The sequence below is a fragment of the Vibrio coralliirubri genome, from assembly GCF_024347375.1.
GTDB lineage: Bacteria > Pseudomonadota > Gammaproteobacteria > Enterobacterales > Vibrionaceae > Vibrio > Vibrio coralliirubri.
Genome location: NZ_AP025470.1, coordinates 2,994,051 through 3,051,721, shown reverse-complemented (window position 1 = coordinate 3,051,721; position 57,671 = coordinate 2,994,051). Strand labels below are relative to the sequence as shown.

Below are 57,671 nucleotides of genomic sequence, written 5' to 3'. Positions count from 1 at the left end.
TCTCAAGCTATTGAACAAGTTCGCGGTGGCCAGAAGGTCGATGACCCGAATGCGGAAGACAGACGCCAAGCACTCGAGAAGTTCACCATTGATCTGACCGAAAGAGCAGAGCAAGGCAAGCTGGATCCGGTAATTGGCCGAGACGACGAAATCCGTCGCACGATCCAAGTACTTCAACGCCGCACCAAGAACAACCCTGTCATTATCGGTGAACCAGGTGTTGGTAAAACAGCAATTGTCGAAGGTTTAGCGCAGCGTATTATCAATAATGAAGTACCTGAAGGTTTGAGAGGTCGACGTGTACTTTCGTTAGATATGGGCTCTTTGATTGCCGGCGCTAAATATCGTGGTGAATTTGAAGAACGTTTAAAATCAGTTCTTAACGAATTATCGAAAGAAGAGGGCAACATCATTCTCTTCATCGATGAAATTCACACCATGGTAGGTGCGGGCAAAGGTGAAGGCTCTATGGATGCGGGTAATATGCTGAAACCAGCATTGGCTCGTGGTGAACTTCACTGTGTAGGTGCAACCACACTCGATGAATATCGCCAGTATATAGAGAAAGATCCTGCGTTAGAGCGTCGATTCCAAAAAGTGATCGTCGATGAGCCAACCGTGGAAGACACGGTCGCAATTCTCCGCGGTTTGAAAGAGCGCTATGAACTTCACCATCATGTAGAAATTACCGACCCCGCGATTGTCGCGGCTGCAACATTATCTCATCGATACGTTTCTGATCGCCAATTGCCGGATAAGGCGATTGACCTGATTGATGAAGCGGCTTCGAGTATCCGTATGCAGATCGACTCAAAACCTGAGTCGTTAGATAAGCTCGAGCGTAAAATCATTCAATTGAAGATCGAGCAGCAAGCTCTTACTAATGAGAATGACGAAGCCAGTGAAAAACGTCTTCGAACATTACAAGAAGAGCTTTCTGACAAAGAACGCGATTTCGCAGAGCTTGAAGAAGTGTGGAATGCAGAGAAAGCCGCGCTTTCTGGCACGCAACACATCAAGTCAGAGCTAGAACAAGCTCGTATGGATATGGACTTTGCGCGACGTGCAGGTGATCTTAACCGAATGTCTGAATTGCAATACGGTCGAATCCCAGAATTAGAGAAGCAGTTAGATCTTGCGACTCAAGCTGAAATGCAAGAAATGACGCTACTGCGTAATAAAGTCACCGATGCAGAAATTGCAGACGTGCTATCGAAGCAAACAGGCATCCCTGTTTCTAAAATGCTAGAAGCAGAGAAAGAGAAGCTTCTTAAAATGGAAGGTGTTCTGCATAACCGCGTGATTGGCCAAGCGGAAGCCGTCGAAGTGGTATCGAATGCGATTCGTCGTAGCCGTGCAGGTTTATCTGATCCGAACAAGCCGATTGGCTCTTTCTTATTCCTTGGTCCAACTGGCGTTGGTAAAACCGAATTGTGTAAAACACTCGCGAACTTCATGTTTGATAGTGACGATGCAATGGTGCGTATCGACATGTCTGAGTTTATGGAGAAACACTCTGTTGCTCGTTTGGTTGGTGCTCCTCCGGGTTACGTTGGATATGAAGAAGGTGGCTATTTAACAGAAGCGGTACGTCGCAAGCCTTACTCAGTGATTTTGCTCGATGAAGTAGAGAAAGCGCATCCGGATGTTTTCAATATCTTATTGCAGGTGCTTGATGATGGACGCTTAACTGATGGACAAGGTCGTACAGTCGATTTTAGAAACACAGTAGTGATCATGACATCCAACCTTGGCTCTTCGAGAATTCAAGAGAACTTCAATACGCTCGACTACCAAGGAATAAAGAATGAAGTGATGGAAGTGGTAGGTAAACATTTCCGTCCTGAGTTTTTGAACCGAGTTGATGAAAGCGTGGTGTTCCATCCATTGGGTCAAGAGCACATTCAGTCGATAGCCGCTATTCAGCTTGAGCACCTTAAGAAGCGCATGGAAGACAATGGTTATGAGCTTGAAGTCTCGGATAAAGCACTCAAGTTGATTTCTCAAGTTGGTTTTGATCCAGTATATGGTGCGAGACCTTTGAAAAGAGCGATCCAACAAAGTGTAGAGAACCCGTTAGCGAAAGCGATATTGGCAGGAAAAATTAATCCAGATAAGAAAGTACAGCTATTAGTAAACAACGACCGCATTATTGCTCACCAATAGTTGAAGTAAGAACGGTAGGTACGATTGGCCGAAATTAAGGCTTAATCGTACCTATTTTGAACGCTTTGTGTGAATAGTGTTCGAACGGTCGCCGGTGGCGGCTTTTTTTCGTTTTTGGCCTTGTGCAAAGGATTATTCTCTCTATAATGCGCCTCCGTTGCCAAGGATAACCAAGCGGTTTGAACTGAGTAACAAGACGGTGATAAGCATTTAAGATGCTTTGAAAAAATTAGCTGGAAAAAGTGTTTGACACTGGAATCCAATCCGCTAGAATGGCCGTCCACTTCGAGAGGCTCCTTACTAAAAGGAACGCTCAACAAGTAAAGCTCTTTAACAATTTAAACCTATCAATCTGTGTGGGCACTCGTTGATGAATATCAAAACGTTATTTGTTCTTTTTCGAAAGAGCGTAATAGCAGTTACTTCGGTAACAAATGATTTCAATGAACTGAGTGACCAATACGAATAATTACTTTCTTTATAGAGAGGGGTTATTTGGCACAGTCAATTCATTATCATTCTGTTGGAATGGTAATAGCTTTAGAATTACATGTTTCTGTTCTTTTTCGAAAGAGCGGTAAATATTAGTTTTGAAGTCAGTATTCGTTGAGTCACAAAATCTTAAATTGAAGAGTTTGATCATGGCTCAGATTGAACGCTGGCGGCAGGCCTAACACATGCAAGTCGAGCGGAAACGACACTAACAATCCTTCGGGTGCGTTAATGGGCGTCGAGCGGCGGACGGGTGAGTAATGCCTAGGAAATTGCCTTGATGTGGGGGATAACCATTGGAAACGATGGCTAATACCGCATAATGCCTACGGGCCAAAGAGGGGGACCTTCGGGCCTCTCGCGTCAAGATATGCCTAGGTGGGATTAGCTAGTTGGTGAGGTAATGGCTCACCAAGGCGACGATCCCTAGCTGGTCTGAGAGGATGATCAGCCACACTGGAACTGAGACACGGTCCAGACTCCTACGGGAGGCAGCAGTGGGGAATATTGCACAATGGGCGAAAGCCTGATGCAGCCATGCCGCGTGTATGAAGAAGGCCTTCGGGTTGTAAAGTACTTTCAGTTGTGAGGAAGGGGGTAGTGTTAATAGCGCTGTCTCTTGACGTTAGCAACAGAAGAAGCACCGGCTAACTCCGTGCCAGCAGCCGCGGTAATACGGAGGGTGCGAGCGTTAATCGGAATTACTGGGCGTAAAGCGCATGCAGGTGGTTCATTAAGTCAGATGTGAAAGCCCGGGGCTCAACCTCGGAACTGCATTTGAAACTGGTGAACTAGAGTACTGTAGAGGGGGGTAGAATTTCAGGTGTAGCGGTGAAATGCGTAGAGATCTGAAGGAATACCAGTGGCGAAGGCGGCCCCCTGGACAGATACTGACACTCAGATGCGAAAGCGTGGGGAGCAAACAGGATTAGATACCCTGGTAGTCCACGCCGTAAACGATGTCTACTTGGAGGTTGTGGCCTTGAGCCGTGGCTTTCGGAGCTAACGCGTTAAGTAGACCGCCTGGGGAGTACGGTCGCAAGATTAAAACTCAAATGAATTGACGGGGGCCCGCACAAGCGGTGGAGCATGTGGTTTAATTCGATGCAACGCGAAGAACCTTACCTACTCTTGACATCCAGAGAAGCCAGCGGAGACGCAGGTGTGCCTTCGGGAGCTCTGAGACAGGTGCTGCATGGCTGTCGTCAGCTCGTGTTGTGAAATGTTGGGTTAAGTCCCGCAACGAGCGCAACCCTTATCCTTGTTTGCCAGCGAGTAATGTCGGGAACTCCAGGGAGACTGCCGGTGATAAACCGGAGGAAGGTGGGGACGACGTCAAGTCATCATGGCCCTTACGAGTAGGGCTACACACGTGCTACAATGGCGCATACAGAGGGCAGCAAGCTAGCGATAGTGAGCGAATCCCAAAAAGTGCGTCGTAGTCCGGATTGGAGTCTGCAACTCGACTCCATGAAGTCGGAATCGCTAGTAATCGTGAATCAGAATGTCACGGTGAATACGTTCCCGGGCCTTGTACACACCGCCCGTCACACCATGGGAGTGGGCTGCAAAAGAAGTGGGTAGTTTAACCTTTCGGGGAGGACGCTCACCACTTTGTGGTTCATGACTGGGGTGAAGTCGTAACAAGGTAGCCCTAGGGGAACCTGGGGCTGGATCACCTCCTTATACGAAGATACTCACGACAAGTGTCCACACAGATTGATGGTTTAATAAGTTAAGAGTAGAAATACTTTTCCAGATGGGGCTATAGCTCAGCTGGGAGAGCGCCTCGCTGGCAGCGAGGAGGTCTGCGGTTCGATCCCGCATAGCTCCACCATCTTTAAGTGTTCTTCCTTAAGAATCTTTAAAAATGGTTATTTCTTTTGAAATATCTAGCTCTTTAACAATTTGGAAAGCTGACTGATTGATTTACTTACGAGTAATTCAATCAAATTTAAAAGTTCTCAATGTTTACCTTTATGGTAAACACAACAAACACATTCAAGTGTCTTGTATTCGATTCAAACTTGTTTGAATCACAATTGAGTCCGGCAAACAGTCATTGAGAATTAACCCTTCTTGATGACAACCAAAAACCTTGGTTAGTTGCCATACTAGTTTGTTTTCACTTTTCAAAAGTGAAAGTAAAACAGAGACCCTTTCGGGTTGTATGGTTAAGTGACTAAGCGTACACGGTGGATGCCTTGGCAGTCAGAGGCGATGAAAGGCGTAATAACTTGCGATAAGCCCAGATTAGGTAGTAATAACCTTTTGAGTCTGGGATTCCTGAATGGGGAAACCCACTTGCATAAGCAAGTATCCTGTTGTGAATACATAGCAGCAGGAGGCAAACCGGGGGAACTGAAACATCTAAGTACCCCGAGGAAGAGAAATCAACCGAGATTCCGAAAGTAGCGGCGAGCGAAATTGGATTAGCCCTTAAGCTTTTAATGATGCAGGTGAAGAGTCTGGAAAGTCTCGCAGTAAAGGGTGATAGCCCCGTAACCGACACATCATAATCAGTGAAAACGAGTAGGGCGGGACACGTGATATCCTGTCTGAATATGGGGGGACCATCCTCCAAGGCTAAATACTACTGACTGACCGATAGTGAACCAGTACCGTGAGGGAAAGGCGAAAAGAACCCCTGTGAGGGGAGTGAAATAGAACCTGAAACCGTGTACGTACAAGCAGTAGGAGCACCTTCGTGGTGTGACTGCGTACCTTTTGTATAATGGGTCAGCGACTTAATTTTAGTAGCAAGGTTAACCGTTTAGGGGAGCCGTAGGGAAACCGAGTCTTAACTGGGCGTACAGTTGCTAGGATTAGACCCGAAACCAGGTGATCTAGCCATGGGCAGGTTGAAGGTTGAGTAACATCAACTGGAGGACCGAACCGACTAATGTTGAAAAATTAGCGGATGACTTGTGGCTAGGGGTGAAAGGCCAATCAAACCTGGAGATAGCTGGTTCTCCCCGAAAGCTATTTAGGTAGCGCCTCGGACGAATACTACTGGGGGTAGAGCACTGTTAAGGCTAGGGGGTCATCCCGACTTACCAACCCTTTGCAAACTCCGAATACCAGTAAGTACTATCCGGGAGACACACGGCGGGTGCTAACGTCCGTCGTGGAGAGGGAAACAACCCAGACCGCCAGCTAAGGTCCCAAAGTATAGCTAAGTGGGAAACGATGTGGGAAGGCTCAGACAGCCAGGATGTTGGCTTAGAAGCAGCCATCATTTAAAGAAAGCGTAATAGCTCACTGGTCGAGTCGGCCTGCGCGGAAGATGTAACGGGGCTAAGCTATACACCGAAGCTGCGGCTACGTACCTTAGGGTATGTGGGGTAGGGGAGCGTTCTGTAAGCCGTTGAAGGTGGTCTGTAAGGGCTGCTGGAGGTATCAGAAGTGCGAATGCTGACATGAGTAACGATAAAGGGAGTGAAAAACTCCCTCGCCGGAAGACCAAGGGTTCCTGTCCAACGTTAATCGGGGCAGGGTAAGTCGACTCCTAAGGCGAGGCCGAAAGGCGTAGTCGATGGGAAACGGGTTAATATTCCCGTACTTCTTACAATTGCGATGGGGGGACGGAGAAGGCTAGGTGGGCCTGGCGACGGTTGTCCAGGTTCAAGTACGTAGGCGGGTGGTTTAGGTAAATCCGGACCGCTACTAACGCTGAGATACGATGTCGAGCTACTACGGTAGTGAAGTCATTGATGCCATGCTTCCAGGAAAAGCCTCTAAGCTTCAGATTGTAAGGAATCGTACCCCAAACCGACACAGGTGGTCGGGTAGAGAATACCAAGGCGCTTGAGAGAACTCGGGTGAAGGAACTAGGCAAAATGGTACCGTAACTTCGGGAGAAGGTACGCTCTTATCAGTGAAGTCCCTTGCGGATGGAGCAGACGAGAGTCGCAGATACCAGGTGGCTGCAACTGTTTATTAAAAACACAGCACTGTGCAAAATCGTAAGATGACGTATACGGTGTGACGCCTGCCCGGTGCCGGAAGGTTAATTGATGGGGTTAGACTTCGGTCGAAGCTCTTGATCGAAGCCCCGGTAAACGGCGGCCGTAACTATAACGGTCCTAAGGTAGCGAAATTCCTTGTCGGGTAAGTTCCGACCTGCACGAATGGCGTAATGATGGCCACGCTGTCTCCACCCGAGACTCAGTGAAATTGAAATCGCTGTGAAGATGCAGTGTACCCGCGGCTAGACGGAAAGACCCCGTGAACCTTTACTACAGCTTGGCACTGAACATTGAACCTACATGTGTAGGATAGGTGGGAGACTATGAAACCGCGTCGCTAGATGTGGTGGAGTCGTCCTTGAAATACCACCCTTGTAGTTTTGATGTTCTAACGTTGGTCCCTGAATCGGGATTACGGACAGTGCCTGGTGGGTAGTTTGACTGGGGCGGTCTCCTCCCAAAGAGTAACGGAGGAGCACGAAGGTGGGCTAAACACGGTTGGACATCGTGTGGTTAGTGCAATGGCATAAGCCCGCTTGACTGCGAGAATGACAATTCGAGCAGGTGCGAAAGCAGGTCATAGTGATCCGGTGGTTCTGAATGGAAGGGCCATCGCTCAACGGATAAAAGGTACTCCGGGGATAACAGGCTGATACCGCCCAAGAGTTCATATCGACGGCGGTGTTTGGCACCTCGATGTCGGCTCATCACATCCTGGGGCTGAAGTCGGTCCCAAGGGTATGGCTGTTCGCCATTTAAAGTGGTACGCGAGCTGGGTTTAGAACGTCGTGAGACAGTTCGGTCCCTATCTGCCGTGGGCGTTGGAAAATTGAAAGGGGCTGCTCCTAGTACGAGAGGACCGGAGTGGACGAACCTCTGGTGTTCGGGTTGTCATGCCAATGGCATTGCCCGGTAGCTAAGTTCGGAATCGATAACCGCTGAAAGCATCTAAGCGGGAAGCGAGCCTTGAGATGAGTTTTCCCTGGCGCTATAAGCGTCCTAAAGGGTTGTCGTAGACTACGACGTTGATAGGCAGGGTGTGTAAGTGCTGCGAGGCATTGAGCTAACCTGTACTAATTGCCCGTGAGGCTTAACCATACAACACCCAAGGGGTTTTGTGGACTCAAAGAAATACCAAACGCTTGAATGAGTTTGAAGAGATAGACTTTTAAATACAGTTTTCCGAATTTTAAAATTTGCTTGGCGACCATAGCGTTGTGGACCCACCTGATTCCATGCCGAACTCAGAAGTGAAACACAATAGCGCCGATGGTAGTGTGGGGCTTCCCCATGTGAGAGTAGGACATCGCCAGGCTTTAAATTTGAACACTTGTCAGCGACGACAAGTATTCCACTGCGGAGTGGTAGTTCAGTTGGTTAGAATACCGGCCTGTCACGCCGGGGGTCGCGGGTTCGAGTCCCGTCCACTCCGCCACTTATTCAGAGTTTCAGCTCTTTAAAACTGAAAATAGGGGTGTAGCTCCAATTGGCAGAGCAGCGGATTCCAAATCCGCGTGTTGGGAGTTCGAATCTCTCCACCCCTGCCATATTTAAGGCTCTAGCAGAAATGCTAGAGCCTTTTTGCTTTCTGAATCTAATAATACGCTATTGGCACAGCAGCGGATTCCCCTACTTACCAAAACAGTGCGTATTGGGAGTCTATTCCTCAACTCTTGCCATATACTAAGCCTCAGCAGAAATGCTGGGGCTTTTTTAGATCTGTTGCTTCTACGAAGCAATGTTGGGATAACTAGGCGTTCCCCTAGCTCGCCAGCCCGGTCTAATCTCTCCTTCCGGCCATATTTAAGGCTCTAGACTGCGCGTCCCGGCAGAAATGCTAGGGCCTTTTTGCTTTCTGGAGTTTGATAAATTGTGAAGATAGCTAGGTATAAACAGCCCATTACGCTTCATCATTTATTTATAGCGAAATTTCTCTGTTTTCCCGTTTTGTTGCTTTAACCCGTCTAATTCACTGGCTACCACCAAAAACTTAAATACGATATGCACCTAATCCTAAATGGCGACTAATATAATGAGTAAGCGTCAGTAATTTGGGATTATTATGAGGTTCTTTTTTGCACTGGTAGTATTCTTTTGTTCATTTTCTCTATCAGCAACTTCGTGGGAGAAAGAGAGTCACCCTACTAAAAATTCACCCTCATCAATTGGAAGCTATGCCAATGGCTGTCTAGACGGCGCGCAGGCTTTGCCTATTAATGGTTTGGGGTATCAGATCATTCGCCCTCAAAGAGAGCGCTACTATGGCCATACAGAAGCTATAAAGTTTATTGAGAGGTTAGGAGTCACGACCAGCGAGAAACTCAATACTAATTTATTGGTCGGTGATATTTCTCTTCCCAGAGGAGGGCGCTTTTCTTCAGGTCATTCAAGTCATCAAACAGGGTTAGATATTGATATATGGCTAAGGTTAACCAGTAAGAGGTTGTCAGAGAACGAGTTAGCTGTGCCTAAACCTGTGAGCGTTGTGGATCTTACCAACTACAAATTGCGTCAATCGAATTGGACCAATGATCACTTTCAAGTTATTCGTTATGCGGCGAAAGATGAAAAAGTGGTGCGTATTTTTGTTCATCCAGTGATCAAGCAAACCCTTTGTGAACAAGAAAACTCTGACGCTAATGATAGAGCTTGGTTAGGCAAAATAAGACCTTGGTGGGGACACCACTCCCACTTCCACGTTCGTTTAAAGTGTCCTGAAGGCAGTTCAAACTGCATAGCTCAAGCGAGCCCTCCTAAAGGTGATGGTTGTGGAGATGAACTTGCTAGTTGGGCTCCAAAGACTGTTCCAGTTCCACCTCCTAAAAAAGTAGCGAAAACTAAGAAAAAGAAAAAAGTTAAAGTGATGCCAAGTCAGTGTTTGGCCTTGATATCGAATAAGTAATCCTGTTCATCGAGGCTTTTTACAGTGGTACTGCCACTGGTTTTCTCGACTCTAAAACTGGAGAAACATCACACTTTTGTCTAGAGTTTATAAACACTAGATTAAGAACATCGTTTGATATTGATAAAACCAATAACGATATCAGCAAAGGCGATGACGAATTTGACAAGGTTTGGTCAGGGATAGAGTGTTTTTGGGGTGAAAGATGCGGCTTATATGCAGTATACGAAATCAGAGTCTGATACCCGTCGATAGATAATTCAAGGATAAGACTATGACTATGATTTGTGCAAAGGAATTTTCAGAATGGCTAAGACATAGATTCAACGCTGAAAGCTCGGGTATTTCTATTTCGAGAGATGACATTACCCAACTGACAGGCAGACAGCGTTTAGACCCTAGCTTCGTAAATGATGTTCATTACGAATTGATGCAGTATGGAATGGCATTTGTGACCGATACCGGCAGGGAAAACTTTTATCTTGTTCCGATAGCTCAATCAATAAACTGGCGAGAACGACTCGAATATCAATTTGAAAAAGAGCTCTTCTGCAATATTTATCCAATCGAGAAATCAGGATAAAAAAAAGGTTCAACTTATGGTTAAGTTGAACCTTTCTTTTTTAGGTCAAGCCTTGAATGATAACAAACTTCTCGAGTAGCTCGTCATCAGTTTCAATATGGTTTGGGTCAGTGATTATGCATTTTGTAATCGGGCACACTGACTGACATGTTGGCTTTTCATAGTGACCTTTACACTCTGTACATAAATCTGGATCGATCTCGAAGATACTGTCACCCATAGTGATTGCACCATTTGGGCATTCAGGATCACACATATCGCAGTTTATGCACTTGTCAGTAATTAACAGAGCCATTGTTTTCTTCTCAAGTAAGTCGCTTAAGTGAAAATTATTTGCCTGATGCGTTACGTGTATCTTGGCCTTCGCTCAAGTTACGCATCAGCAAGCCGTACTCTAGATCTAGATCTGCTGGTACAGGAATAAATACAAAGTGACCGTTACCTTTCGCATCGTCGACCGCTTCAGATTTACGGTTTTCCATAACTTCCAGTTTGAAAACAACGTTACCTTTCGGTGTCATCATTTCTAAGCTGTCGCCTACTAGAAACTTGTTCTTCACTTCGACTTCCGCTAGGTCGCCACGGCGTTTGCCTGTGAACTCACCAACAAACTGTTGAGTATCAGAGATAGAGTAACCGTACTCGTAGTTTTGGTATGTATCGTGTGTATGGCGACGTAAGAAGCCTTCAGTGTAACCACGGTGAGCTAGGCTCTCTAAGGTACCCATTAGGCTTTCATCGAATGGCTTGCCTGCCACTGCATCGTCAATAGCTTTACGGTAAACCTGAGCAGTACGTGCACAGTAGTAGAAAGACTTAGTACGACCTTCAATTTTGAGAGAGTGAACCCCCATCTTAGTTAGGCGCTCAACGTGTTGGATTGCACGAAGGTCTTTTGAGTTCATGATGTAAGTACCATGCTCATCTTCAAACGCTGCCATTTTCTCTTCTGGCTTGTGTGATTCAGAAAGCAGAACCACTTCGTCTGTTGGTTTACCAAGACCTAGTGTGTTGTCTGGACGTTCATCTTGAACTTCAACTTCTTGAATAGCGACACCAGTTGGATTAGCTTCAACGATCTGACCGTTTTCGTCTTCTTTCGCTGCTTCTGTTTTGTATTCCCAGCGGCAAGCGTTGGTGCAAGTACCTTGGTTTGGATCGCGTTTGTTCATGTAACCAGAAAGCAAGCAACGGCCTGAGTAAGCCATGCAAAGTGCACCGTGAACAAAGATCTCTAGCTCTGTTTCTGGGCAGTGTTCGCGAATTTCTTCGATCTCTTCAAGCGATAGCTCACGAGATAGGATTACACGCTCAACGCCTTGGGTTGACCAGAACTTAACGGTCGCCCAGTTTACTGCGTTTGCTTGAACCGAAAGGTGGATTGGCATTTCAGGGAATGCTTCACGAACCATCATGATAAGACCAGGATCTGACATGATAAGCGCGTCAGGGCCCATATCTACAACTGGTTTAAGGTCGCGAATGAATGTTTTTAATTTAGAGTTGTGCGGCTGAATGTTACATACAACATATAACTTTTTGCCTTGAGCATGAGCTTCATCGATACCGATTTGTAGGTTTTCGTGATTGAACTCGTTGTTACGAACGCGAAGGCTGTAACGTGGCTGGCCTGCGTAAACTGCATCTGCGCCGTAGGCGAATGCGTAACGCATGTTTTTAAGGCTTCCTGCCGGTGATAATAGTTCAGGTACAAATGGTTTTTGTGTAGTCATTGCTTCGTTCTCTAATCTGATCTCAAGTCAGGTTGATACCACCAAGTGATATCAAAGGGGCGCAAATTTTACGCTAAAATGAGTTTGGTTGATAGCCCTAAAGATAGCAATGACATTAACAAGAGGGCAGAGAGGCAGATATAAGCGAAAACTTAGTGAGAAATAAGCTCAGATGCCGTTAGTACCTGAGCTTATAGTTTGACTGATTAAGCGTTAGGTTGAGTTAACCCACCTAATGATTCAAATAGGTTTGGAAGGAAAACACTGAACTCACCACAAAGTAGAGAGAAGTCTGCATCAAAACGCGCAGCTTGATCTTCACGAGGAATATCGTCGTTTTCGTCTTTGAGCTCATCACTGAATTTTAGGCGTTTGATGCTGCCATCTTCTGCAAGAATGAACTCAATACGGTCTTGCCAGTTGATAAGAAGTTTCGTCACCATCTTATTGGCTTCGATGTGGTTTTTAATCTCATCAGCTTCTAGTTCTTGTTTCTTAACTCGAACAATACCGCCGTCTTCTTGAATAGATTTTAGTTCTGCTTCATCAAGCATAGTGATGCCTTGTGGCGTATCACCTGATTTCACCCATTCTGTAAGAGTCGTTTCGATCGCTTGCTCTGGAATAGCTGGCACTACTGGCAGGCTACCCATTGTCTTACGTAGCAATGCCAATACATCTTCTGCTTTTTTGTAGCTGCTCGCATCAACCACAATGAAACCTTCTTTTGGCATGATCAGCGCGTAAGTGAAGTTGCTGCGGCTGAATGCGCGAGGAAGTAGATCAATGATGATGTCTTCTTTTAGGTTGTCTTTCTCTTTCTTTTTCAGAGGTGTACCAGACTCTGCCTCAAGCGTTTCTACTTTTGCGTTCAATGATTCTTTGATCACAGAAGCGGGTAGCATTTTCTCTTCTTTCTTTGCACAGATAAGAATGCGGTTTTCTGATACGTGCGTCATCATATCGCCATGTCTACCCATTGCGTGTACCCAACCAAACTTTTGTTTGTCTTGGCTACCACAAGGAGTAAAGCGGAATTCTTCAAGTTGTTTCTCTAGCTGATCTGCGTTGAAATCAATATCACGGTTGAAGCGATAGACTAGGCAATTTTTAAACCACATAAATTTTTCTCATACCTTTTTAGAAGTGCTTCATGATATGAGATCTAATTCGATTTGTCCCTAGCTCTGTATCAAAAGTTATAAAGTGAAATGTTTGAGACAGTTATATGAAAATTTGTTTTCAAAGGTCACAAAAGTGTCATAATTAACTCAGATAATGCAATGCGTTGATTAAATACAAAGGCTATTCAATTATGTCGAGAAGGATTCTGGTCGTTGAAGATGAAGCACCTATTCGTGAGATGCTGTGTTTCGTGCTTGAACAAAAAGGCTACCAAGCAGTAGAGGCTGAAGATTACGATACAGCGGTAAACAAGCTATGTGAACCTTTCCCAGATCTAGTATTACTAGATTGGATGCTACCTGGTGGTAGCGGGATAAACTTTATCAAGCACATGAAGCGTGAAGAGTTAACTCGCAACATCCCAGTGGTGATGCTAACGGCTCGTGGCGAAGAAGAAGATAAGGTTCGTGGTTTAGAAGTGGGCGCTGATGACTACATCACCAAGCCATTTTCACCAAAAGAGCTTGTTGCTCGCCTGAAAGCGGTTATTCGCCGTGTAACGCCTACCGCACTGGAAGACGTGATTGATGTGCAAGGTCTTAAGTTAGATCCTGTATCTCACCGCGTTACCGCAAGCGAAGGTCCGGTTGATATGGGACCAACAGAGTTCAAAATGTTGCACTTCTTTATGACACACCAAGAGCGTGTGTACAGCCGAGAGCAACTGCTGAATAACGTTTGGGGCACCAACGTTTACGTTGAAGACCGTACCGTTGACGTACATATTCGACGCCTGCGTAAAGCACTTGAATCTGCAGGTCACGACAAGCTAATCCAAACGGTTCGCGGCGCGGGCTACCGTTTTTCTACAAAGGCTTAGTGTGGCTTCGCTACCCAGTTTACGGAGTCCTGAATGGTTGAAAAGTTAACCTGGAAAAAGCTGGCTTGGGAGCTGGCTTTTTTTTACGCACCTTGGGTTTTAGTTGGATGGATATTCGGCTACCTACCTTGGTTACTGCTGGCTGCTACGGTATTGCAGCTCGGCTGGCATCTACATAATCAAATGCGTTTGTCCGCATGGTTGTGGGATGAGAAGCGTCTAACGCCACCATCAGGTTCTGGGAATTGGGAGTCTCTGTTTAACGGTATTTATCGTATGCAGCAGAGACAGCGTCGCAAACGTAAAGAGCTGACCAACCTTATCCGCCGTTTCAGAAATGGTGCAGAATCCCTTCCCGATGCTGTTGTGGTATTTCGCGGTGAAGGCAATATCGTTTGGTGTAACAAGCTAGCTCAGTACTTACTTGGGTTTCGCTGGCCAGACGATTCAGGACAACCGATCTCTAACTTGATCCGCACGCCGGACTTCATCAAGTATCTTAATAAACAAGATTTTTCAGAACCGTTAGAGATGCCTTCGCCACTTAACGTGGAACGTATGCTTGAGCTTCGTATCGTGCCGTATACCGAGGGTGAACACCTGATGGTGGTACGTGATGTTACTCAGCTAAAACAGCTAGAAGGCATGCGTCGTAACTTTTTTGCTAACGTTTCTCACGAGCTACGTACTCCAATGACCGTACTTCAGGGCTACCTTGAAATGACGGAAGATCCAGACATGGTCGTTGGCCCTATGTGGCCTAAGGCTCATGGTGTGATGACCGAGCAATTGAATCGCATGAACAGTCTGGTCAATCAATTATTAACACTTTCTAAGATCGAAGCTGCGCCAATGCATGAGCTCGATGAAGTGGTGAACGTTCCGGCGATGCTTGAGGTTCTTGAAAAAGAAGCGGCAAGCCTAAGTGGTGATAGAGAGCATAAGCTTGAGTTTGATATCGATAAGAGCCTACGCGTTCTTGCTGATGAAGATCAGCTGAGAAGTGCGATATCGAATCTGGTTTACAACGCAGTGAAATACACACCACCAGGCGCGACGGTGAAAGTGCGTTGGTACCAGACCAGTCAAGGTGCCTGTTTGGATGTGTCAGACACCGGAGACGGTATCGAACCACAACACTTACATCGACTCACAGAGCGTTTCTATCGTGTAGATAAAGCACGCTCACGTGATACAGGTGGTAGTGGTCTTGGATTGGCGATTGTGAAACATGCGCTTAGTCATCATGACTCACATTTAGAAATTCAAAGTGAAGTAGGTGTCGGTAGTCGATTCCATTTTACATTGCCAAATCGACTGACAGTGTCATGAGTTGTTTGACACGCAGGATGCGTTTGCCAGTCAGCTCATTATTAGCGTTTGCTTTGGTTAACCCTGTTCATGCCGAACAGAGTGTCGAATCACTGCCTGATTATTCTAAGGTTCCGGGCATTTCTGGGAGCTTATTATCGGTAGGTTCGGATACCTTAGCGGGTATGACGACGTTATGGGTAGAGGAATTTAAATCTTACTACCCGAACGTTAACGCTCAAGTCCAAGCATCTGGTTCTTCTACTGCGCCTCCAGCCTTAACAGAAGGCACTGCTCATCTAGGGCCCATGAGTCGTCCGATGCGCTTGCGAGAAGTAGAGGCATTTGAAAGAGAACATGGTTATAAACCGACAGCACTGCGAGTGGCGATCGATGCGATTGGGCTTTTTGTGCACCGCGATAACCCTATTGAGGGGCTCAACTTTCGTCAGATTGATGGCATCTTTTCAGAGACATTACGCTGTGGTGCGACTAAGCCGCTCAACGATTGGCAAGATCTAGGCGTCGACCAACCTTGGGCGAAACATCGATTCCAGCTGTTTGGGCGCAATTCCGTTTCGGGAACCTATGGCTATTTCAAACAAAACGCATTATGTGGTGGTGACTTTAAGAACCGAGTCAATGAGCAGCCAGGTTCTGCATCGGTTGTACAGTCGGTCGCATCATCAATAAGTGGGATAGGTTACTCAGGTATTGGCTATCGTGTCGCTGGCGTTAAGCTAATTCCTATTGCTGAGTATGGTTCTGATTTTGTAGAGCCGACTCGAGCGAACATCTTGAGTGGTGATTACCCTCTATCGCGCTTTCTTTATGTTTACGTGAATAAACACCCAGATAAACCGCTTTCTCCCGTTGAGAGAGAGTTCCTCACTTTTGTGTTCTCAAAGCAAGGACAAGAACTTGTAGAGAAAGATGGCTATTTAGCAATACCGTCTGAGTTCGCAGAGCAAGAGTTGGCAAAAGTCGGGCTCTGATTGAGGCTACGATAAACTTAGATAAGAAACGTATGAACAGCTTGCGATGTCGCAGGCTGTTTTAATTTTGACTGTTCGTTATTTTAGCTTTAACGACCATCCAGCATTTTGCCAACGTTGTTGCTCTTCTTTAAGTTCACAATCAAGCAGTTGGTTTTGTGCCAACCAATCGCTGTTAGATCCTTTCAATTCCCAGTTATCCTGTTGTTCAATCGTTAGAGTTACGTCTGGGGCCAGTGCTTGATTTCGCTGACGGTTGAGTAAGATAGCAAGTCTCAATATACGAACCAGCAGGGTGACTTGTTGCTGAGTAAACAGAGAAAGTTCCGGCAAATCTTGTAGCTTGAGCGCTTTTCTTTGATAGCGAACCAATGTTGATATAAAACGCTGCTGCTCAGTATTGAAGCCTGGCATTGTCGTGTGCTTAAGCAGATAAGCCGAATGGCGGTGATAGCCTTGGAATGCAATGCTTTGTCCTACCTCATGAAGTAATGCAGCCCAACCAAGCAGATCATACAGCTCATTAGTGACCGCAGTTGTCACTTGAGGCTGCACTTGTTTCAGCAATGCAAGGGCGAGTACTTTGACTTTCTTGCCATGAGTTACGTCTACATGGTATCGAGAGACGAGCGTTTCGGCAGTTCTTGTTCGAACATCAATATCTTTAAATCGATCCTCCATGTCATAAAGAACGCCTTCTCTCAGGGCACCATCAGAAAAATGTAACTCCTTGATGTCTAGCGTATCCATGGCTGCTGAAAGAATGGTGACGCCAGCAGCAAACACAGGCTTTCTATCATCACTTAAGCCTGAAAGATTTAAGGTGTTGGATGATGAAAATTCACATAAGTGATTCTTCAAATAAGACAGGCGTTGGGGCGTAATGAGACCGTCGGTGAACCCTAAGCCAATGAGTACCTCTTTTATTGATTTAGCAGTCCCTGATGAGCCAAAAGCGATTTCCCAAGGGGCTTTTGTGTATTCTTCAATCAACGGCATCAATAGACGAGTAGCTGCGGTATAAGCATCTGAGAAGTGTTGTGAAGTTAGCCCTTCGTCAGCAAAGAAACGTTGGGTGAAGTTGACGCATCCCATCGGTAAACTGCGCATAATTAGGGGGGTAAAACCTTGTCCTGCGACGAGTTCGGTACTGCCACCACCGATATCAATAACCAACTTAGATTCAGAAGCGGTTTGAGTGTGTTCTACACCGTTATAGATTATTCGAGCTTCTTCTTGACCGGAAATGATCTCTATTGGAAAAGGAAACAGTGGTTTGGCTTGCTCTAAGAAGTCTTTAGCGTTTTTGGCTTTTCTTAGGGTATGAGTCGCAACAACTCTGACATCATCAAGCTCAAAATCCGCCAGTCGTTCTGCGAACACTTTGAGGCATTCTAGGCCTCGCTCGATAGCGCTTTCAGATAGGACGTTACGTTCATCCAATCCATCACCTAATCTCACTTTCTGTTTGTGTCTGCTGACTAATTGCAGGTGTTGATCGAATACCCGGGCAACCACCATGTGGAAGCTGTTCGAACCCAAGTCGATAGCGGCAATACATCGAGAATGTTTGTTATCAATTAGCGGCATGATTTCTTCTCTTGTTTGTACTTCTTGCGAGCAAGTTTCTCCATACGTTTAATATAGTGGTAAGTGGAGAGTTGTGACGTCGGGTAATCAAGTGGGTTTGCTGGTGGTTGTATGTAAGGGTTGCTCATCGCTTGGTTTAGTAATCGAGCTTTGTTGCTGTCATCAAAATGAAACTCGGTGATATCGATAATGGTTTGCTTGATCTTAGGGTCTAAAATTGGGGCTGCAACTTCGATGCGATGATCAAAGTTTCGTGTCATCCAGTCAGCAGAAGAGATATAGACTTTCGGCTTTTCAGCGTTACCAAATATCATCACTCTCGGATGTTCGAGGAAACGATCGACCACACTGACTATCTCAATATGATCACTTATGTTGGCTATGCCAGGGACAAGAGAGCACATGCCGCGAATGACCATTCTCACTTTTACATTGGCTTGGCTAGCCTGGTAGATCTTTTCAATGATCTCTCGATCGACCAAGTTGTTGAGTTTTAGAGTGATGCTTGCAGGTTTACCTTCTATCGCGTTTTGTATTTCATGATCTATCAATTGGTACAGACGTTTTCTAGTATTCTTTGGTGACACAATCAGTTGTTTGAACTGGGACTTTTGATAAGGGTTTTCAATATACTTAAAGACTTGTCTCACCTCTTGAGTCAAATCTTCATTCGCAGTGAGCAGAGAAAAATCGGTATACACGCGCGCTGTAACTTCATGGAAGTTGCCAGTGCCAATATGGGCATAATGCTCTGTATGCTTGCCTTCTTTTCGTTTGATGAGCAGCAGCTTGGAATGGATCTTCAAACTAGGGATGCCATGGATGACCTTTACACCCGCTTCTTGAAGTTTCTTGGTCCATTGAATGTTGGCTTGCTCATCAAAGCGTGCTTGCAGCTCGACAACCACAGTGACCTTTTTGCCATTGTGTGCTGCATCGATGATCGAGCTGAGGAGTTTTGAGCCCTCCGCAACACGGTAAACGTTTATTTTGATGGAGGTTACCTTGGGATCAAAGGAAGCCTGCCTAACAAGTTCAGTGATGTGATTAAAAGTGTGATAAGGGTAATGGAGTAAGATGTCACGAGCTTTGATCGCTTCGAAATAGTTTGGGTAATGGCTGAAATGCGCGCATTTAATCGCGGGTAGAGGACGATTAACTAAATCATGTCGGTTAAGGCTTGGGAACTCAGAGAAATGTTTGAAGTTATGATAGCGCCCACCTGCGATGACACTGTCATAGTCAGACAGTTTAAGTCTGACTTGTAAGAAGTTGAGCATTTCAGCGGGCATCTCTGACTCATAGATCAGACGTATCGGCAGTGCCGTTAAGCGCTGCTCTAAACCTAAAGACATCGATTCTAATAGGTTATTTTCATTGTCTTCTTGAAGATCATAATCGGCATCACGTGTCATTTTTATCGCAAAACAACGCAATGAGTCATACTCAAAGAATCCTTTAAGTAAGTCATCCAAACAAAATCGAACTATATTATCTAACAAGATCAAAGTTGTACGCTGCGAACCCGAAGGTTCCGGTAGCTTAACAAATCGAGGGAGCGTCTCTGATGGGATTTCGAGTAAGACATATTGAGATGATGTCTCGCGCTCGATATCGATGGCTAAGTAACTTTGTTCATCTTTGAGAATATTAAGTAACTGGCTATCTTCGTTCAAGAGAAGCGGCGTTAAGTGTGGCAGCACTTTTTTCTTAAAGTACTTTTTTATCCAGCCACTTTGTTCTTCGCTGATTTGTTGTTCGTTGACCAGAAAAATACGATTGCGTACCAATTCCAATAGCAAGTCGTTATACAGTTCATGGAATTGAGCATCGAGCTTGCTCGCTTTGCTCTGCATTTGAGTCAGCAAGGCTTTCGGTGAGTTGGAGGTTAGCTGTGGATCTTGAAGTAAGATCTTTCGCTTCACATCAGCAAATCGGACTTTGTAAAACTCATCGAGGTTTTTCGAGTAAATACCTAAAAAACGAACTCTTTCGATTAAGGGGACTGACTTATCTGCCGCTTCTTGGAGCACTCTTTCATTGAAGGATAACCAGCTAAGTTCTTTTGTGACATAGTCTTTTTCCATCGAGATGAGAATCCTTGAGTACTGGCTATAGAGCTGATTACTTTAAATTAGAATGGCAAAATACACCAAATCTATGATCTTACTTTAAGAAATATGGCTAACAAACTTGTTATTAGTTTCAGTTGTTTAACGTAACTTGTAATATAATTGTCATCTAACGTACATATTATGTCAGTAGCTAAAAAAAGGTAGATAAACAGATGGCTTCAGCCCAATTTTCATTGAAAGAGCGCGACAAAAAAAGATGGTTGAAAGATCGTCTCGTCCGTTTTTCGGTGACATGTGGCGCGGTCAGTGTTCTAGCTGCCCTAGTATTGATCTTTGTTTACTTGGCGATGGTCATTTTACCGGTATTTTCTGATACTGGTTTAGAGACAGACCAAGCTGTGAAGACCGTTGCCGTCGAAGAGCCTATCGTCTTATCGGTTGATGAATATGGTCAGCATGCATTTACTATCGAAAAATCCGGTTTGGTACAGTTTTGGGATTTAGAGTCTCAAAATACACACTCTTACTTTGAGCGTGATGTTGTAGCCAACCCCATCGCCTTTTCTCGAAATACCCCATCTGAAAACTGGTTTGCCTTTGCCGACAGCGCAAGCAATCTTACTTTTTTCTATCCTGAGTATAGTGCGCCTGTGCTGAAAAAGGGCAGTGAAGCCGAACCTAAAATTGAGCAAATCACTCTCCCTGAACCGTTTTTAAATGATGAATCATCAATTGGAGCGACGATCGACAAATTCGCGTTCTCTAAAAATGGACGTGGGATTACGGTTGCCGCTCAGTTAAGTGACCAACGAGTCTTGGTTAAGTGGTATCAGAGTGACCTTACTGGTCAGTATGTTTTTCAGAAGAGACAATGGCTATCGGATAAGCTGGGCTTGCAACAGCAACTGCTTGTCACGCCTGATGGGCAAACTTTGTACCTTCGAGCACAATCGGATTTGGTTGTTTTGAAACTATCAGATAACGGTTTTGATGTTCGTGAAGTGATTGATCTTAGCTTAAATGATGCGAAGCATTCCGTGAAAAGCATCGATTTACTGTCTGGAGCTTATTCACTGTTGGTTACGCATGAGGACGGACAGGTTTCTCAGTGGTTCGATGTACTCAAAGATGAAAAACGTAGCCTGACCCATATTCGAGACTTCCAACTAGCTGAACAAGTGCAATTTATTCTTCCTGATACTTATAGAAAGGGTTTTTATAGTTTCTATAAGAACGGCACATTACAAAGCCACTATACGACCAGTGAAAAGCTGTCGTTGTTTGAACGAGCCTTTGATAAATCACCACAACTAGCGGCTATGTCTGCCAATGAACTGCATCTTGCGACCTTGATTGATGGCACCATCAGTGTGGCTAAACTCGACAATGAATATCCACAGATCTCATTCTCATCGCTTTGGCAAAAGGTCTGGTATGAAAGTTACCCTGAACCGCAATACGTTTGGCAATCAACGTCGGCGAACGATGACTTTGAAGAGAAATTCAGTTTAGTACCTATCACGTTCGGTACTATTAAAGCCGCTCTGTTTGCGATGATGTTTGCTGTGCCGGTTGCTGTGCTCGGAGCTATTTACACCGCTTACTTCATGTCTCCACGCATGCGAAGAGTGGTGAAGCCTTCGATCGAACTGATGGAAGCGCTTCCGACTGTGATCATCGGATTCTTGGCTGGGCTTTGGTTTGCTCCAATCGTCGAGACGCATTTAACGGCTGTCTTCTCATTAATGGTGCTATTGCCACTGAGCACACTGTTGACTGGACTTGTTTGGTTCTGTTTGCCGAAGATGGTAACGGGTCGCTTCTCTAATGGTTGGCATGCTCTGATATTGATTCCGGTATTGGTGATTACAGTGGTTGCGGTATTTGCTGGTGGAAACAACATTGAAGCTTTGTTATTTGGTGGTGATATTCGTACCTTCTTGGCTAGCTATGGTATCGACTTTGACCAACGCAATGCGCTAGTGGTTGGTTTTGCTATGGGCTTTGCGGTCATCCCAACGATTTTCACGATTGCGGAAGATGCTATTTTCTCTGTACCTAAGCATTTGTCTGATGGCTCATTAGCGTTGGGGGCGACGGCGTGGCAGACGCTTATTTATGTGGTGTTATTGACGGCGAGTCCAGGTATCTTTTCTGCGGTTATGATGGGCCTAGGGCGAGCGGTTGGTGAAACCATGATCGTCTTGATGGCGACAGGTAACACTCCAATTCTTGACTGGAATATTTTGGAAGGGATGAGAACCTTATCGGCAACGATTGCTGTTGAGCTGCCAGAATCAGAAGTGGGTGGTTCTCATTTCCGCTTGCTGTTCTTGGCTGCACTGTTGCTGTTTATCTTTACATTCGCGGTGAACTCAGTTGCTGAGTGGGTTAGACAAAGACTGAGAGATAAATATCGTGCGCTGTAGTTGTAAAGGTTTGCCTCAATGTACGTCAATGGCTTTTAGTGGCTTGACTAGCGTGTCTCGTGATCTTCTCAGTTCCTTGAGTTCAGTACGTCAAGAGCAAGGTCGATCATGATGAATAAACTGAAGTCATTATTGTCTTGGGTTAAATCGGGCTCTCCGTGGATCTGGCTAACGGGTGGGGCGGTGAGCATCAGTATGCTTTCTGTTCTTGGCCTAATGCTGCTGATTGGTTGGAAGGGCTTAACCTATTTTTGGCCCGCACCTTTGTACCAATGGCAAGTTGATTCCAAAGACTTATCGCTCGTGGTCGATCTTGACGAAACCGTATCCAAACAAGATGTATTGGTTGGTCAGCTATATGAACGAAAATACATCCCGATAGAGCAAGTTCCACAAGTCCATGATCTCTTGTCGCCTCAAAACCTCTCGACTGGGCTAATACAGCGCTTAAGCATCAAAGTTGCCAACAGAGAGCTGTACCCTGCGGACTTTGTTTCCATTCTGGATGTTAACTTACGTGAACCAACCACCCCGCTAGATTGGGTTGTGATTGAACGAAGTCGAGGTGGTTATTTCTTTGGTAAGCCGGTGGGTTTTAAAACCGCTTCTGGCACCTTTGATTCGAACATAGACCAAAAGCTCGAACAAGGCTTGGCGTTCGCTGATACGTTACGTAAAGAAACGTCGCGTGTCGTGAACCAAGAAATTCGCAATATCAGCTGGCAATTGGAAAACCTGCGCTTAGAAAAGCGTAAGCTTGAACTCAATGAGTCAGTGAGTGATGAATACCTTACAACCTATACTCAAACTAAACTGGAATTAAACCGCCAGTTAGGTGAAGCCGAAGTTAAGCTTGAGCACCTTAGAACGCAACTTAATGTCGAAAGCTTGCTGGTTGAGGATATGACAGGCGAGTTGGTCGAGATCTCGCTCAGTCACATTTTGGATTATTGGTACCCGAATAATATGTCTTACCTAGAAAAGGTTGGGCACTGGGGCAAACAAGTTTGGAAGTTCTTATCAGAGAATCCACGAGACTCAAACTCTGAAGGCGGTGTATTTCCTGCGATCTTCGGCACTGTTCTGTTGGTTATTCTCATGTCGATCGTCGTGATGCCGCTTGGCGTGGTCGCTGCGATATATCTTCATGAATACGCAAAAAACAACGCACTGACACGTTTAATTCGTATCGCCGTGATTAACTTGGCGGGTGTACCGTCGATTGTGTATGGCGTTTTTGGTTTAGGTTTCTTCGTCTATACCATTGGTGGCTCGATTGATACGTTGTTTTATGCAGAACGATTACCCGCTCCGACATTTGGCACACCGGGCCTACTTTGGTCAGCACTAACCTTAGCGGTCTTGACGCTTCCAGTGGTTATCGTAACCACTGAAGAGGGCTTAACGCGCATTCCTAGTGCAGTGAGGCACGGTTCATTAGCGCTTGGTGCGACTCAATTTGAGACGCTTTGGCGCATTGTTTTACCGATGGCAAGCCCAGCGATTATCACTGGTTTAATTTTGGCAATCGCGAGAGCTGCGGGGGAAGTTGCTCCACTAATGCTGGTGGGTGTTGTGAAATTAGCATCCAGCTTGCCAGTCGATGGTCAGTTCCCGTATCTACACTTAGACAGAAAGTTCATGCATTTAGGCTTTCATATCTATGATGTTGGTTTTCAAACCTCTAATATCGAAGCGGCACGACCTTTAGTGTATGCGACTTCATTTTTATTGGTTACGGTGATTGTTGGGTTGAATTTAACAGCCATCAATATCCGTAATAACTTGCGTGAAAAATACCGAACCTTAGGACAAGATTAGATGTTCTCGATTAATGAAACCTTGGGTTACCAAGCACCACTTGATGTTCACAACCTGAAGGATGAGCAAATTGCTATCTCGATTGAAGGGCTAAATCTTTACTATAAAGAGAGCCAAGCACTTGATGATATCTCGATGCAGATCCCGAAGGGGCAGGTGACCGCGTTTATCGGCCCTTCTGGCTGTGGTAAGTCGACTCTGCTGCGCTGCATTAATCGCATGAACGATCTTGTTGAGGGCTGTAAGGTTTCCGGGAAAGTGAAGCTTCATGGCAAGAACGTCTATCACCCTAAGGTGGATGTCGCGACCTTACGACGTCGTGTTGGTATGGTATTCCAGCGTCCGAACCCTTTTCCTAAATCTATCTATGAGAATGTGGTTTATGGCTTGAGGCTGCAAGGCGTTAGCAACAGCCGCGACCTTGATGATGCGGTTGAACGCTCTCTGCGCGCTGCTGCTCTATGGGATGAAGTGAAGGATCGATTGCATGAGAATGCTTTTGGTTTATCTGGCGGCCAACAGCAGCGTTTGGTTATCGCTCGTGCGGTTGCGATTGAGCCTGAAGTACTTTTGTTAGATGAGCCGACATCTGCACTCGATCCGATTTCCACTTTGACGATTGAAGAGCTGATCAACGATCTCAAAACGCAATACACAGTGGTGATTGTTACCCACAACATGCAACAAGCCGCGCGCGTAAGTGACCATACTGCCTTTATTCATATGGGAAAATTGATCGAGTACTCAGATACGGACTCAATTTTTACGTCTCCATTGAAAAACCAGACGGAAGACTACATTACTGGTAGATATGGCTAACCTCTACAAAGGTGTCATCTAGAGCTAAGTCACTCTACAAAAATGGCTTTCTTCATTTCTTTCAAGGAGCAAGTATGCATTTCGGTCGCCACATTTCAGGGCAATTCAATGTCGAGTTAGAATCGATCCGTACTCATGTATTGACCATGGGCGGGTTAGTGGAGCAGCAACTCTCGTTTGCAATGCAGGCGCTTCATAAAGACGATGTTGAATTGGCTAAAAAAGTGATTCGTGATGACCACAAAGTGAATGCGATGGAAGTGTCGATTGATGAGGCGTGTACTCGAATCATTGCAAAGCGTCAGCCGACAGCGAAAGATCTGCGTTTGATTATGGCGATCATCAAAACGATTACCGATCTGGAACGTATTGGCGATGTTGCCTCTAAAATTGCTCAAGGTGCGATAGAGATCCCTTCAACCAAAGAGCAGAAATTCCACGTATCTTTAGAGCCTCTTTGCCGTCAGGCTATCACCATGCTTCACCAAGTATTAGATGCTTTTGCTCGTATGGATGTTGATGCGGCAGCTGAAGTTCACAAGCTTGATGATAAGTTGGATGCGGAGTACGAGGCCGTTATTCGTCAGTTAATGACCTATATGATGGAAGATCCTAAGAACATCCCTAATATTTTGCAGGTGATGTGGTCAGCGCGTGCGATTGAACGAGTGGGAGACCGCTGCCAAAATATCTGCGAATACATTATTTACTTTGTGAAGGGTAAAGATGTACGTCACTTAGGCGATCAAAGCCTTGATGACGCACTAAAATAGAACTTATCTTTAGAAGCTAATTATTGCACCAAGATTGAAATTGACCGTTGTGTCGTAAGGCACAAAGGTTTTGTTGTGATCAAAAATATTCATATCAACACCAGCACGTAATCCAAGCATTGGTGTCGCTTGATAAACGTAGGCCCCGCCTAGGCTTATACCATGTGTTGTTTTCTCTTCTACTTCGCCTGAGCGAGTTTTTTTACCGTCATAACTTGCCACACCAATCTCAGCCTGAAAGCCGTGGATTTGGTTTCTTCCAAACATGTTTTGGATACCAACACGATACGCATCAACTGTTTCGTCATATCGATCGCTGTCATACCAAAGGTGAGAATAGCTAAGATAAACGGCACCTAAATTTGCCACATCAGTAATGCCAGCTTGAACTCCGAAGCCATGATAAGAGCCAATTTTTAGTTCTGGGGATAAATGAAGAGCACTTGCTGAAACGGAAGTAGAAAGGGCTGAAAGTAAAAGCAGGGAAGTTTTTATCTTCATAAAAATACCTAAAGCAATTAGCCGTCCGTGGCTGCAATGAATTTTGATTCGAATTGTTCGAAAGGGGGTCAACTTTGATGAGGTGTTAGAACCCAGCAATTGACTGATCGTAAAAAGCCAGCTTGAACGCTGGCTTTTTCAATTTATTAGAAGCGGTAACCGACAGTCCATGAGAATGTGTCGTAATCTACGTCATCGTAGCTCGCGAATTCAAAGCGCATGTCAGTGTATAGGTGTGGTCCGAATTCAGCGCGACCACCTAGGCCAACAACGAAGCTGGTATCGTTGTATGATTCAGTCCACTTCTTGTCTAGGATGCTAATTGAATTATCTTCACTTTGACGAGCTAGGCCCAGAACACCATAAGGTTTTAAAGAGAAGCCATCCAATTCAAATTTATAACCGATGTCAGCATCAACTTGGAACTTGTAACCATCGATCTCAGCTTTTATGCCTTCAACGTTTTCGTCGTCACTATTCGTTGCGTAAGAAACGTTGATACCTACGATACGGTTAAATTCATAACCATATTCAAGTTTGATACCGTTACCCCAATCAACTGTGTCATCGGTTAGCCAATCGTTTACTTGAATTTGGTTGTAACCGATACCCACACGGTGTTGGCTGTCAAAGTTGTTTGCAAGAACTGGAACAGAAAGTAGTGAAGCTGAAATTAGGGTAGTAAGTGCAATTTTCATATTAGTCTCTATCTAGGGTTAACTTAACTGCACGATCCTTCGTAGTTCAGTATCCGTTTTGACAGAGCTAATATTAAACAGTGTTTTATTTTTAGGCTAAGTAGTGTTTTGTATAAGCATAATAAGCATTACTTATTAACTTGTTCGTTTAACGCTTCTTTAATGACATTGCTGAGCCACATATGAAGAGGGTTATTACGATTTTTTGCATGGATATAGCTATACACTCCCATCATTTTTAAGTCGTTAGCGACATCTACATCAATAGCTCTCAGGTTGGGATAGTTGTCGATAGGAAAGAGGTTGGAATGAGGCATATACATATCAGAGTTTAGTAGGACATCAATAAGAGCCAATACCATCTCGGAACGAAACCCAATTCGATGAGGAATAGAGTAGGATTCTAATATTCGTGAAGCTTGACTGAAGTTATCGTTCCATCCTGGTGATATTAGCGATGCAATCTCATAACCTGCTAAATCTTGTGGGGTGACAGTAGACTCTTTAATCGGGTGCTCTTTTCGTACAAATAAGCGCCCTTTAATATCAACGAGCTTCTGAACATAAATCTCTTTAGAAACGTTGGTGAGTTGATAAGCAACACCTAATAAGACATTTTCTTTTTGAATATCTTTTACAGACGACGTACTCCAGCTCGTTAATTCTAACTCACAGTTTGGGGCTTGTTGCTTGATGACTTTGTAAAGAGTCCCTGATAAACATGCGAGTACCACTGGAGACAAAGCGATTTTTATTGGGTAGTCAATTTGCTTTGGGTCAAAGGTATTTGAAGAGTTAACGGCGGCTTTCAAACCATCTAAATGAGGTGAAAGCTCATTCGCTAGTTGTTTGCTGAAGTAGGTAGGTTGTAACCCACCATATACTTTTATAAAAAGATCATCGTTGAAGTGATAGCGCAGCTTCTGTAAGGTCTGACTAACCGCCGGCTGAGAAACGAATAAACGCTCCGCAGCCTTTCTGGTGTTTTTTTCTTGATAAACAATCAGGAATGTTCGTAACAGGTTTAAATCAAGAGAGCTGAATAAGTCTTTAGCCATATCTATCCATGAAAATTTTCTGTGCTATTAAATCTAATATACGTCAGTCAGTTAGATTAGTCAGCGAGGTTCTCTGGATTTATGCTGGCGATTATTACCCTAAGCGGTGAGGGCGGCTCTCACATCAGATATCTTACTCGCATCTGTCACTGGGATCTGATAATCATCAATATCATCATTGCCCATTTGAGCACTCGAGTTGTTTTCCATTAGGCTCGGTCTTGTTGATTTACCTGAAAGGTGAAGAGCAGGTACTTGGGTAGCGCTTTGAATCATTTTGGCATTCGCAGCGTTAACGCCAGCCCCCGCCATGATATCAATTCGTCCATCGGCTTGTTTGACCATTGCTGCCAATACATCGATGCCTTGTTCGGCATTAACAGCAAGCCCTGATGTCAGGACTCTTTCGCATCCAAGTGTAATCACCTGCTCTAATGCTGCTTGGAAATCAGAGCTTTGATCGATGGCTCTGTGGAAGGTAATCCCAAGCTTTAACGAGTGTGCTTTTTCAGCCAGTTGCTGCATTTTTGGCATATCGATACTTCCGTTCGGCGCTAACACACCAAGTACGACCCCATCCAATCCTGCATTTGCACAAGCTTCAATATCTTCAAGCATACAGAGCATATCGTCGTTATCGAAAATGAAGTCGCCCTGTCTTGGTCTAATCATAGCGTAGACCGGAACCGACGAAATTATTGCCGCTTGCTTCATCATTCCGAAGCTTGGAGTTAATCCGCCAAGTGCTAAGGCAGAGCAAAGCTCAATTCGACTCGCGCCACCAGATAGTGCGTTATGAAGAGATTCTAAGTTATCGATACAGACTTCAATTTCGGTGTTCATCGTGTTTATCCGTTCAAAAAGATACTGATGAAATCATAGCAATCTAGGTGTGATTCTGAATAGATGGGGATAAGGGAAAATAGGGGTAAAGTTTGGGTTTAGAGCTACCTCAATTATCTATCACAAGAGACAGTCTAGGGTGAAGGTTAGTGAGAAAACAAAAAGCCCGAAGCGTTAATGAACTGACCCCCAATAGTTGGACACCAATTATTGGGGGTCTTTTTATGTCCAAATATAGCCGAGAGCTAAAATGTATCATTGCTAAGCAATACTTAGATGGCACGTCATCTCTCTACTTAGCAAAACAATATTCAATTTCTTCAAGGCAGATACGGTATTGGGCTCAAGTCTTTGCCATCCATGGTACTGATTCATTTTTACCAACTAATCATGCCGCGACTGCTCAAACAAAACGAAAAGCATTGAATTTAATGTGGACGAATGAATGGTCTCTCACGCACACTAGCGCTGTATTAAACCTCTCATCCCCTGGAATACTCTCTGTCTGGCTTAAACGATTTAATGAGCTCGGTATCAAGGGGCTCGAAATGCGCCAGAAAGGAAGACCCTCAATGAAACAGCAACCTCAACGTACCACTAAGCCTGATAATGAAATGACACTTGAGGAGCTAAAAGAGGAGTTGGTCTACTTACGAACCGAGAATGCCGTTCTAAAAAAGTTGGAAGAGTTGGAGCAGAAAAAAAACCGTCGAACAAAGAAAAAGCGGTCATAGCTCTAACTCTTAAAGGCAAGTACCCATTAAAGCACTTACTGCACACTCTACAGTTGGCAAAAAGTGTCTTTTATTATCAGGCTCAAACGAGCAAGCGCCAAAATAGCTACGAACGTGAGCTGCGGTTGATAAAGTCAATTTATCATGAACATAAGGGGCGATACGGCTACCGCCGTATTCACTTGGAACTAAAGAATCAGGGGTTCGTGCTTAATCACAAAACGGTTCAAAGGCTTATGGCTCAGCTCAACCTTAAATCGACGGTCAGGATTAAAAAGTATCGTTCATACCGAGGAGAGTCAGGAAAAGCTGCTCCCAACGTTCTTGAAAGAGATTTTAGTGCGACTCAACCCGATGAAAAGTGGGTAACTGATGTCACGGAGTTCAAAGTCAAAGAGCAGAAAGTATACTTATCTCCCGTTGTCGACTTGTTTACTCAGGAGGTGGTTGCTTATAGAGTGGCCAAAAATGCCTGCTTGCCGCTTGTCACAGATATGCTGACGGAAGCTATATCAACGCTTAAACCCAACTCAAAGCCAATTATACATAGCGATCAAGGTTGGCAATATCGCCATCGACAGTATCAGAAAAAGGTAGCGGAGAGTGGGTTAACGCAAAGCATGTCGAGAAAAGGTAACTGCTTGGATAATGCTGTTGCTGAAAACTTTTTTGCTTTACTCAAAACCGAGATGTATCACAACCAAAGCTTTGAAGATGCAGATGCTCTGATAGAGCAGATTAAAGAATACATCGAGTACTACAATACCAAACGTATAAAAGTGAAACTAAAAGGCCTGACTCCGATAGAATATCGAACTCAGGCCTTGAAAGCCGCTTAACAGAAATGTCCAACTTTACGGGGTCACTTCATAACTTCGGGCTTTTAATAGGACTTTACTTCTTAACTGATTGGCGGTGCGCTTTGCGCTATTAGCTTATGCTTTATGTCTCTTTAAAGAGAATCTTCCAACCATTAACCCGCGTTGAGTTCGGGCTTAAGAGGTAATTACTTGCTTAGGTCGTCAGCGTGCTCAGATAGGAATGCTGCAACACCTTTTGGAGATGCGTCCATACCTGATTTACCTTCTTCCCATTGTGCAGGACAAACTTCACCGTTCTTCTCGTGGAAGTTTAGTGCGTCTACCATGCGTAGCATTTCGTCGATGTTACGACCTAGTGGAAGATCGTTAACTACTTGGTGACGTACAAGGCCGTCAGCGTCGATTAGGAAAGAACCACGGAAAGCAACGCCTGCTTCTGGGTGCTCAACATCGTATGCTTTGCAGATCTCGTGCTTAACGTCAGCAACTAGAGGGTATTTAACTTGACCGATACCGCCATCAGCGATAGCAGTGTTACGCCATGCGTTGTGAGAGAATTGAGAATCGATAGAAACACCGATTACTTCAACGCCTTTAGCTTGGAAATCTTCAAGACGGTTGTCGAAAGCGATTAGCTCTGAAGGACAAACGAAAGTGAAGTCTAGTGGGTAGAAGAAAACTACAGCTTTCTTACCTTTAGTGAATTCTGCGAAGTTGAAGTTATCAACGATCTCACCGTTACCTAGAACAGCTGCTGCAGTAAAGTCAGGGGCTTGACGACCTACTAGTACCATTTTGGAATCTCCTAAAAAATTAGTTGGCCCAACACATCTTTGTTTGGGCTCCGTTTCTACGGGACAAACTATAGTACAATCGGTACTATAGAAAAAAGCGAATTAAATAGATTAAGTTAATCGAAAAAAGCGATAAGCTTATTCTTTGTCCTGTCCTTAGGTCTTATGACCTTTACGTAACTTATCCTACTCATATTACAAAGTAATTTCATGAATAAATGGCCAAGTCTTAAGCAACTTCACTATCTTGTTACTCTTCACGAAACTCGTCATTTCAGTGATGCCGCTGATCGCTGTTTCGTTAGCCAATCGACGCTAAGTAAAGGTATCCAAAATCTGGAAGAACTCATCGGTTGCCCGCTTTATGAGAAGAAAGATAAAAAGAGCCCGCTGGTTTTCACGCAAGCCGGTGAGCTGGTGGTCAAGCACGGTCGAGAGCTACTAGCGAAAGGGCAAGATCTGGTTGAGCTTGGAAATCTATGTAACGGGGATGCGATGCAAGGACAGCTGCGAGTCGGGTGTATTCCTACTATCGCGCCGTTCCTTTTATGTGATTTGGTACAAGAGGCCAACCAACGCTTTCCTCAGCTTAATTTATTGTTACGTGAAGATACAACGACCAACCTATTGGCTGCGCTGCGTCATGGAGACCTAGATGTACTGATTCTGGCTTTGCCTGTCGATATCGACAATATGGAAAGCCAAGTTGTTGGGCAAGACCCTTTCCGGATGGTGATCAGTCGCAATCAAGCTGATGGTATTCGCGTTCCGATTAAATACGATGACCTGCCAGACGAATCTGTATTCTTGTTGGAAAACGAGCACTGCTTAACAGAGCATGCAGTGTCGGCTTGTAAGTTAACGGATAAAGAGAAGATCAACCCGTTCACAGCGACGAGCCTTCACACATTGGTTCAAATGGTCGCGAACGGTTTAGGTACTACCTTTATTCCTCAGATGGCGATCGACCATGGTTTATTGGAAAACCAGAATCTTGTTGTGATCGACCCTCCAGGGCAACAGGCCTACCGAGATATTGGCCTTGTTTGGCGACCAAGCTCTTCGCGTCGTGAGACATTCCATCAATTAGCGGATGTGGTATCTGAGCTTCTGTAATAATCCGCTGCGACAACAATCCCTCTGAGCGGCTGAATTGGCCGCTCTTCTTTATATCACTTCTGAGCGTTACTCTACTTCCGCTTCTTCTGGCTCTACTTCTTCTTGCAGCTCCAGCAAATTGATCGCTATCGTGACGAAATCGCTGTCTGTAATTATGCCTACTAGTTCGTGGTTTTCTACGACAGGTAAACAGCCCACTTTGTGCTTCTGCATATAAATAGCCGATTCTTTTAATCCTGCACGCGGCTCTACCGACATAACACTTTTGTGCATGATGTCGTTGAGCGGAGTAGCAAGAGTAAAAGATTGAGCTTGTGGGATGTTTTGTAGGCTGGATTCTTGAGCGGCTAGAACGTCTCGTTGTGTGACGACACCTAATAGATGCCTATCGGAATCAACGACCGGTATATGGCGGATATCAAGCGCTTCCATCATGTGCTTTGCATCGGCCAGTGAGTGTGAGCGCAATAGGGTATGAGGGTTGCGAGTCATCATATCTTCAACCTTGATCATACGAACCTCCTTCTTTTTTATTTGTTGCTATTACTATAGTTTTTTATCTAAAAAATAACTGAGATCTGACGCATTCTTGAGTGAGTTTTATGCAACTAATTCTTTCGTTTGAGGAGGTGAATCAGTAGCATTATTTTACGCCTCTTTACAATAATCCAGTGCTGTAAACCTTGCTATTGCGGCTCGTGTGCCTATACTAGCCCACTGCGAAATTTTTAGTCGTGTTTGCGATGTGTTTCTGGTAACGATTGACTTACCGTAACGATTATCCAGCAACTACGATTTATGATTCGTCAACGGCACAAATCTCATCAACTAAGACAAGACTAGACACATGCAAGTTTCAGATTTTCACTTTGACCTACCAGATGAACTCATTGCTCGCTACCCTCAAGAGGAGCGTACAGCAAGCCGCCTGCTTAAATTAGATGGCAACAGCGGTAACCTAGCTGATGGTTCGTTTAAAGACGTTTTAGACTTGGTTGAGCCAGGCGATCTTGTTGTTTTCAATAACACTCGAGTGATTCCAGCTCGTGTATTTGGTCGCAAGGCATCAGGCGGTAAGCTTGAAGTGCTGGTTGAGCGCATGCTTGATGAGAAAAGCATTCTTGCGCATGTTCGTTGTTCTAAATCACCGAAGCCGGGTACTAAGTTGTTCCTTGGTGAGAACGATGAATATGAAGCTGAAATGGTGGCGCGTCACGATGCGTTATTCGAAATCCATTTCACATCCGATCAAAGCGTTTTAGAGATTCTTAACAGTGTGGGTCACATGCCACTGCCTCCTTACATCGATCGTCCTGATGAAGATGCAGATAAAGAGCGCTACCAGACTGTCTATAATGAAAAGCCGGGTGCGGTTGCAGCGCCAACAGCAGGCCTTCACTTTGATGACAAGCTAATGGCTGGCATGAAAGAAAAAGGTGTTGAGTTTGCTTACGTGACGCTTCACGTTGGTGCTGGTACGTTCCAGCCAGTAAAAGTTGATAATATTAACGATCACCACATGCATGCTGAGTACGTTGAAGTACCGCAAGAAGTGGTTGACGCCGTAGCTGCAGCAAAAGCTCGTGGCGGCCGTATTATTGCTGTTGGTACAACATCAGTACGCTCACTAGAAAGTGCAGCGCAAGATGCATTGAAGAAAGGCACCGAACTCGTTCCTTTCTTTGGTGATACGGAAATCTTCATCTTCCCTGGCTATGAATACCAGTTGGTGGATTGCTTGATTACCAACTTCCACTTGCCAGAATCAACGCTGATTATGTTGGTAAGTGCATTTGCTGGCTACGACAATGTGATGGGCGCATACGATCACGCCGTGAAGAGCGAATATCGTTTCTTCAGCTACGGCGATGCTATGTTCATCAATAAGAAAACGAGCTAACTTAAGCTGGTTTAAGCGATACAAAAATTTACGGGTGCTAGCAGTAAGCTAGGAGTCGGGCAGGGTGTCTGTCAGATCTCTCGCAAGGAATACGCGACCGCTCCTCATAGAACCCATTAGACTGAACTTTTGTTTGGCCTAAGGTTCTGAATTAACAGTCAGATTGTTTCTCTGGCATATTGGAGGCTTCGTGAAATTAAAATACGAACTTAAAAAAACTAATAGCGGCGCACGTCGTGGTCAACTTCAGTTTGAACGCGGTACCGTTGAAACCCCAGCATTCATGCCTGTAGGTACTTACGGTACTGTTAAAGGTATGACACCTGAAGAAGTAAAAGACACAGGTGCTGAAATCCTATTAGGTAACACATTCCACCTATGGCTACGTCCTGGTCAAGAAATCATGAAAATGCACGGTGACCTGCACGATTTCATGAACTGGCACGGTCCTATCCTGACAGATTCAGGCGGCTTCCAAGTATTCAGCCTAGGTGCAATGCGTAAAATCACTGAAGAGGGTGTTCATTTCCGTAACCCTGTAAACGGTGACAAGATCTTTATGGACGCTGAGAAGTCTATGGAAATCCAAAAAGATTTAGGTTCAGACATCGTAATGATCTTCGATGAGTGTACGCCTTACCCTGCGACACACAAAGAAGCAAAAGACTCAATGGAGATGTCTCTTCGTTGGGCTGAGCGTTCACGTAACCACTTCGACAAACTTGAAAACCCGAACTCACTGTTCGGCATCGTTCAAGGTGGCGTGTACGAAGACCTTCGTGATGTATCCGTTAAGGGCCTAACTGAAATTGGTTTTGACGGTTACGCAGTTGGTGGCCTAGCAGTAGGTGAACCAAAAGAAGATATGCACCGCATTCTTGAGCACACATGTCCTCAACTGCCGGAAGATAAGCCACGTTACTTAATGGGCGTAGGCAAACCTGAAGACTTGGTTGAAGGTGTTCGTCGCGGTATCGACATGTTTGACTGTGTAATGCCAACGCGAAATGCACGTAACGGCCACCTGTTTGTGACTGAAGGTGTGATCAAGATCCGTAATGCGAAGCATAAAACCGATACAACACCACTAGATTCAGAGTGTGACTGTTACACTTGTAAGAACTACAGCAAGTCGTACTTACACCATTTGGATCGTTGTAACGAAATCCTAGGTGCTCGACTGAACACGATTCATAACCTGCGTTTCTACCAACGAGTAATGTCAGACATTCGTCAGTCTATCGATGAAGACCGCTTTGAAGAGTTCGTTGCAGAGTTCTACGCAAGAATGGGACGTGAAGTGCCACCACTAGGTAAAGAATCTTAGTATTTCTTTTTTGCGAGCCCTATCTCTCTTCCGAGTGATGGGGCTTGAAAATAAAGGGATGCGACCCAATTAGACAAACAATTACGAAAATATAATAGAGGATGTTTTAAATGTTTATTTCTCAAGCTCACGCAGCAGCAGAAGGTGCACCAGCAGGCGGCGGTTTCGAAATGCTTATCATGCTAGGTATGTTCGCTGTGATCTTCTACTTCATGATCTACCGTCCACAAGCTAAGCGTGTTAAAGAGCACAAGAACCTTATGTCTTCTATGGGCAAAGGCGATGAAGTTCTTACAAGCGGCGGCCTAATTGGCAAGATCACTAAGATTGCTGAAGACAGTGACTACGTTGCTATCGAACTGAACGCAAACAACGAAGTAGTTATCAAGAAAGACTTCGTTACAGCAGTGCTACCAAAAGGTACTCTGAAATCTCTATAAACAGCTAGAGGATCCTCGCTGTGCTAAACCGTTACCCGTTATGGAAGTATTTGATGGTGGTGTTTGCCATCGCTATCGCTGCGTTGTACGCACTTCCAAATATATACGGTGAAGATCCGGCAGTTCAAGTTACAGGGGCGCGCGGCGCCTCTGTAGATATGTCTACGCTGGATGCTGTCACCAATGCTCTTGAAGCAGAAAACCTTTCTACTAAATCCGTTGCTCTCGAAGACGGTTCCATTCTTGTTCGCTTTAACGACACAGATACGCAAATTAGTGCCCGTGATATCATCACAGAAGCACTAGGCGATGACGTTATCGTTGCTTTAAACCTAGCGGCTTCAACTCCTAATTGGCTTGAATCTATTGGTGCTGCACCAATGAAACTTGGTCTTGACCTACGTGGTGGTGTTCACTTCTTAATGGAAGTGGATATGGACGCTGCGATGCAAAAGCTGGTTGGCCAACAAGAAGAAGCATTCCGTAGTGAACTTCGTGAAGAGAAAATCCGTTACCGTGCGATTCGCCCATCTGGTAAAGATGCGGTTGAAGTGATTCTACGTAACGAAGAGCAGCTTGCTGAAGCGAAATCGCTACTGCAATCTAAGCACCAAGATATGACGTTTGTAGATTCTGAATCTAACGGCCGTTTCTCTTTGGTTGCAAGCTTTACAGAGGCTCGCCTTCAAGAAATCCGTAACTACGCGGTTGAGCAAAACATTACCATTCTACGTAACCGTGTAAACGAACTTGGTGTTGCTGAACCTTTGGTTCAACGTCAAGGTTCTAGCCGTATCGTAGTTGAGTTGCCTGGTGTTCAAGACACGGCTCGCGCTAAAGAAATCCTTGGTGCTACCGCGACGCTTGAGTTCCGTGAAGTCGATAGCAGTGCTGACTTAGCCGCTGCCGCTTCTGGTCGTGCCCCTGCGGGTAGCGAAATCAAGCAAGATCGTGATGGTCGTCCTGTGGTACTTAAGAAGCGCGTTATTCTAGGCGGTTCAAGTATTACGGATGCAAGCTCAAGTGTTGATGAATATGGTCGTCCTCAAGTTAACATCTCGCTAGACAGCGAAGGTGGCAGCAAGATGTCAGCGTTCTCTCGTCAGAATATCGGTAAGCTAATGGCAACGGTATTTGCAGAGTACAAAGACAGTGGTCGTAAAACACCGGAAGGTCGAGTTATCTTAAGTAAGCACGAAGAAGTGATTAACCAAGCGACGATTCAATCTGCGCTAGGCCGTAACTTCCGTATTACTGGTATTGACTCAACGGCTGAAGCTCATAACTTGGCACTTCTACTGCGTGCTGGTGCATTGATTGCGCCTATCTCGATTGTAGAAGAACGTACCATTGGTCCATCTATGGGTCAGCAAAACATCGATATGGGTATCATGGCGATGGTTTGGGGTATGGCTGCTGTAATGCTGTTTACGCTGCTTTACTACCGTAGCTTTGGTCTGATTGCGAACGTTGCGCTAATGGCTAACTTGGTGTTGATTATCGGTGTGATGTCGATGATTCCGGGGGCTACCATGACCCTACCAGGTATTGCCGGTATCGTATTAACGGTCGGTATGGCGGTTGATGCGAACGTTCTGATCTTTGAGCGGATACGTGAAGAGCTTCGAGATGGACGCAGTCCACAACAAGCAATTCACCAAGGTTACGCGAATGCATTCAGCACAATCGCCGATGCCAACATCACCACACTACTAACAGCAATCATTCTATTTGCTGTGGGTACTGGTGCTATCAAAGGCTTCGCGGTAACGCTGTCTATCGGTATCTTGACTTCAATGTTTACAGCTATTGTCGGAACACGTTGTATCGTGAACCTGATGTATGGCGGTAAACGCGTTAAAAAACTGTCGATCTAAGGCTAGGAATTAATATGTTTCAGATTCTAAAAGCAGACAAAATGATCGACTTTATGCGTTGGTCAAAGGTTGCCTTTGTTTTTTCTATCTTGATGATTGGTACTGCTATCTTCACCCTAACAACGAAATCGTTGAACTGGGGTCTAGATTTTACTGGTGGTACTCTGATTGAAGTTGGTTTTGAACAACCGGCACACCTTCCTGATATTCGTAGTGCACTAGAAGCCGAAGGCTTTGGTGATGCAACGGTACAGAACTTCGGTTCAGCTCGTGATGTGATGGTCCGTTTACGTCCACGTGATGGCGTAGCGGGCGAAACGCTTGGAAACCAAATCCTTTCTGCAATTGAGAATGGTACTGGTGAGCAAGTTGAAATGCGTCGTATCGAGTTCGTTGGTCCTAACGTGGGTGACGAATTAACAGAAGCGGGCGGCCTTGCTATCCTTGTTTCTCTTATCTGTATCTTGATCTACGTATCAGTGCGATTCGAGTGGCGTTTGGCTGCGGGTGCGGTATTAGCACTGGCGCACGACGTTATCATCACTCTGGGTGTGTTCTCTCTAATGCAAATTGAGGTCGACCTTACCATCGTAGCAGCCTTGCTAACGGTCGTCGGTTACTCCCTCAACGATACCATTGTTGTATTCGACCGTATTCGTGAGAATTTCCGTAAGATGCGTAAGGGTGAAGCACCTGAAGTACTGAACAGCTCAATCACACAAACATTGAGCCGTACGTTGATCACTTCTGGTACCACGTTATTCGTAGTTATCGCACTGTTCGTTCAGGGCGGCGCTATGATTCACGGCTTCGCGACTGCACTTCTACTGGGTATTACGGTTGGTACTTACTCTTCTATCTACGTTGCATCTGCACTAGCTATGAAGTTGGGTATTACGCGTGAACACCTAATGCCACCACAAGTGGACAAAGAAGGTGAAGAGTTTGACGAGATGCCTTAGGCTTTGGCTTAATAAGTTTCGCTAAACCAAAAAAACCGCTAGGCAACTAGCGGTTTTTTTACGTCTAAATTTAATGGGGAAGCTCAACGCAATTTATTGGCGAATTGAGTTGGACGCACTGTCACTAAGAACCACCATTCTCGTATCTCGTATCTCGTATCTCGTATCTCGTATCTCGTATCGCAGATACAAAAAAACCTCGCTATATAGCGAGGCTTTGGAATTTCTATGCGCCCTTAAAACAGGGAGCGTTAACGTAAGGTCTGAATTACTTCAGCATACCTTCGTTAGCGTTCTCACGAACGTGCTTAAGAATAGACTTAACACCACGTGCGCTTGAAGCAACAACGTTACCAGAAGTCATGTAATCAGTACCGCCAGCAAAGTCAGTCATGATAGCACCAGCTTCACGAGCGATTAGATCGCCAGCTGCTAGATCCCATGGCTTAAGGCCAAGTTCTAGGTAACCATCAACACGGCCAGCTGCTAGGTAACATAGGTCAAGAGCAGGAGAACCTGTACGACGGAAGTCAGCACAGTCGATGAATAGACCAGAGATGATCTTCATGAAAGATTCAGAGTGTTGTTTTTGCTTGAATGGGAAACCAGTCGCTAGAACAGTACCTTGAAGGTCTTTTAGTTGAGTAACACGCATACGAGCGTTGTTAAGTTGAGCGCCAGCGCCACGTTGAGCTGTGAATAGCTCGTTTAGCATTGGGTCATAAACACAAGCAACTTCTGTACGACCGTTCATGCGAACAGCGATAGATACAGAGAAGTGAGGGAAACCTTTTACAAAGTTGTTGGTGCCATCTAGTGGGTCAACGATCCATTGTACATCAGAGTCTTTACCTTCAGTCAGGCCTTTCTCTTCAGAAATAATGCTGTGCTCTGGGTAAGATGCTTTGATTGTCTCAATGATCATGTACTCAGCTTCTTGAGCAATGTTAGTAACGTAATCGTTGTTACCTTTTAGAGACGATTCGATCTTATCAGTTGTTTCTAGAGATTTAGCAATATGGTTGCCAGCTTTACGCGCAGCGCGTATCGCAATGTTTAGCATTGGATGCATATGGTTTTTCCCACAAGATGTTAAAGAACAATTTAAAGCGGCGGCGAGTATACCAAAGTTTTACCAAAAGGGAAGTGGTTATTTTTTGAACTCTTGGTTTCACATTACGCGAAGGGTCTGACCATTTTACTTTGCTATGTGTTAATATCTCGCGATTATTTTTAAAGTGGTGTCATATAGCATGTTAGACAATGTAAAAGTCGTTCTGGTTGGTACGTCTCATTCGGGAAATATCGGATCAGCAGCTCGCGCAATGAAAGTGATGGGTTTGAGTCAATTAGTTCTTGTAGACCCTCAATGTGAAGTTGACGAGCAGACCTTAGCACTGGCTGCGGGTGCAGGTGACATCGCAGAAAACGCGACCATCGTTTCTACACTGGACGAAGCTGTAAAAGACTGTGGTTTAGTGGTTGGTTCGAGTGCACGTTCACGTACGCTTGAATGGCCAATGCTTGAGCCTCGTGAGTGTGGACAAAAGTTTGCGATTGAAGGTCAAAAGCACCCAGTTGCATTAGTGTTCGGCCGCGAGCGTACTGGCTTAACTAACGATGAGCTTCAGAAGTGCCACTTCCATGTATGTATTCCAGCTAACCCTGAATACAGCTCGCTAAACCTAGCAATGGCAGTGCAGACTCTGAGCTACGAAGTGCGTGTCGCTCACCTTGATATGGTCGCTAGCCAATATCAGCCACAGCAACAAGATGAATACCCTCGTCACGAAGAACTAGAAATGTTCTACGAGCACCTTGAAAAAGTGATCATTGATACCCAATTTATCTCTAAGGATAAGCCGGGTCAGGTGATGAATAAGCTACGTCGTCTGTTCAGCCGAGCTCGTCCAGAGCTGCAAGAGATCAACACTCTACGCGGCATTTTGACTTCAATTGAGAAGAGCAAAAACGACAAATAAAGCCCGCACAAACCCTAAGGGTGAATACCTGACTAAAATAGTCAACTAAATACTTGACCAATTTAGTCGGGTATGGGAAGATTCCAACCACATAAACAATGTGGATACGGTGTGATATGAAACTTACATCTAAAGGAAGATATGCGGTAACAGCTATGCTAGATGTAGCACTGCATTCGCAAAAAAGCCCAGTTCCTCTGGCTGATATTTCAGAGCGACAAGGCATCTCGTTATCTTACTTAGAACAATTATTTTCTAAGTTACGTAAAGCTGGCTTAGTTGCTAGTGTTCGTGGTCCTGGCGGTGGTTACCGTTTAGGTGCTGAAGCGAGCGACATCGCTGTCGGAACTGTAATTGCTGCAGTAGACGAATCAGTAGATGCGACTAAGTGTCACGGTCGAGCAGATTGCCAAGGTGGCAGTCGTTGTTTAACTCACACTCTATGGCGTGATTTAAGCTCCCGAATCAGCAGCTTCTTAAACGACATTACGCTCGGTGAGCTAATGAAAGATAACGAAGTTTTAGAGATTTCTGATCGTCAAGATATCGATCTTGCGGTTAATAATGGTTTTGCACATAAAAATACGAGCACTACAACGATTAGTGCAGCACCTCACGGTGTTAATGCCCGCTCTTAGCGGTCAGTTTTTACATTGGAGTAGAAAATGAAACTGCCTATTTACTTTGACTATTCAGCTACATGCCCAGTCGATCCACGTGTTGCTGAAAAAATGGTTCAGTGCATGACGATGGACGGTAACTTCGGTAACCCTGCATCTCGTTCACACCGTTACGGCTGGCAGGCAGAAGAATCAGTAGATAATGCTCGTGAGCAAATTGCCGATCTACTAAACGCAGACCCACGTGAGATTGTTTTCACGTCAGGTGCTACAGAGTCAGATAACCTTGCTATCAAAGGTGCAGCGCACTTTTACGAGAAGAAAGGTAAGCATGTAATCACGTGCAAAACAGAACACAAAGCGGTTCTTGATCCATGTCGCCAACTAGAGCGTGAAGGTTTTGAGGTGACATACCTTGAGCCAGAAGCTAACGGCATCATCGATCTAGACAAGCTACAAGCTGCAATGCGTGAAGATACTGTTCTAGTTTCTATCATGCACGTAAACAACGAGATTGGTGTAATCCAAGATATCTCTGCAATCGGCGAATTATGTCGTGCACGCAAGATCATCTTCCACGTTGATGCGGCGCAGTCTGCGGGTAAAATCCCACTAGACGTAAAAGAGATGAAAGTTGACCTTATCTCTATGTCTGCACACAAAGCATACGGCCCTAAAGGCATCGGCGCTTTGTACGTTCGTCGTAAGCCACGTATTCGCCTAGAAGCGCAAATGCACGGTGGCGGTCATGAACGTGGTTTCCGTTCTGGTACTCTTGCTACTCACCAAATCGTGGGTATGGGCGAAGCTTTTGCAATCGCTAAACAAGACATGCAGAAAGATTACGACCACGCACTAGCACTTCGTGAGCGCCTATTGAAAGGTGTTCAAGATCTAGAAGCGGTAACCGTAAACGGCGACCTAGACCAACGTGTACCACACAACCTAAACGTGAGCTTCGCTTTCGTTGAAGGTGAGTCTCTGCTTATGTCTCTAAAAGACCTAGCAGTATCATCAGGTTCTGCATGTACATCAGCAAGCCTAGAGCCTTCATACGTTCTACGTGCTCTTGGTCTGAACGATGAACTGGCACACAGCTCAGTACGTTTCTCATTCGGCCGTTTCACAACGGAAGAAGAAATCGACTACGCGATTGCACAAATTCGTGTAGCGGTAAACAAATTACGCGACATGTCTCCTCTATGGGATATGTATAAAGAAGGGATTGATTTGAACACTGTTGAGTGGGCTCATCACTAATCTCACGGAAATAGAGGATTCGAGGTAACTATCATGGCATATAGCGAAAAAGTAATTGATCACTACGAAAACCCACGTAACGTAGGTTCGTTTGATAAAGAAGACCCAAGTGTAGGTAGCGGCATGGTTGGCGCACCAGCTTGTGGTGACGTAATGAAACTGCAAATCAAGGTAACGCCAGAAGGCATTATCGAAGATGCAAAATTCAAAACTTACGGCTGCGGTAGCGCAATCGCTTCTAGCTCACTAGTAACTGAGTGGGTTAAAGGTAAAAGTATTGATGAAGCAGCGGCTATCAAAAACTCTGAAATCGCAGAAGAGCTAGAGTTGCCACCAGTGAAAGTTCACTGTTCAATTCTTGCTGAAGATGCAATCAAAGCAGCAGTTGCGGATTACAAAAAGAAGCGTTAATCGTTTCATTAAGTAATCACAAAAAATAAGCAATATTTGGGAGCATCCTTTGTGCTCCCCCTGAGTTCTCAATTTATATAAAACACAAGGTTGTAGTATGGCCATCACCATGACAGATACGGCAGCAAGCCGAGTTCAAGCTTTCCTAGATAACCGAGGTAAAGGTATCGGGTTGCGCTTAGCGGTAAAAACTACTGGCTGTTCGGGTATGGCGTATGTACTGGAATTCGTTGACGAGCTTAACGAAGAAGACGAAGTGTTTGAGCATTCAGGTGTTAAGGTCATTATTGATCCAAAGAGCCTAGTTTACCTAGACGGTACTGAGCTTGATTACGTAAAAGAAGGCCTAAACGAAGGTTTTGAATTCAACAACCCTAACGCGAAAGGCGAATGTGGTTGTGGTGAGAGCTTCAACGTATAAACGCTTCAATCGTTGAGCGTTTATAGTGAGCGAAGAATAAAATTAGGCTCTGATTGAAGAGCCTAAACTTAGGACCACCGTTACATGAATCATTTCGAATTATTTGGGCTACCACTTCAGTTTCAACTGGATGGTAGCCTTCTTTCTTCTCAGTTTAGAGATCTGCAACGCCAATTCCACCCTGATAAATTTGCCACAGCTTCTGAGCGTGATCGCCTATTAGCCGTGCAAAAAGCTGCGCAAATCAATGATGCGTATCAGGTATTGAAGAATCCAATCAGCCGAGCTGAATACCTGTTAGTACAACATGGTGAGGATATTCGAGGTGAGCAGCAGACCCTGCAAGATCCTATGTTCCTGATGGAGCAAATGGAATTGCGTGAAGAGCTTGAAGACATCGCCGACAGTTCTGAGCCTGAAGATGCTTTGTTTGCATTTGAAGGAAAGGTTAGCAAAATGTATAAACAACAATTAAGCGCTATCCAACAAGAACTCGACAGTGAGGCTTGGTTAGAAGCTGCAGACCGAGTAAGAAAGCTTAAGTTTATTGCAAAATTAAAGAATGAAATCGAGTTAGTTGAAGATCGTCTGATCGGCTAGTTCGTATAACAAGGACACATCCATGGCACTACTTCAGATTGCAGAACCAGGGCAAAGCGCCGCTCCTCACCAGCACAAGCTTGCTGTGGGTATTGATTTAGGTACAACAAACTCATTGGTTGCAGCAGTGCGCAGTGGTGAGGCGAGCACACTGGTTGATCAACAAGGTCGCAGTATCCTTCCTTCCGTTGTTCACTATACGTCAGAGTCGTACACGACTGGTGATGAAGCTCGTGCAAATGCACAGACTGATCCTAAAAATACCATTATCTCAGTTAAGCGACTAATCGGTCGTTCACTGTCAGATATTCAACAGCGATACCCATCTCTGCCATATCAATTTGAAGAAAGTGATAATGGTTTACCTGTGATTCGCACAGAGCAAGGTAACAAGAACCCAATTCAAGTATCTGCAGACATTCTGCGAGCGCTAGGTCAACGTGCTGAGTCAACACTCGGTGGTGAGCTATCTGGTGCTGTTATTACCGTTCCTGCTTACTTTGATGATGCACAGCGTGCTGGTACGAAAGACGCGGCGCAACTTGCTGGTCTTCACGTGTTACGTCTTCTTAATGAACCGACTGCCGCTGCGATTGCTTACGGCTTGGATTCTGGTAAAGAAGGAGTAATTGCTGTTTATGACTTGGGTGGTGGTACGTTTGATATCTCTATCCTACGCCTATCGAAAGGTGTATTCGAAGTTTTAGCAACAGGTGGTGACTCTGCATTAGGCGGCGACGACTTTGACCATTTAGTTGCGGATCATTTCCAAGAACAAATGGGCTTATCAGAGCTAACAGCAGAACAGAATCGTATTCTTCTAGATGCCGCAACAGAAGCGAAGATCGGCTTATCTGAAGCGGAAAGCGTTGATGTTGACGTACTCGATTGGGCTGGTTCATTAACTCGTGAAGAGTTTGAAGAAATCATCAAACCGCTCGTTAAGAAAACACTGCTTTCGTGCCGCCGTGCACTAAAAGATGCGGAAGTTGATGCCGATGAAGTACTAGAAGTTGTGATGGTCGGCGGTTCAACTCGCACATTACTTGTACGTGAAATGGTCGGTGACTTCTTTGGTCGTACTCCATTAACCAGCATTAACCCTGATGAAGTGGTTGCTATTGGTGCATCGATTCAAGCGGATATCTTAGTCGGTAATAAGCCTGACTCTGAGATGCTGCTATTGGACGTTATCCCTCTGTCTCTTGGTATTGAAACTATGGGCGGCTTGGTAGAAAAGATCATCCCTCGTAACACCACGATCCCGGTTGCTCGCGCACAAGAATTTACTACGTTCAAAGACGGTCAAACTGCAATGACAGTACACACCGTGCAAGGCGAACGTGAGATGGTTGACGACTGTCGTTCACTGGCTCGATTTGCTTTGAAAGGCATTCCGCCGATGACTGCAGGTGCAGCTCATATTCGTGTTACTTACCAAGTGGATGCTGATGGCCTGCTATCGGTTACCGCAATGGAGAAGAGCACTGGCGTTCAAGCTGAAATCCAAGTTAAGCCTTCTTACGGTCTGAGCGATAACGAAGTGGCTAGCATGCTGAAAGATTCGATGACGTTTGCAAAAGAAGACATGCAAGCGCGTGCTCTGGCTGAGCAACGAGTAGAAGCGGATCGCGTTATCGAAGGCCTTATTGCTGCAATGCAAGCCGACGGTGACGAACTACTTGATGAGCAAGGCAAACAACAACTTGTTCAAGCGATTGAAGCACTGATTGAAGTGCGCAATGGCGACAATGCTGATGCCATTGAACTAGAAATTAAGAATACCGACAAAGCGAGCCAAGACTTTGCTTCTCGTCGTATGGATAAATCAATTCGTGCTGCACTGTCAGGTCAGTCAGTCGATAATATTTAATAGTTAGAGAATAGATAAACATGCCAAAGATTATTGTTTTACCTCACGAAGATCTATGTCCAGAAGGCGCTGTTTTAGAAGCAAAAACTGGTGAGACGGTTCTTGATGTTGCACTGAAGGCCGGTATTGGTATTGAACACGCATGTGAAAAATCGTGTGCATGTACAACATGTCACGTTGTGATTCGTGAAGGTTTTGATTCTTTAGAAGAGAGTGATGATCTAGAAGACGACATGCTAGATAAAGCATGGGGCTTAGAGATGGAATCTCGTCTTGGTTGCCAAGCTAAAGTGGCTGATACGGATCTTGTTGTAGAGATTCCAAAGTACACGTTGAACCTGGCTTCTGAAGACCACTAAGAACCTGTTCTCAGTCATGGCTAATACAGTGATGACTGAGAGAGCTATTGCTTAGACAAACATACTAAGAAAACTGGCCTAGAATATAGATCATAAAGGTGACAGAGCGTCGCTGATAAATATAAGGAAGTGTTATGAGCTTGAAGTGGATTGATTCGCGAGATATCGCAATTGAGCTATGTGATTTGTACCCTGATACTGATCCTAAAACGGTACGTTTTACCGATCTGCATCAATGGGTGCTAGACCTTGAAGAGTTCGACGACGAGCCTAACCACTCGAATGAGAAAATCTTAGAGGCTATTATTTTGTGCTGGATGGATGAGATGGATTAATCCTCTTATCTAATGATTTGGTCGCGGGTTGGTATCAGTCCAATATAAAACGCAGCCAAGTTAACAATTCTTACTAAAAAAAGCGGACCTTATGGTCCGTTTTTTTATCAAAATGACATTTTCCTCCTACATAATGCTAACATCAGTGCGCTAATAAAAAATAATCAGAATCACACACCCAAAGTGGTTCATGACAAGGAGAAATCATGTCTACACAGATGTCAGTATTTTTAAGTCAAGAAGCTGCCCAGCCTCAGTGGGGAGCAAGAGCTATTTTATCGTTCTCAGAAGCGGGAGCGACAATTCACATTGGTGAAGGCCACGATCTAGGCGCAGTTCAACGTGCAGGTCGTACGCTTGACGGACAAGGTATCGCATTCGTTTCACTTCGTGGTGAAGGTTGGGATCTAGAAAGCGTTTGGGCTTTCTACCAAGGCTACCGTGGACCAAAGAAAAAGAATGCATTGGAATGGGATGCACTTTCAGAAGCCGATCAAACTGAGCTTGAAGCTCGTATTCGCGCGACTGACTGGACGCGTGACATTATCAATAAAACCGCTGAAGAAGTGGCACCTCGCCAACTCGCGACCATGGCTGCAGAATACATCAAGTCAGTGGCACCTGCGGGCACTGTTAAAGCGAAGATCGTTAAAGACAAGGATCTACTAACCGAAGGTTGGGAAGGCATCTACGCGGTCGGCCGTGGCTCTGAACGTACATCAGCAATGCTGCAACTGGACTTCAACCCAACAGGCGACGAAAATGCACCTGTATTTGCTTGTTTAGTCGGTAAAGGTATTACGTTCGATTCGGGCGGTTACAGCATCAAACCAGGCCAATTCATGACAGCAATGAAAGCTGACATGGGTGGCGCAGCAACAATTACTGGTGGTTTAGGTCTTGCGATTGAACGCGGCCTGAACAAGCGCATCAAGCTTATTCTATGTTGCGCAGAGAACATGATCTCTGGTCGCGCATTGAAGCTTGGCGATATCATTACCTACAAAAACGGTAAAACAGTTGAGATCATGAACACCGATGCGGAAGGTCGCTTAGTGCTAGCTGATGGCCTAATGTACGCAAGTGCACAAAGCCCTGAGCTGATCATCGACTGTGCAACACTAACAGGCGCGGCTAAAAACGCACTAGGTAACGACTACCACGCACTATTAAGCTTCGATGATGAGTTATCTCACCAAGCGCTAACGGCGGCAAATCAAGAGAAAGAAGGCTTATGGCCACTGCCTCTTGCTGATTTCCACCGTGGCATGTTGCCTTCAAACTTTGCTGATCTTTCAAACATCAGCACGGGTGATTACACACCGGGTGCAAGTACAGCAGCGGCATTCCTTTCTTACTTTGTAGATGACTACAAAAAAGGTTGGATTCATATGGATTGCGCGGGTACTTACCGTAAGTCAGCAAGTGACAAGTGGGCGGCAGGCGCAACGGGTATGGGCGTTCGCACACTGGCTCGTCTTCTTATCGACCAAGCAAAATAATAATAAGGGTGAGCGGTATTTTGTGCCGCTCATTCATAAAGCTCAGATCGAAAGATCTCAGCAATTTCAGTATTTAATAACAAAAAAATGAAGTGAAGGAATCCCTATGGCTCTAGAAAGAACGTTCTCAATTGTTAAGCCGGATGCAGTTAAGCGTAACCTTGTTGGTGAAATCTATCACCGTATCGAAAAAGCAGGCCTAGAAATTATTGCTGCTAAGATGGTTCGTCTTACTGAAGAGCAAGCGAGTGGCTTCTACGCAGAACACGAAGGCAAAGAGTTCTTCCCAGCTCTTAAAGAGTTTATGACTTCTGGTCCTATCATGGTTCAAGTGCTTGAAGGCGAAAACGCTATCGCTCGTTACCGTGAGCTTATGGGCAAAACAAACCCAGAAGAAGCGGCTTGCGGCACTATCCGTGCTGACTACGCAATCAGCATGCGTTACAACTCAGTACACGGCAGCGACAGCCCTGAGTCTGCAGCTCGCGAAATCGAATTCTTCTTCCCAGAATCTGAAATTTGCCCACGCCCAGCTCAATAATCGGTACAGCAAATTATTCTAAAGGCTTCACTTCGGTGAGGCCTTTTTTGTAAGTGTCTTTTACGCTCTCGATAATCAATTTAGTCGTCATTCTCGAAAGCGACGAAGGAGCGTAATCGGGAATCTGTTTTTGTTATTGGAGATTCCAGATACTTCGTTCCTCAGTTCTGGAATGACGGGGAGTTTGGGAGCCACAATCTCGTGGCAAATATTGCGAGCTGTTGGTGAGTATTCACGTCATTCCGGAAAGCGACGAAGGAGCGTAATCGTGAATCTGTTTTTATTATTGGAGATCCAGATACCTCGTCCCTCGGTTCAAGAATGACGGTGAGCTTTGGGGTGTCACGATCGCATGGCGATTAATGGAAAGTTATTGAGGAAGCCTTCACGTCATTCCCGAAAGCGACGAAGGAACGTAATCGTGAATCTGTTTTTGTTATTGGAGATTCCAGATACTTCGTTCCTCAGTTCTGGAATGACGGGCTTTGAGGAGTTGATGACCTGACTGCGTGAATAGCGGGACTACAATTTCGAGCTAAGTATTAGTGATCTGTTGGAGATTATTTACGTCATTCCCGAAAGCGACGAAGGAGCGTAATCGGGAATCTTTTGTTTAAATTGGGTAATCTCAGGCCGATAAATACAGTTGTTTAAATTTTAATCGCTTAAGTTTGAATGTCTTAATAAACACAGGGTTTTACAATGCTTGTTGAAGTTGCGTAAAGCCTGTACAATTCGCGCCCTTAATTATTGTTCCGTCATTGAGAGGCATCATGACCACAGCTAAAGTCAATCTACTCGATTTTGATCGTAAAGGTCTTCGTAAATTTTTCACAGAAGAACTGAATGAGAAAGCGTTTCGAGCAGAGCAAGTGATGAAGTGGATTTATCACTTCGGTGTCGATGACTTCGAACAAATGAATAACATCAACAAAAAGTTACGTGAGAAACTTCAACGTCGCTGTGAGATTGTTGCACCTGTTGTTTCTGAAGCTCAACACTCTTCAGATGGCACAATTAAATGGGCGATGAGCGTTGGCGACCAAGACGTTGAAACGGTATATATCCCAGATGGTGACCGTGCGACGCTATGTGTATCTTCACAGGTTGGTTGTGCACTTGAATGTAAGTTCTGTTCTACAGCTCAACAAGGCTTCAACCGTAACCTAAAAGTTTCAGAGATTGTTGGCCAAATCTGGCGTGCATCTCGCGAAATCGGCCTAGAAAAAGAAACCGGCCGTCGTCCAATTACTAACGTTGTAATGATGGGTATGGGCGAGCCTCTATTGAACATGAAGAACCTAATGCCATCATTAGAAATCATGCTTGATGATCTAGGTTTCGCGCTGTCTAAGCGTCGTGTAACTGTATCAACTTCTGGTGTTGTTTCTGGTCTTGACCAAATGACAGACAACATTGATGTAGCATTGGCTATCTCTCTACATGCACCAAACGATGCACTACGTAGCCAAATCATGCCGATCAACGATCGTTGGGATATTCAAGACTTCCTAGCATCAGTTCGTCGTTACATTGCATCTTCAAACGCTAACCGCGGTAAAGTAACGGTTGAGTACGTGTTATTGGATCATGTGAATGACGATATGGACCACGCACGTGAACTTGCAGAGCTAATGAAAGAGACGCCTTGTAAGATCAACTTAATTCCATTTAACCCTTACCCGGGTTCGCCTTATAAGAAGCCAAGCAACTCTCGTATTGATCGCTTCCAAAAAACGCTGATGGAATACAACTACACAGTAACCGTTCGTAAGACTCGTGGTGATGATATTGATGCCGCGTGTGGTCAATTAGTCGGTGATGTTATTGACAGAACTAAGCGTACTAAAATGCTTAAAGCTGCCTCTGAAGCGAACTTGATTGCCGGTGGTGTGATTGAGGTAAAAGCGGTATAAAACGCGATTAGAACCTAAACAAGCCAGAAGTCTTACTTCTGGCTTGTTGCTTTTCTGGGGTACAGTTTTTGATTTTTTGGACTTCTTGCCCACGCTTTCTTACATTTTTCGTCAAATTTTGGACAAAACCATGAGCTGACGGTAAATTTTGTTTAAAGTGTTTTTGCCTTGTAATGGCATTAGCTTATGATTAACTAATCTTAAATTAATTTAAGTGCTCGCTTGCTACTGATCATCAATATGTCTATTTAGGTTGGCTACTTGATAAACTAGCTTCCTGAGAAGGTCATCCATAACAAATGAATGATGTTCGCCTTTAAGGGTTGATGATTTAGATAGCAGGAAAAATTCCACATAACGTGGGTTGTTAGATTGAGCTTAAACGACAATAAGAAAACGCTCTCCTCAACCTGCGATAATACTTTAGAAGTTCACTCTCTATGAACACAGAACAAGATACACAAGCGCAAGAAAACGTAGCTCCAGCTTTGGAAGCGGGAACGCTGCTTAAGAACAAACGAGAATCTCTTGGTTTAACGCAAAAGCAGATTTCTGATCGCTTGAAACTTCGCGTTACGCTGATCCAACAAATTGAAGAAAACCAATTCGAGTCAGATCAAGTGGCGACGTTTATGCGTGGCTACATTCGTTCATACGCGAAATACGTCAATCTTGACGAAAAAGTCGTATTGAGTGCGCTGCATCATGCCGGTGATGCTCAGCATCAAGAGCAAGAAATGCTGAGTTTTTCTCGTAAGACCAAAACCGAGAAGCACAACAGCCGTATTATGCTCCTGACTTGGAGCATTTTTGCGGTCATTGCGGGTATCTCCTCACTTTGGTGGTGGCAGAACCAACAACAAGACACCCTATCTCAATCTTTAGCGAATACTGAAAGCTCAGAAGAACTAGCGGTAGAAGAATCACTTGCCCCTGAATTCACCTCTTTAGAAGTGATTGAAGCTGAACAAAACGAAGCGGGTGCTTCTGTTGTTGAAGGTACTGAAGGCCTTGCTGCGATAAGCGATGCGGAAGATACTTCAGATGCTGTTACTCCAGCTGACGAAACTCCTGCGCAACAAGCAACAGAGACAGAACCAACTGCTGAAGTTGCTGCTAATGCAGAAGCGGTTGAAGCAAGTACTACTCCTGAAGCTGTGGCTAATGAGCTAGTCATGCAGTTCTCTGCTGATTGCTGGATCCAAGTAAAAGATGCAACGGGTAAAACCTTGTCGACTGGCATCAAAAAAGCAGGTCAGTCGTTAAATCTTTCAGGAACTGCGCCATATAAAGTGATTCTAGGTGCGCCAGAAGGCGTATCAATGACATTTGCAAGTGAACCTGTCGACCTTTCTGGGTATACTTCAGGCAAAGTAGCTAGAATAACCTTACCTTAGAGTTAATATGCAACACGAATCTCCTATTATTCGTCGCAAATCAACCCGTATTTATGTGGGTGATGTGCCGATCGGTGATGGTGCACCAATTGCTGTGCAATCCATGACCAACACAAGAACAACAGATGTAGCCGCGACCGTTGCTCAAATTAGAGCTCTGGAAAAAGTTGGCGCTGATATCGTTCGCGTATCTGTACCGACTATGGATGCCGCTGAAGCCTTTAAGCTAATCAAGCAGCAGGTCTCTGTTCCTTTGGTTGCTGATATTCACTTCGACTACCGTATCGCACTTAAAGTGGCGGAATACGGCGTTGACTGTCTGCGTATCAACCCAGGTAACATCGGTAACGAAAGCCGTATCCGCTCAGTTGTTGATTGTGCACGTGATATGAATATTCCGATTCGTATTGGTGTTAACGGCGGTTCTCTTGAGAAAGAGATCCAAGAGAAATACACAGAACCTACAGCAGAAGCGCTTGTTGAATCAGCAATGCGTCATGTAGATATTCTAGACCGTCTGAACTTTGATCAATTCAAAGTCAGCGTTAAGGCGTCTGATGTATTCCTAGCAGTCGGTTCTTACCGTTTGCTGGCTAAGCAGATTGATCAACCTCTTCACCTTGGCATTACCGAAGCGGGTGGTGCGCGTGCTGGCTCTGTAAAGTCAGCAGTAGGTTTAGGTATGCTTCTTTCTGAAGGTATCGGCGATACGCTGCGTATCTCGCTAGCGGCTGATCCGGTTGAAGAGATCAAAGTTGGTTTTGATATTCTTAAATCTTTGCGCATTCGTTCGCGTGGCATCAACTTCATTGCGTGCCCGAGCTGTTCTCGTCAAGAGTTCGATGTTATTAACACAGTTAATGCCCTTGAAGAGCGCCTAGAAGACGTGATCACTCCAATGGATGTATCTATCATCGGTTGTGTGGTTAACGGCCCTGGTGAAGCTGAAGTGTCTCACTTAGGTTTAGCCGGTAGTGCTCGTAAGAGTGCCTTCTACGAAGACGGTAAGCGTCAGAAAGAGCGCTTCGACAACGATGACCTTGTCGACAAACTTGAAGCTAAGATTCGTGCAAAAGCGTCAGTGCTTGATAAAGCAAATCGCATTGATGTAGAAAACTTAGAAGATTAATACAACGCGATGGGGTGTGATTGTCTATTCGCACTAACACCTGGTCGTGAGAAATTACGGAATAAATACTGTGGCTAAAAATATCCAAGCAATTCGAGGCATGAACGACTGCCTTCCAACTCAATCACCACTGTGGCAGAAAGTAGAAAGCGCAGTTAAAAACGTGGTGAGTGCATACGGTTACAACGAAGTACGTATGCCTATCGTTGAAGAAACAAACCTATTTAGCCGTGCAGTTGGTGAAGAGACAGACGTTGTTTCTAAAGAGATGTACACCTTTGACGACCGCAATGGCGATAGCCTAACGCTGCGCCCAGAAGGCACAGCAGGTTGTGTACGTTCATGTATTCAAAATAGCCTTATCAACCGTGATGAACAGCGCCTATGGTACATGGGCCCTATGTTCCGTCACGAGCGTCCTCAAAAAGGTCGTTACCGTCAATTCCACCAATGTGGTGTTGAAGTGTTTGGCCTAGACGGTCCAGACGTTGACGCAGAACTTATCATGATGACAGCACGTCTATGGCGTGAGCTAGGCATCGATAAGCACGTTCGCCTAGAGCTGAACTCAATCGGTTCTCAAGAAGATCGCGTAAGCTACCGCACTGCGTTAGTGGCTTTCCTTGAGCAACACATTGATGTGCTTGACGAAGACTGCAAACGTCGCATGCACACTAACCCTCTACGTGTACTTGATACTAAGAACCCTGATGTTCAAGCGATCTTAGGTGACGCACCTCGACTATCTGAATATCTAGGTGAAGAATCGAAGCAACATTTTGCTGGTTTGTGTGAACTTCTTGACGCTGTTGGTATCGAATACCAAGTTAATGAGCGTCTAGTACGTGGCCTAGATTACTACAACCGCACCGTATTTGAGTGGATCACAGACAGCCTTGGTGCTCAAGGTACAGTATGTGGTGGCGGTCGTTACGATGGTCTTGTTGAGCAACTAGGCGGCAAAGCAACCAATGCAGTTGGCTTCGCAATGGGTCTAGAGCGTCTGGTTCTGATGATGGAAACGCTAGAGCTAACAGAAGTTCGTCGTAGCGTTGATGTATACGTAGTTGCTGCTGGCGAAGGTACTATGATCGCGGGCATGCAGTTAGCGAATCAATTACGCGACACCGTTGAAGGCGTGCGTGTAATGAACCACTTCGGTGGTGGTAACTTCAAGAAGCAATTCAAACGTGCTGACAAAGTAGGTGCTGTTGTGGCGCTGGTACTTGGTGAGAACGAAGTTGCTGACAATACAGTTGTGCTAAAAGATCTGGTTGGCGGCGAGCAAGAAACCGTGTCTCAAACGGAAGTTGCAGAGAAAGTTGCTGCGCTAATCTAATTAGCCATTGAGCAAACGCTCATAATGAATACTAACGTCAGCACTATGCTGGCGTTTAAAGAATTAAAGAGGACAGGAAGTGGAACTTTACGATAGCGAAGAGCAACAAGTTGAAGCCATTAAAGATTGGTGGAAAGAGAACGGTAAAGCCGTAATCTTTGGTGCGGTTATTGGTTTAGGTGGTCTATTTGGTTGGCGCTATTACCAAGATTCAGTAGTTGAAGCGCGTGAAGCAGCTTCGGAAGGCTACACCTCTGTAATTTCAGCTCTTGATACTAAGGGCGTTGATGCTCAATCTGATATTCAAGCTTTCATCGACGCAAACAAAGACGCTGAGTACTCAGTACTTGCAGCTATGCAATTAGCAAAAGTACAAGTACAAGCGGGTGAGCTAGCAGCAGCACTTGAACAGCTAGAGTGGGCAAAATCGGCAACTAAGGACGCGGCACTTGCGCCACTACTTACTTATCGTGTTGCACGCATCAAAGCTGAGCAAGGTGAATTTGACGCAGCACTGACTGATCTTGCTGCTATGACAGATGAATCTTGGAAAGGCCGTGTTGCTGAACTGCGTGGTGATATCTCACTTCGTAAAGGCGACACTGACGCAGCATACAGTGCTTACACAGAAGCACAGCAAGCTGTTGACGCTAGCCAAACGCTTCAAATCAAACTTGACGACCTAGCTAAATAAGGCGCTTTGAATGAAGAAGATGTTTCCAAAAGCGGCGTTGTGTGCGATTGCTCTTGGCCTACTAGCTGGCTGTGCGGGTGAAGAAGACACCGTAATCATGGCTCCAGTACCAACGGTAAACAGCGAGTTCACTCCTAGTCAGGAATGGTCTACGTCGGTTGGTGATGGTGTTGGTCACTACTTTTCAAAACTAACGCCAGAATTGGCTTACGACAAAGTGTTTGTTGCAAGCCGTGAAGGTATGGTTAAAGCGCTTGATCCTGATACAGGTAAAGAGCTATGGAAAGTCGATCTTGAGAAAGACGTACTGGCTCGTTTATCGGGTGGCCTAACGGCGGCTTACGGTAAAGTATTTGTTGGTTCTGAAAATGGCGAAGTGATCGCACTGGAAGAATCGACCGGTGAAGAGCTGTGGCGTGTATCAGTAAATGGCGAGGTGCTTGCATCCCCAGCAACTGATAGCAACATGGTCATTGTTCATACCAGTCGCGGCATGTTGATCGCGTTAGATCAAGCAAGCGGCGAACAAAAATGGACCATCAGTACTGAAGTACCAAGCCTAACATTGCGTGGCGACAGCTCGCCTGTTGCGGTTTCTGGTGGTGTGTTCTGGGGTACAGCAAATGGTCGTCTAGCTGCGGCTATCGTTGACCGTGGTCAGCTTATTTGGCAACAGCCAGTAGGCACGCCAAAAGGCGCAACGGAAATTGATCGTTTGGTTGATGTTGATGCATCTCCAATTGTTCTTGGTGGCACTTTGTATACCGTAGGTATCAATGGTCAGCTGATTGCTATCGATCTTCGTTCTGGTAAGCCAGTTTGGAAACGTAACTACTCATCAGCGATTGATTTAGCAAGTGATGGCAGCCGTTTGTTCGTTGTTACCGACAAAGACCATGTGGTTGCGGTTGATGCGCGTAGTGGTACTGAACTGTGGAGCACTCCATTGTTAGAAAACCGCTTACTGACAGCACCTGCTATTATTAATGGTTATGTAGTCGTGGGTGACACAGAAGGTTATCTGCACTGGTTAGATCGTTCATCGGGTGAGTTTGTTGCACAACAGCTTGTCGATGATAGCGGCTTTGCGGTTGCGCCAATTGAACTGCCTGAAGGCTACTTAGTGACGACTCGCAATGGCGATGTAAAGAAACTAACGATTAGCCAATAAAAGCGTGATATAATTCACAGTCGGCTCCTGGTTGGTAACAGCCAGGAGCCGTTTTGTTGTTAAAAATTAATAAACCGTGTGGTTATAGGTAAGAGTTTAAACTTGCGAACAAGTGCTTACCTATAACTACATTTAGAGAAGAAATTGTAGAGGTTGTTATGGTACCTGTTGTTGCTCTAGTAGGGCGTCCGAACGTAGGTAAATCTACGTTATTTAACCGATTGACTCGAACTCGTGATGCATTGGTTGCGGATTTCCCTGGCTTAACGCGTGACCGTAAATACGGTCATGCTCATTTTAGCGAGCATGACTTTATTGTTATTGACACTGGCGGTATCGACGGTACTGAAGAAGGTGTTGAAACTAAAATGGCTGAGCAGTCGCTAGCGGCGATTGATGAAGCTGATGTCGTTCTATTTATGGTAGATGGCCGTGCGGGTCTAACACCTTCAGACGTGGCGATTGCTAAGCACCTACGTCAACTAGAAAAGCCTTCAATGCTAGTAGTAAACAAGGTTGATGGTATCGACCCTGATGCTGCAAGTGCTGACTTCTGGCAACTAGGCGTAGAAGACATGTACCAAATCGCTGCGGCGCATGGTCGTGGTGTTACTGCACTTATTGATCTTGCTCTTAACCCATTCGCTGAAGCGCTAAAAGCTGAGAATGGCGAAGTAAGCGATTTAACTGAGTTTGAAGACGAAGAAGAAGAGCAGGTTGAATTTACAGAAGAAGAAGCTGAAGCAGAATTCAAGCGTCTTCAAGATCAACCGATCAAACTAGCGATCATTGGCCGTCCTAACGTAGGCAAATCAACGTTAACTAACCGTATTCTTGGTGAAGAACGTGTGGTTGTTTACGATATGCCAGGTACGACTCGTGACTCTATCTACATCCCAATGCAGCGTGATGAGCGTGAATATGTTCTCATCGATACTGCGGGTGTTCGTCGTCGTAAAAACATCAACGAAACGGTAGAGAAGTTCTCAGTGGTTAAAACACTGAAAGCGATTGAAGATGCTAACGTTGTATTGCTGCTTATCGATGCTCGCGAAAACATCTCTGATCAAGATCTAAGCTTGCTAGGCTTTGCGTTGAACGCTGGTCGTTCAATTGTTATTGCCGTAAACAAGTGGGATGGCCTAGATAACGACGTTAAAGAACGCGTTAAGAAAGAGCTAGACCGTCGCTTAGGTTTCGTTGATTTCGCACGTATTCACTTTATCTCTGCACTTCACGGTACAGGTGTTGGTCACTTGTTTGAGTCTGTACAAGAAGCTTACAAGTCAGCGACGACTCGTGTTGGTACTTCTGTTCTAACTCGTATTATGAAGATGGCGACTGATGATCACCAACCGCCTATGGTTCGTGGCCGTCGTGTGAAA

General features: G+C 45.1%; 48 protein-coding genes, 3 tRNA genes and 3 rRNA genes (2 of these 54 cut by a window edge). 42 read left to right on the top strand and 12 right to left on the bottom strand.

The window, feature by feature from the left end; genetic code table 11:
• The 9 genes from clpB to OCV20_RS13845 all read left to right on the top strand — a co-directional run.
• On the top strand, positions 1 to 2,166 hold the 3' portion of the coding sequence (gene clpB / locus OCV20_RS13885) for an ATP-dependent chaperone ClpB (protein ID WP_048615048.1). It extends 408 nt beyond the left edge of the window; the window shows 2,166 of its 2,574 coding nt (coding positions 409-2,574); its start codon lies off the left edge, out of view; it ends in the stop codon at positions 2,164 to 2,166.
• Positions 2,167 to 2,789: 623 nt separating this feature from the next.
• A 16S ribosomal RNA gene (locus tag OCV20_RS13880) occupies positions 2,790 to 4,344 on the top strand.
• Between the two features lie 75 nt (positions 4,345 to 4,419).
• A tRNA-Ala gene (locus tag OCV20_RS13875) sits at positions 4,420 to 4,495 on the top strand.
• A gap of 335 nt (positions 4,496 to 4,830) precedes the next feature.
• Positions 4,831 to 7,724: ribosomal RNA gene (locus OCV20_RS13870) — 23S ribosomal RNA — on the top strand.
• A 101-nt stretch (positions 7,725 to 7,825) separates the two neighbouring features.
• A 5S ribosomal RNA gene (rrf, locus tag OCV20_RS13865) occupies positions 7,826 to 7,941 on the top strand.
• The 16S, 23S and 5S rRNA genes sit together here with 3 tRNA genes alongside, the layout of an rRNA operon.
• A 43-nt stretch (positions 7,942 to 7,984) precedes the next feature.
• Positions 7,985 to 8,061: transfer RNA gene (locus OCV20_RS13860), tRNA-Asp, on the top strand.
• Positions 8,062 to 8,096: 35 nt separating this feature from the next.
• Positions 8,097 to 8,173, top strand: a tRNA-Trp gene (locus OCV20_RS13855).
• Positions 8,174 to 8,688: 515 nt separating this feature from the next.
• A complete protein-coding gene (gene mepA / locus OCV20_RS13850) occupies positions 8,689 to 9,528 on the top strand; it encodes a penicillin-insensitive murein endopeptidase (protein ID WP_086774749.1) in 840 nt (279 codons plus the stop codon).
• A gap of 274 nt (positions 9,529 to 9,802) precedes the next feature.
• Positions 9,803 to 10,111 (top strand): hypothetical protein, encoded by a 309-nt coding sequence (locus OCV20_RS13845; RefSeq protein WP_048615188.1) that lies wholly within the window; start codon positions 9,803 to 9,805, stop codon positions 10,109 to 10,111.
• A gap of 40 nt (positions 10,112 to 10,151) precedes the next feature.
• Here the strand turns inward: OCV20_RS13845 and OCV20_RS13840 are convergent, their stop codons facing one another.
• The 3 genes from OCV20_RS13840 to rdgC all read right to left on the bottom strand — a co-directional run bounded on the left by OCV20_RS13840 (position 10,152) and on the right by rdgC (position 12,965).
• Positions 10,152 to 10,406 carry a YfhL family 4Fe-4S dicluster ferredoxin gene (locus tag OCV20_RS13840; protein ID WP_004735061.1) on the bottom strand — a complete coding sequence of 85 codons (255 nt, stop codon included), beginning with the start codon at positions 10,404 to 10,406 and terminating at the stop codon, positions 10,152 to 10,154.
• Between the two features lie 34 nt (positions 10,407 to 10,440).
• Entirely contained in the window at positions 10,441 to 11,844 is a 1,404-nt protein-coding gene (gene trhP / locus OCV20_RS13835) for a prephenate-dependent tRNA uridine(34) hydroxylase TrhP (RefSeq protein WP_019823039.1), read from the bottom strand.
• A 206-nt stretch (positions 11,845 to 12,050) separates the two neighbouring features.
• A complete protein-coding gene (gene rdgC, locus OCV20_RS13830; protein WP_048615190.1) occupies positions 12,051 to 12,965 on the bottom strand; it encodes a recombination-associated protein RdgC in 915 nt (304 codons plus the stop codon).
• Positions 12,966 to 13,159: 194 nt separating this feature from the next.
• On the opposite strand from rdgC, the gene phoB reads away from it, so the two are divergent.
• From phoB to OCV20_RS13815, 3 genes are read left to right on the top strand one after another with little or no spacing between them, the layout of a single operon-like run.
• Positions 13,160 to 13,849 (top strand): phosphate regulon transcriptional regulator PhoB, encoded by a 690-nt coding sequence (phoB, locus tag OCV20_RS13825; protein ID WP_004735064.1) that lies wholly within the window; start codon positions 13,160 to 13,162, stop codon positions 13,847 to 13,849.
• Positions 13,850 to 13,882: 33 nt separating this feature from the next.
• On the top strand, positions 13,883 to 15,181 hold the full coding sequence (phoR, locus tag OCV20_RS13820; protein ID WP_019823041.1) for a phosphate regulon sensor histidine kinase PhoR: 1,299 nt from the start codon (positions 13,883 to 13,885) through the stop codon (positions 15,179 to 15,181).
• Positions 15,178 to 16,155, top strand: coding sequence for a PstS family phosphate ABC transporter substrate-binding protein (locus tag OCV20_RS13815; protein ID WP_086774750.1), 978 nt, complete (start codon positions 15,178 to 15,180; stop codon positions 16,153 to 16,155). The genes phoR and OCV20_RS13815 overlap by 4 nt, the downstream gene beginning before the upstream one ends.
• A 78-nt stretch (positions 16,156 to 16,233) precedes the next feature.
• Here the strand turns inward: OCV20_RS13815 and ppx are convergent, their stop codons facing one another.
• Positions 16,234 to 17,745, bottom strand: coding sequence for an exopolyphosphatase (ppx, locus tag OCV20_RS13810; RefSeq protein ID WP_086774751.1), 1,512 nt, complete (start codon positions 17,743 to 17,745; stop codon positions 16,234 to 16,236).
• Positions 17,736 to 19,832, bottom strand: a complete 2,097-nt coding sequence (gene ppk1 / locus OCV20_RS13805; RefSeq protein WP_086774752.1) for a polyphosphate kinase 1 — start codon at positions 19,830 to 19,832, stop codon at positions 17,736 to 17,738. Before ppk1 ends, ppx begins: the two co-directional genes overlap by 10 nt.
• A gap of 200 nt (positions 19,833 to 20,032) precedes the next feature.
• On the opposite strand from ppk1, the gene OCV20_RS13800 reads away from it, so the two are divergent.
• The 4 genes from OCV20_RS13800 to phoU all read left to right on the top strand — a co-directional run bounded on the left by OCV20_RS13800 (position 20,033) and on the right by phoU (position 25,662).
• Complete coding sequence (locus OCV20_RS13800; RefSeq protein WP_086774753.1) at positions 20,033 to 22,249, top strand: ABC transporter permease subunit; 2,217 nt, start codon at positions 20,033 to 20,035, stop codon at positions 22,247 to 22,249.
• 111 nt (positions 22,250 to 22,360) lie between these two features.
• Positions 22,361 to 24,070: a phosphate ABC transporter permease PstA gene (gene pstA, locus OCV20_RS13795; protein WP_050619859.1), complete on the top strand. Its 1,710-nt coding sequence runs from the start codon at positions 22,361 to 22,363 to the stop codon at positions 24,068 to 24,070.
• Positions 24,071 to 24,889, top strand: a complete 819-nt coding sequence (gene pstB / locus OCV20_RS13790) for a phosphate ABC transporter ATP-binding protein PstB (RefSeq protein ID WP_009848269.1) — start codon at positions 24,071 to 24,073, stop codon at positions 24,887 to 24,889.
• Positions 24,890 to 24,963: 74 nt separating this feature from the next.
• Positions 24,964 to 25,662: a phosphate signaling complex protein PhoU gene (gene phoU, locus OCV20_RS13785; protein WP_009848270.1), complete on the top strand. Its 699-nt coding sequence runs from the start codon at positions 24,964 to 24,966 to the stop codon at positions 25,660 to 25,662.
• Between the two features lie 9 nt (positions 25,663 to 25,671).
• Here phoU and OCV20_RS13780 read toward each other — a convergent pair whose 3' ends face one another.
• The 4 genes from OCV20_RS13780 to OCV20_RS13765 form a co-directional block, all read right to left on the bottom strand.
• Positions 25,672 to 26,163, bottom strand: a complete 492-nt coding sequence (locus OCV20_RS13780) for a hypothetical protein (protein ID WP_086774754.1) — start codon at positions 26,161 to 26,163, stop codon at positions 25,672 to 25,674.
• Positions 26,164 to 26,309: 146 nt separating this feature from the next.
• Positions 26,310 to 26,861: a porin family protein gene (locus OCV20_RS13775; protein WP_086774755.1), complete on the bottom strand. Its 552-nt coding sequence runs from the start codon at positions 26,859 to 26,861 to the stop codon at positions 26,310 to 26,312.
• Positions 26,862 to 26,989: 128 nt separating this feature from the next.
• Positions 26,990 to 27,919 carry a LysR family transcriptional regulator gene (locus OCV20_RS13770; protein WP_086774756.1) on the bottom strand — a complete coding sequence of 310 codons (930 nt, stop codon included), beginning with the start codon at positions 27,917 to 27,919 and terminating at the stop codon, positions 26,990 to 26,992.
• Positions 27,920 to 28,018: 99 nt separating this feature from the next.
• A complete protein-coding gene (locus tag OCV20_RS13765) occupies positions 28,019 to 28,762 on the bottom strand; it encodes a copper homeostasis protein CutC (RefSeq protein WP_086774757.1) in 744 nt (247 codons plus the stop codon).
• Between the two features lie 224 nt (positions 28,763 to 28,986).
• Here OCV20_RS13765 and OCV20_RS13760 point away from each other — a divergent pair, with 224 nt between their 5' ends.
• Both OCV20_RS13760 and OCV20_RS13755 read left to right on the top strand, forming a co-directional pair.
• Entirely contained in the window at positions 28,987 to 29,496 is a 510-nt protein-coding gene (locus OCV20_RS13760; protein ID WP_086774936.1) for a helix-turn-helix domain-containing protein, read from the top strand.
• Positions 29,493 to 30,335, top strand: coding sequence for an IS3 family transposase (locus OCV20_RS13755; RefSeq protein ID WP_108721729.1), 843 nt, complete (start codon positions 29,493 to 29,495; stop codon positions 30,333 to 30,335). Before OCV20_RS13760 ends, OCV20_RS13755 begins: the two co-directional genes overlap by 4 nt.
• Before the next feature lie 167 nt (positions 30,336 to 30,502).
• On the opposite strand, the gene OCV20_RS13750 is transcribed toward OCV20_RS13755, so the two are convergent.
• Positions 30,503 to 31,111 (bottom strand): peroxiredoxin C, encoded by a 609-nt coding sequence (locus tag OCV20_RS13750; RefSeq protein WP_004740353.1) that lies wholly within the window; start codon positions 31,109 to 31,111, stop codon positions 30,503 to 30,505.
• Positions 31,112 to 31,321: 210 nt separating this feature from the next.
• Here OCV20_RS13750 and OCV20_RS13745 point away from each other — a divergent pair, with 210 nt between their 5' ends.
• The gene (locus OCV20_RS13745) at positions 31,322 to 32,227 is read left to right on the top strand and encodes a hydrogen peroxide-inducible genes activator (RefSeq protein ID WP_017062525.1); all 906 of its coding nucleotides are present in this window, start codon (positions 31,322 to 31,324) and stop codon (positions 32,225 to 32,227) included.
• 69 nt (positions 32,228 to 32,296) lie between these two features.
• On the opposite strand, the gene OCV20_RS13740 is transcribed toward OCV20_RS13745, so the two are convergent.
• A complete protein-coding gene (locus OCV20_RS13740; RefSeq protein ID WP_048615199.1) occupies positions 32,297 to 32,743 on the bottom strand; it encodes a CBS domain-containing protein in 447 nt (148 codons plus the stop codon).
• A 334-nt stretch (positions 32,744 to 33,077) separates the two neighbouring features.
• Between OCV20_RS13740 and queA the strand changes: the two genes are divergently transcribed.
• From queA to secF, 5 genes are all read left to right on the top strand, one after another.
• The gene (gene queA, locus OCV20_RS13735; RefSeq protein WP_050633814.1) at positions 33,078 to 34,130 is read left to right on the top strand and encodes a tRNA preQ1(34) S-adenosylmethionine ribosyltransferase-isomerase QueA; all 1,053 of its coding nucleotides are present in this window, start codon (positions 33,078 to 33,080) and stop codon (positions 34,128 to 34,130) included.
• Between the two features lie 190 nt (positions 34,131 to 34,320).
• Positions 34,321 to 35,457, top strand: a complete 1,137-nt coding sequence (gene tgt / locus OCV20_RS13730; protein ID WP_017056177.1) for a tRNA guanosine(34) transglycosylase Tgt — start codon at positions 34,321 to 34,323, stop codon at positions 35,455 to 35,457.
• A 110-nt stretch (positions 35,458 to 35,567) separates the two neighbouring features.
• Positions 35,568 to 35,897, top strand: coding sequence for a preprotein translocase subunit YajC (gene yajC, locus OCV20_RS13725; RefSeq protein WP_010440492.1), 330 nt, complete (start codon positions 35,568 to 35,570; stop codon positions 35,895 to 35,897).
• A 20-nt stretch (positions 35,898 to 35,917) separates the two neighbouring features.
• On the top strand, positions 35,918 to 37,774 hold the full coding sequence (gene secD, locus OCV20_RS13720) for a protein translocase subunit SecD (RefSeq protein WP_082154832.1): 1,857 nt from the start codon (positions 35,918 to 35,920) through the stop codon (positions 37,772 to 37,774).
• Positions 37,775 to 37,788: 14 nt separating this feature from the next.
• Positions 37,789 to 38,736, top strand: coding sequence for a protein translocase subunit SecF (secF, locus tag OCV20_RS13715; RefSeq protein ID WP_017062837.1), 948 nt, complete (start codon positions 37,789 to 37,791; stop codon positions 38,734 to 38,736).
• A 268-nt stretch (positions 38,737 to 39,004) separates the two neighbouring features.
• Here secF and suhB read toward each other — a convergent pair whose 3' ends face one another.
• Positions 39,005 to 39,808 (bottom strand): inositol-1-monophosphatase, encoded by an 804-nt coding sequence (suhB, locus tag OCV20_RS13710; RefSeq protein ID WP_017062836.1) that lies wholly within the window; start codon positions 39,806 to 39,808, stop codon positions 39,005 to 39,007.
• A 181-nt stretch (positions 39,809 to 39,989) separates the two neighbouring features.
• Between suhB and trmJ the strand changes: the two genes are divergently transcribed.
• From trmJ to der, 18 genes are all read left to right on the top strand, one after another.
• Entirely contained in the window at positions 39,990 to 40,718 is a 729-nt protein-coding gene (trmJ, locus tag OCV20_RS13705) for a tRNA (cytosine(32)/uridine(32)-2'-O)-methyltransferase TrmJ (protein ID WP_017062835.1), read from the top strand.
• A gap of 116 nt (positions 40,719 to 40,834) precedes the next feature.
• On the top strand, positions 40,835 to 41,356 hold the full coding sequence (iscR, locus tag OCV20_RS13700; RefSeq protein WP_010440512.1) for a Fe-S cluster assembly transcriptional regulator IscR: 522 nt from the start codon (positions 40,835 to 40,837) through the stop codon (positions 41,354 to 41,356).
• A gap of 27 nt (positions 41,357 to 41,383) precedes the next feature.
• Positions 41,384 to 42,598 carry an IscS subfamily cysteine desulfurase gene (locus OCV20_RS13695; RefSeq protein ID WP_048613459.1) on the top strand — a complete coding sequence of 405 codons (1,215 nt, stop codon included), beginning with the start codon at positions 41,384 to 41,386 and terminating at the stop codon, positions 42,596 to 42,598.
• Between the two features lie 33 nt (positions 42,599 to 42,631).
• Complete coding sequence (gene iscU / locus OCV20_RS13690) at positions 42,632 to 43,009, top strand: Fe-S cluster assembly scaffold IscU (RefSeq protein ID WP_004740340.1); 378 nt, start codon at positions 42,632 to 42,634, stop codon at positions 43,007 to 43,009.
• A 97-nt stretch (positions 43,010 to 43,106) separates the two neighbouring features.
• A complete protein-coding gene (gene iscA / locus OCV20_RS13685) occupies positions 43,107 to 43,430 on the top strand; it encodes an iron-sulfur cluster assembly protein IscA (RefSeq protein WP_010440519.1) in 324 nt (107 codons plus the stop codon).
• 84 nt (positions 43,431 to 43,514) lie between these two features.
• Positions 43,515 to 44,030, top strand: a complete 516-nt coding sequence (gene hscB, locus OCV20_RS13680; RefSeq protein ID WP_019822106.1) for a co-chaperone HscB — start codon at positions 43,515 to 43,517, stop codon at positions 44,028 to 44,030.
• 22 nt (positions 44,031 to 44,052) lie between these two features.
• Entirely contained in the window at positions 44,053 to 45,903 is a 1,851-nt protein-coding gene (gene hscA / locus OCV20_RS13675) for a Fe-S protein assembly chaperone HscA (protein WP_050653337.1), read from the top strand.
• Between the two features lie 20 nt (positions 45,904 to 45,923).
• Complete coding sequence (fdx, locus tag OCV20_RS13670) at positions 45,924 to 46,262, top strand: ISC system 2Fe-2S type ferredoxin (protein ID WP_010440525.1); 339 nt, start codon at positions 45,924 to 45,926, stop codon at positions 46,260 to 46,262.
• 134 nt (positions 46,263 to 46,396) lie between these two features.
• Positions 46,397 to 46,597 carry a Fe-S cluster assembly protein IscX gene (gene iscX / locus OCV20_RS13665; protein ID WP_004740335.1) on the top strand — a complete coding sequence of 67 codons (201 nt, stop codon included), beginning with the start codon at positions 46,397 to 46,399 and terminating at the stop codon, positions 46,595 to 46,597.
• A 206-nt stretch (positions 46,598 to 46,803) separates the two neighbouring features.
• Complete coding sequence (gene pepB, locus OCV20_RS13660) at positions 46,804 to 48,099, top strand: aminopeptidase PepB (protein ID WP_017062517.1); 1,296 nt, start codon at positions 46,804 to 46,806, stop codon at positions 48,097 to 48,099.
• 106 nt (positions 48,100 to 48,205) lie between these two features.
• Positions 48,206 to 48,640, top strand: a complete 435-nt coding sequence (gene ndk, locus OCV20_RS13655; RefSeq protein WP_016797173.1) for a nucleoside-diphosphate kinase — start codon at positions 48,206 to 48,208, stop codon at positions 48,638 to 48,640.
• A gap of 773 nt (positions 48,641 to 49,413) precedes the next feature.
• A complete protein-coding gene (gene rlmN, locus OCV20_RS13650) occupies positions 49,414 to 50,556 on the top strand; it encodes a dual-specificity RNA methyltransferase RlmN (protein WP_017062516.1) in 1,143 nt (380 codons plus the stop codon).
• Between the two features lie 440 nt (positions 50,557 to 50,996).
• Positions 50,997 to 51,953, top strand: a complete 957-nt coding sequence (rodZ, locus tag OCV20_RS13645) for a cytoskeleton protein RodZ (RefSeq protein WP_086774924.1) — start codon at positions 50,997 to 50,999, stop codon at positions 51,951 to 51,953.
• Between the two features lie 7 nt (positions 51,954 to 51,960).
• Entirely contained in the window at positions 51,961 to 53,082 is a 1,122-nt protein-coding gene (gene ispG, locus OCV20_RS13640) for a flavodoxin-dependent (E)-4-hydroxy-3-methylbut-2-enyl-diphosphate synthase (protein WP_009848294.1), read from the top strand.
• Between the two features lie 70 nt (positions 53,083 to 53,152).
• Positions 53,153 to 54,421, top strand: coding sequence for a histidine--tRNA ligase (gene hisS, locus OCV20_RS13635; RefSeq protein ID WP_017062514.1), 1,269 nt, complete (start codon positions 53,153 to 53,155; stop codon positions 54,419 to 54,421).
• A 79-nt stretch (positions 54,422 to 54,500) separates the two neighbouring features.
• Positions 54,501 to 55,115 carry a YfgM family protein gene (locus OCV20_RS13630; protein ID WP_019822120.1) on the top strand — a complete coding sequence of 205 codons (615 nt, stop codon included), beginning with the start codon at positions 54,501 to 54,503 and terminating at the stop codon, positions 55,113 to 55,115.
• A gap of 10 nt (positions 55,116 to 55,125) precedes the next feature.
• Positions 55,126 to 56,286 carry an outer membrane protein assembly factor BamB gene (gene bamB / locus OCV20_RS13625; RefSeq protein WP_086774923.1) on the top strand — a complete coding sequence of 387 codons (1,161 nt, stop codon included), beginning with the start codon at positions 55,126 to 55,128 and terminating at the stop codon, positions 56,284 to 56,286.
• 158 nt (positions 56,287 to 56,444) lie between these two features.
• Positions 56,445 to 57,671, top strand: the 5' portion of a protein-coding gene (der, locus tag OCV20_RS13620; RefSeq protein ID WP_017062511.1) for a ribosome biogenesis GTPase Der. 255 nt of this gene lie beyond the right edge of the window; 1,227 of the gene's 1,482 nt are visible here — the first part of the coding sequence; the start codon lies at positions 56,445 to 56,447; its stop codon lies beyond the right edge, outside the window.

Excerpts from the sequence above, each read along its gene's own strand:
- mepA (WP_086774749.1), top strand. The coding sequence starts at position 8,689 with ATGAGGTTCTTTTTTGCACTGGTAGTATTCTTTTGTTCATTTTCTCTA.
- OCV20_RS13845 (WP_048615188.1), top strand. The coding sequence starts at position 9,803 with ATGACTATGATTTGTGCAAAGGAATTTTCAGAATGGCTAAGACATAGA.
- OCV20_RS13840 (WP_004735061.1), bottom strand. The coding sequence starts at position 10,406 with ATGGCTCTGTTAATTACTGACAAGTGCATAAACTGCGATATGTGTGAT.
- trhP (WP_019823039.1), bottom strand. The coding sequence starts at position 11,844 with ATGACTACACAAAAACCATTTGTACCTGAACTATTATCACCGGCAGGA.
- rdgC (WP_048615190.1), bottom strand. The coding sequence starts at position 12,965 with ATGTGGTTTAAAAATTGCCTAGTCTATCGCTTCAACCGTGATATTGAT.
- phoB (WP_004735064.1), top strand. The coding sequence starts at position 13,160 with ATGTCGAGAAGGATTCTGGTCGTTGAAGATGAAGCACCTATTCGTGAG.
- phoR (WP_019823041.1), top strand. The coding sequence starts at position 13,883 with ATGGTTGAAAAGTTAACCTGGAAAAAGCTGGCTTGGGAGCTGGCTTTT.
- OCV20_RS13815 (WP_086774750.1), top strand. The coding sequence starts at position 15,178 with ATGAGTTGTTTGACACGCAGGATGCGTTTGCCAGTCAGCTCATTATTA.
- ppx (WP_086774751.1), bottom strand. The coding sequence starts at position 17,745 with ATGCCGCTAATTGATAACAAACATTCTCGATGTATTGCCGCTATCGAC.
- ppk1 (WP_086774752.1), bottom strand. The coding sequence starts at position 19,832 with ATGGAAAAAGACTATGTCACAAAAGAACTTAGCTGGTTATCCTTCAAT.
- OCV20_RS13800 (WP_086774753.1), top strand. The coding sequence starts at position 20,033 with ATGGCTTCAGCCCAATTTTCATTGAAAGAGCGCGACAAAAAAAGATGG.
- pstA (WP_050619859.1), top strand. The coding sequence starts at position 22,361 with ATGAATAAACTGAAGTCATTATTGTCTTGGGTTAAATCGGGCTCTCCG.
- pstB (WP_009848269.1), top strand. The coding sequence starts at position 24,071 with ATGTTCTCGATTAATGAAACCTTGGGTTACCAAGCACCACTTGATGTT.
- phoU (WP_009848270.1), top strand. The coding sequence starts at position 24,964 with ATGCATTTCGGTCGCCACATTTCAGGGCAATTCAATGTCGAGTTAGAA.
- OCV20_RS13780 (WP_086774754.1), bottom strand. The coding sequence starts at position 26,163 with ATGAAGATAAAAACTTCCCTGCTTTTACTTTCAGCCCTTTCTACTTCC.
- OCV20_RS13775 (WP_086774755.1), bottom strand. The coding sequence starts at position 26,861 with ATGAAAATTGCACTTACTACCCTAATTTCAGCTTCACTACTTTCTGTT.
- OCV20_RS13770 (WP_086774756.1), bottom strand. The coding sequence starts at position 27,919 with ATGGCTAAAGACTTATTCAGCTCTCTTGATTTAAACCTGTTACGAACA.
- OCV20_RS13765 (WP_086774757.1), bottom strand. The coding sequence starts at position 28,762 with ATGAACACCGAAATTGAAGTCTGTATCGATAACTTAGAATCTCTTCAT.
- OCV20_RS13760 (WP_086774936.1), top strand. The coding sequence starts at position 28,987 with ATGTCCAAATATAGCCGAGAGCTAAAATGTATCATTGCTAAGCAATAC.
- OCV20_RS13750 (WP_004740353.1), bottom strand. The coding sequence starts at position 31,111 with ATGGTACTAGTAGGTCGTCAAGCCCCTGACTTTACTGCAGCAGCTGTT.
- OCV20_RS13745 (WP_017062525.1), top strand. The coding sequence starts at position 31,322 with ATGAATAAATGGCCAAGTCTTAAGCAACTTCACTATCTTGTTACTCTT.
- OCV20_RS13740 (WP_048615199.1), bottom strand. The coding sequence starts at position 32,743 with ATGATCAAGGTTGAAGATATGATGACTCGCAACCCTCATACCCTATTG.
- queA (WP_050633814.1), top strand. The coding sequence starts at position 33,078 with ATGCAAGTTTCAGATTTTCACTTTGACCTACCAGATGAACTCATTGCT.
- yajC (WP_010440492.1), top strand. The coding sequence starts at position 35,568 with ATGTTTATTTCTCAAGCTCACGCAGCAGCAGAAGGTGCACCAGCAGGC.
- secF (WP_017062837.1), top strand. The coding sequence starts at position 37,789 with ATGTTTCAGATTCTAAAAGCAGACAAAATGATCGACTTTATGCGTTGG.
- suhB (WP_017062836.1), bottom strand. The coding sequence starts at position 39,808 with ATGCATCCAATGCTAAACATTGCGATACGCGCTGCGCGTAAAGCTGGC.
- trmJ (WP_017062835.1), top strand. The coding sequence starts at position 39,990 with ATGTTAGACAATGTAAAAGTCGTTCTGGTTGGTACGTCTCATTCGGGA.
- iscR (WP_010440512.1), top strand. The coding sequence starts at position 40,835 with ATGAAACTTACATCTAAAGGAAGATATGCGGTAACAGCTATGCTAGAT.
- OCV20_RS13695 (WP_048613459.1), top strand. The coding sequence starts at position 41,384 with ATGAAACTGCCTATTTACTTTGACTATTCAGCTACATGCCCAGTCGAT.
- iscU (WP_004740340.1), top strand. The coding sequence starts at position 42,632 with ATGGCATATAGCGAAAAAGTAATTGATCACTACGAAAACCCACGTAAC.
- iscA (WP_010440519.1), top strand. The coding sequence starts at position 43,107 with ATGGCCATCACCATGACAGATACGGCAGCAAGCCGAGTTCAAGCTTTC.
- hscB (WP_019822106.1), top strand. The coding sequence starts at position 43,515 with ATGAATCATTTCGAATTATTTGGGCTACCACTTCAGTTTCAACTGGAT.
- hscA (WP_050653337.1), top strand. The coding sequence starts at position 44,053 with ATGGCACTACTTCAGATTGCAGAACCAGGGCAAAGCGCCGCTCCTCAC.
- fdx (WP_010440525.1), top strand. The coding sequence starts at position 45,924 with ATGCCAAAGATTATTGTTTTACCTCACGAAGATCTATGTCCAGAAGGC.
- iscX (WP_004740335.1), top strand. The coding sequence starts at position 46,397 with ATGAGCTTGAAGTGGATTGATTCGCGAGATATCGCAATTGAGCTATGT.
- pepB (WP_017062517.1), top strand. The coding sequence starts at position 46,804 with ATGTCTACACAGATGTCAGTATTTTTAAGTCAAGAAGCTGCCCAGCCT.
- ndk (WP_016797173.1), top strand. The coding sequence starts at position 48,206 with ATGGCTCTAGAAAGAACGTTCTCAATTGTTAAGCCGGATGCAGTTAAG.
- rlmN (WP_017062516.1), top strand. The coding sequence starts at position 49,414 with ATGACCACAGCTAAAGTCAATCTACTCGATTTTGATCGTAAAGGTCTT.
- rodZ (WP_086774924.1), top strand. The coding sequence starts at position 50,997 with ATGAACACAGAACAAGATACACAAGCGCAAGAAAACGTAGCTCCAGCT.
- ispG (WP_009848294.1), top strand. The coding sequence starts at position 51,961 with ATGCAACACGAATCTCCTATTATTCGTCGCAAATCAACCCGTATTTAT.
- bamB (WP_086774923.1), top strand. The coding sequence starts at position 55,126 with ATGAAGAAGATGTTTCCAAAAGCGGCGTTGTGTGCGATTGCTCTTGGC.